This is a genomic window from Pseudoalteromonas rubra, from assembly GCF_005887115.1.
GTDB classification, from domain to species: domain Bacteria; phylum Pseudomonadota; class Gammaproteobacteria; order Enterobacterales; family Alteromonadaceae; genus Pseudoalteromonas; species Pseudoalteromonas rubra_F.
This window is the reverse complement of record NZ_PNCJ01000015.1, coordinates 1-57,671: the sequence shown is the minus strand read 5'-3', so window position 1 is coordinate 57,671 and position 57,671 is coordinate 1. Positions and strand designations below refer to the sequence as shown.

51 protein-coding genes (1 of these 51 running past the window's edge) are annotated in these 57,671 nt (G+C 46.5%); 32 read left to right on the top strand and 19 right to left on the bottom strand.

The features are described from left to right. Together CWB98_RS11025 and CWB98_RS11020 are read left to right on the top strand one after the other, a co-directional pair. A protein-coding gene (locus tag CWB98_RS11025) for a CheR family methyltransferase (protein WP_138544925.1) crosses the window boundary here: on the top strand, window positions 1-608 show its 3' portion. The gene continues 277 nt to the left of window position 1, outside the view; 608 of the gene's 885 nt are visible here — the last part of the coding sequence; the start codon falls outside the window, past its left edge; it ends in the stop codon at window positions 606-608. A gap of 101 nt (window positions 609-709) precedes the next feature. Continuing rightward, window positions 710-2,842, top strand: coding sequence for an EAL domain-containing protein (locus CWB98_RS11020; protein ID WP_138544924.1), 2,133 nt, complete (start codon window positions 710-712; stop codon window positions 2,840-2,842). Here the strand turns inward: CWB98_RS11020 and CWB98_RS11015 are convergent. Beyond that, entirely contained in the window at window positions 2,794-3,627 is an 834-nt protein-coding gene (locus tag CWB98_RS11015; RefSeq protein WP_138544923.1) for a hypothetical protein, read from the bottom strand. The genes CWB98_RS11020 and CWB98_RS11015 overlap by 49 nt on opposite strands. Before the next feature lie 112 nt (window positions 3,628-3,739). Between CWB98_RS11015 and CWB98_RS11010 the strand changes: the two genes are divergently transcribed. Together CWB98_RS11010 and CWB98_RS11005 are read left to right on the top strand one after the other, a co-directional pair. Continuing rightward, window positions 3,740-4,666, top strand: a complete 927-nt coding sequence (locus CWB98_RS11010; RefSeq protein WP_138544922.1) for a hypothetical protein — start codon at window positions 3,740-3,742, stop codon at window positions 4,664-4,666. A gap of 162 nt (window positions 4,667-4,828) precedes the next feature. Next, complete coding sequence (locus tag CWB98_RS11005) at window positions 4,829-6,856, top strand: methyl-accepting chemotaxis protein (RefSeq protein ID WP_138544921.1); 2,028 nt, start codon at window positions 4,829-4,831, stop codon at window positions 6,854-6,856. A gap of 93 nt (window positions 6,857-6,949) precedes the next feature. Here the strand turns inward: CWB98_RS11005 and CWB98_RS11000 are convergent, their stop codons facing one another. Together CWB98_RS11000 and nhaR are read right to left on the bottom strand one after the other, a co-directional pair. Continuing rightward, complete coding sequence (locus CWB98_RS11000) at window positions 6,950-7,225, bottom strand: SelT/SelW/SelH family protein (protein ID WP_138544920.1); 276 nt, start codon at window positions 7,223-7,225, stop codon at window positions 6,950-6,952. After that, on the bottom strand, window positions 7,222-8,136 hold the full coding sequence (gene nhaR / locus CWB98_RS10995) for a transcriptional activator NhaR (protein ID WP_138544919.1): 915 nt from the start codon (window positions 8,134-8,136) through the stop codon (window positions 7,222-7,224). The genes CWB98_RS11000 and nhaR overlap by 4 nt, the downstream gene beginning before the upstream one ends. Window positions 8,137-8,274: 138 nt before the next feature. Here nhaR and CWB98_RS10990 point away from each other — a divergent pair, with 138 nt between their 5' ends. From CWB98_RS10990 to arfB, 5 genes are all read left to right on the top strand, one after another. Then, the gene (locus tag CWB98_RS10990) at window positions 8,275-8,577 is read left to right on the top strand and encodes a hypothetical protein (protein WP_138544918.1); all 303 of its coding nucleotides are present in this window, start codon (window positions 8,275-8,277) and stop codon (window positions 8,575-8,577) included. 356 nt (window positions 8,578-8,933) lie between these two features. Then, complete coding sequence (locus tag CWB98_RS10985; protein ID WP_138544917.1) at window positions 8,934-10,202, top strand: efflux RND transporter periplasmic adaptor subunit; 1,269 nt, start codon at window positions 8,934-8,936, stop codon at window positions 10,200-10,202. 90 nt (window positions 10,203-10,292) lie between these two features. Further along, window positions 10,293-11,621, top strand: a complete 1,329-nt coding sequence (locus CWB98_RS10980; RefSeq protein ID WP_249364665.1) for an ABC transporter permease — start codon at window positions 10,293-10,295, stop codon at window positions 11,619-11,621. 10 nt (window positions 11,622-11,631) lie between these two features. After that, window positions 11,632-12,843: an ABC transporter permease gene (locus tag CWB98_RS10975; RefSeq protein WP_138544915.1), complete on the top strand. Its 1,212-nt coding sequence runs from the start codon at window positions 11,632-11,634 to the stop codon at window positions 12,841-12,843. 56 nt (window positions 12,844-12,899) lie between these two features. Further along, complete coding sequence (gene arfB / locus CWB98_RS10970) at window positions 12,900-13,313, top strand: alternative ribosome rescue aminoacyl-tRNA hydrolase ArfB (RefSeq protein ID WP_138544914.1); 414 nt, start codon at window positions 12,900-12,902, stop codon at window positions 13,311-13,313. Window positions 13,314-13,323: 10 nt separating this feature from the next. On the opposite strand, the gene CWB98_RS10965 is transcribed toward arfB, so the two are convergent. Genes CWB98_RS10965 through CWB98_RS10950 form a run of 4 tightly spaced genes read right to left on the bottom strand, consistent with a single transcriptional unit; the run spans window position 13,324 to window position 16,641 of the window. Further along, complete coding sequence (locus CWB98_RS10965) at window positions 13,324-14,574, bottom strand: ATP-binding protein (RefSeq protein WP_138544913.1); 1,251 nt, start codon at window positions 14,572-14,574, stop codon at window positions 13,324-13,326. A gap of 6 nt (window positions 14,575-14,580) precedes the next feature. After that, window positions 14,581-15,270, bottom strand: a complete 690-nt coding sequence (locus tag CWB98_RS10960; protein ID WP_138544912.1) for a response regulator — start codon at window positions 15,268-15,270, stop codon at window positions 14,581-14,583. Next, window positions 15,270-15,629 carry a DUF3019 domain-containing protein gene (locus CWB98_RS24725; protein WP_432765887.1) on the bottom strand — a complete coding sequence of 120 codons (360 nt, stop codon included), beginning with the start codon at window positions 15,627-15,629 and terminating at the stop codon, window positions 15,270-15,272. The genes CWB98_RS10960 and CWB98_RS24725 overlap by 1 nt, the downstream gene beginning before the upstream one ends. Window positions 15,630-15,657: 28 nt before the next feature. Beyond that, the gene (locus CWB98_RS10950; protein WP_138544910.1) at window positions 15,658-16,641 is read right to left on the bottom strand and encodes a MipA/OmpV family protein; all 984 of its coding nucleotides are present in this window, start codon (window positions 16,639-16,641) and stop codon (window positions 15,658-15,660) included. Between the two features lie 160 nt (window positions 16,642-16,801). Between CWB98_RS10950 and CWB98_RS10945 the strand changes: the two genes are divergently transcribed. Then, window positions 16,802-18,877, top strand: coding sequence for a beta-propeller domain-containing protein (locus CWB98_RS10945; RefSeq protein ID WP_138544909.1), 2,076 nt, complete (start codon window positions 16,802-16,804; stop codon window positions 18,875-18,877). Window positions 18,878-18,933: 56 nt separating this feature from the next. Here the strand turns inward: CWB98_RS10945 and CWB98_RS10940 are convergent, their stop codons facing one another. From CWB98_RS10940 to CWB98_RS10925, 4 genes are all read right to left on the bottom strand, one after another. Beyond that, window positions 18,934-19,455, bottom strand: a complete 522-nt coding sequence (locus tag CWB98_RS10940) for a GNAT family N-acetyltransferase (RefSeq protein ID WP_138544908.1) — start codon at window positions 19,453-19,455, stop codon at window positions 18,934-18,936. 24 nt (window positions 19,456-19,479) lie between these two features. Next, entirely contained in the window at window positions 19,480-20,211 is a 732-nt protein-coding gene (locus tag CWB98_RS10935; protein ID WP_138544907.1) for a 5-oxoprolinase subunit PxpA, read from the bottom strand. Window positions 20,212-20,311: 100 nt separating this feature from the next. Continuing rightward, window positions 20,312-21,109: a D-glutamate cyclase family protein gene (locus tag CWB98_RS10930; RefSeq protein WP_138544906.1), complete on the bottom strand. Its 798-nt coding sequence runs from the start codon at window positions 21,107-21,109 to the stop codon at window positions 20,312-20,314. A gap of 64 nt (window positions 21,110-21,173) precedes the next feature. After that, window positions 21,174-22,958 (bottom strand): glycoside hydrolase family 3 protein, encoded by a 1,785-nt coding sequence (locus CWB98_RS10925; RefSeq protein ID WP_138544905.1) that lies wholly within the window; start codon window positions 22,956-22,958, stop codon window positions 21,174-21,176. Between the two features lie 184 nt (window positions 22,959-23,142). On the opposite strand from CWB98_RS10925, the gene CWB98_RS10920 reads away from it, so the two are divergent. Continuing rightward, complete coding sequence (locus CWB98_RS10920; protein WP_138544904.1) at window positions 23,143-23,493, top strand: VOC family protein; 351 nt, start codon at window positions 23,143-23,145, stop codon at window positions 23,491-23,493. 19 nt (window positions 23,494-23,512) lie between these two features. Here CWB98_RS10920 and CWB98_RS10915 read toward each other — a convergent pair whose 3' ends face one another. Both CWB98_RS10915 and CWB98_RS10910 read right to left on the bottom strand, forming a co-directional pair. Next, window positions 23,513-24,244: an MBL fold metallo-hydrolase gene (locus CWB98_RS10915; RefSeq protein ID WP_138544903.1), complete on the bottom strand. Its 732-nt coding sequence runs from the start codon at window positions 24,242-24,244 to the stop codon at window positions 23,513-23,515. Further along, window positions 24,241-24,846, bottom strand: coding sequence for a chemotaxis protein (locus CWB98_RS10910; protein ID WP_138544902.1), 606 nt, complete (start codon window positions 24,844-24,846; stop codon window positions 24,241-24,243). Before CWB98_RS10910 ends, CWB98_RS10915 begins: the two co-directional genes overlap by 4 nt. A gap of 216 nt (window positions 24,847-25,062) precedes the next feature. Between CWB98_RS10910 and CWB98_RS10905 the strand changes: the two genes are divergently transcribed. Together CWB98_RS10905 and CWB98_RS10900 are read left to right on the top strand one after the other, a co-directional pair. Then, a complete protein-coding gene (locus tag CWB98_RS10905) occupies window positions 25,063-27,300 on the top strand; it encodes a putative bifunctional diguanylate cyclase/phosphodiesterase (RefSeq protein WP_138544901.1) in 2,238 nt (745 codons plus the stop codon). 96 nt (window positions 27,301-27,396) lie between these two features. Further along, on the top strand, window positions 27,397-28,623 hold the full coding sequence (locus CWB98_RS10900; protein ID WP_138544900.1) for a GAF domain-containing sensor histidine kinase: 1,227 nt from the start codon (window positions 27,397-27,399) through the stop codon (window positions 28,621-28,623). Window positions 28,624-28,645: 22 nt separating this feature from the next. Here CWB98_RS10900 and CWB98_RS10895 read toward each other — a convergent pair whose 3' ends face one another. Continuing rightward, window positions 28,646-29,320, bottom strand: coding sequence for a hypothetical protein (locus tag CWB98_RS10895; RefSeq protein WP_138544899.1), 675 nt, complete (start codon window positions 29,318-29,320; stop codon window positions 28,646-28,648). Window positions 29,321-29,788: 468 nt separating this feature from the next. On the opposite strand from CWB98_RS10895, the gene CWB98_RS10890 reads away from it, so the two are divergent. From CWB98_RS10890 to CWB98_RS10855, 8 genes are all read left to right on the top strand, one after another. Continuing rightward, window positions 29,789-29,998 carry a cold-shock protein gene (locus CWB98_RS10890; RefSeq protein ID WP_010380108.1) on the top strand — a complete coding sequence of 70 codons (210 nt, stop codon included), beginning with the start codon at window positions 29,789-29,791 and terminating at the stop codon, window positions 29,996-29,998. A gap of 133 nt (window positions 29,999-30,131) precedes the next feature. Further along, complete coding sequence (locus tag CWB98_RS10885; RefSeq protein ID WP_138544898.1) at window positions 30,132-30,635, top strand: DUF4240 domain-containing protein; 504 nt, start codon at window positions 30,132-30,134, stop codon at window positions 30,633-30,635. Window positions 30,636-31,534: 899 nt separating this feature from the next. After that, the gene (locus CWB98_RS10880) at window positions 31,535-34,033 is read left to right on the top strand and encodes a M4 family metallopeptidase (RefSeq protein ID WP_171045627.1); all 2,499 of its coding nucleotides are present in this window, start codon (window positions 31,535-31,537) and stop codon (window positions 34,031-34,033) included. Between the two features lie 90 nt (window positions 34,034-34,123). Beyond that, window positions 34,124-36,076: a Hint domain-containing protein gene (locus CWB98_RS10875; protein WP_138544896.1), complete on the top strand. Its 1,953-nt coding sequence runs from the start codon at window positions 34,124-34,126 to the stop codon at window positions 36,074-36,076. 53 nt (window positions 36,077-36,129) lie between these two features. Continuing rightward, on the top strand, window positions 36,130-37,377 hold the full coding sequence (locus tag CWB98_RS10870; protein ID WP_138544895.1) for a hypothetical protein: 1,248 nt from the start codon (window positions 36,130-36,132) through the stop codon (window positions 37,375-37,377). 9 nt (window positions 37,378-37,386) lie between these two features. Beyond that, window positions 37,387-38,256 (top strand): GEVED domain-containing protein, encoded by an 870-nt coding sequence (locus CWB98_RS10865; RefSeq protein WP_138544894.1) that lies wholly within the window; start codon window positions 37,387-37,389, stop codon window positions 38,254-38,256. 10 nt (window positions 38,257-38,266) lie between these two features. Then, a complete protein-coding gene (locus CWB98_RS10860) occupies window positions 38,267-39,742 on the top strand; it encodes an internalin (protein ID WP_138544893.1) in 1,476 nt (491 codons plus the stop codon). 245 nt (window positions 39,743-39,987) lie between these two features. After that, the gene (locus tag CWB98_RS10855; RefSeq protein ID WP_171045626.1) at window positions 39,988-40,659 is read left to right on the top strand and encodes a PKD domain-containing protein; all 672 of its coding nucleotides are present in this window, start codon (window positions 39,988-39,990) and stop codon (window positions 40,657-40,659) included. A 285-nt stretch (window positions 40,660-40,944) separates the two neighbouring features. Here CWB98_RS10855 and nfi read toward each other — a convergent pair whose 3' ends face one another. Together nfi and CWB98_RS10845 are read right to left on the bottom strand one after the other, a co-directional pair. Then, window positions 40,945-41,619, bottom strand: a complete 675-nt coding sequence (gene nfi / locus CWB98_RS10850; protein ID WP_138544891.1) for a deoxyribonuclease V — start codon at window positions 41,617-41,619, stop codon at window positions 40,945-40,947. 53 nt (window positions 41,620-41,672) lie between these two features. Beyond that, window positions 41,673-42,392, bottom strand: coding sequence for a substrate-binding periplasmic protein (locus CWB98_RS10845; protein WP_138545048.1), 720 nt, complete (start codon window positions 42,390-42,392; stop codon window positions 41,673-41,675). Window positions 42,393-42,633: 241 nt separating this feature from the next. Between CWB98_RS10845 and CWB98_RS10840 the strand changes: the two genes are divergently transcribed. The 8 genes from CWB98_RS10840 (at window position 42,634) to CWB98_RS10805 (ending at window position 51,205) form a co-directional block, all read left to right on the top strand. Beyond that, window positions 42,634-43,305 carry a GntR family transcriptional regulator gene (locus CWB98_RS10840; protein ID WP_046007265.1) on the top strand — a complete coding sequence of 224 codons (672 nt, stop codon included), beginning with the start codon at window positions 42,634-42,636 and terminating at the stop codon, window positions 43,303-43,305. 31 nt (window positions 43,306-43,336) lie between these two features. After that, complete coding sequence (gene prpB / locus CWB98_RS10835) at window positions 43,337-44,215, top strand: methylisocitrate lyase (RefSeq protein ID WP_138545047.1); 879 nt, start codon at window positions 43,337-43,339, stop codon at window positions 44,213-44,215. 88 nt (window positions 44,216-44,303) lie between these two features. Then, window positions 44,304-45,425, top strand: a complete 1,122-nt coding sequence (gene prpC / locus CWB98_RS10830; RefSeq protein WP_125784003.1) for a bifunctional 2-methylcitrate synthase/citrate synthase — start codon at window positions 44,304-44,306, stop codon at window positions 45,423-45,425. 97 nt (window positions 45,426-45,522) lie between these two features. Beyond that, a complete protein-coding gene (acnD, locus tag CWB98_RS10825) occupies window positions 45,523-48,111 on the top strand; it encodes a Fe/S-dependent 2-methylisocitrate dehydratase AcnD (protein WP_138544890.1) in 2,589 nt (862 codons plus the stop codon). Between the two features lie 91 nt (window positions 48,112-48,202). Next, window positions 48,203-49,381, top strand: a complete 1,179-nt coding sequence (gene prpF / locus CWB98_RS10820; protein WP_138544889.1) for a 2-methylaconitate cis-trans isomerase PrpF — start codon at window positions 48,203-48,205, stop codon at window positions 49,379-49,381. 69 nt (window positions 49,382-49,450) lie between these two features. Beyond that, window positions 49,451-50,056, top strand: a complete 606-nt coding sequence (locus CWB98_RS10815; RefSeq protein ID WP_138544888.1) for a LysE family translocator — start codon at window positions 49,451-49,453, stop codon at window positions 50,054-50,056. Between the two features lie 7 nt (window positions 50,057-50,063). Then, window positions 50,064-50,441, top strand: a complete 378-nt coding sequence (locus tag CWB98_RS10810; protein WP_138544887.1) for an STAS/SEC14 domain-containing protein — start codon at window positions 50,064-50,066, stop codon at window positions 50,439-50,441. Between the two features lie 71 nt (window positions 50,442-50,512). Beyond that, entirely contained in the window at window positions 50,513-51,205 is a 693-nt protein-coding gene (locus CWB98_RS10805) for an SDR family oxidoreductase (RefSeq protein WP_138544886.1), read from the top strand. A gap of 384 nt (window positions 51,206-51,589) precedes the next feature. Here the strand turns inward: CWB98_RS10805 and CWB98_RS10800 are convergent, their stop codons facing one another. Together CWB98_RS10800 and CWB98_RS10795 are read right to left on the bottom strand one after the other, a co-directional pair. Further along, window positions 51,590-52,924, bottom strand: coding sequence for an NAD(P)/FAD-dependent oxidoreductase (locus CWB98_RS10800; protein WP_138544885.1), 1,335 nt, complete (start codon window positions 52,922-52,924; stop codon window positions 51,590-51,592). Further along, complete coding sequence (locus tag CWB98_RS10795; RefSeq protein WP_138545046.1) at window positions 52,924-53,481, bottom strand: GNAT family N-acetyltransferase; 558 nt, start codon at window positions 53,479-53,481, stop codon at window positions 52,924-52,926. The genes CWB98_RS10800 and CWB98_RS10795 overlap by 1 nt, the downstream gene beginning before the upstream one ends. Window positions 53,482-53,781: 300 nt before the next feature. On the opposite strand from CWB98_RS10795, the gene CWB98_RS10790 reads away from it, so the two are divergent. Continuing rightward, window positions 53,782-55,224 (top strand): chitinase, encoded by a 1,443-nt coding sequence (locus tag CWB98_RS10790; RefSeq protein WP_138544884.1) that lies wholly within the window; start codon window positions 53,782-53,784, stop codon window positions 55,222-55,224. 334 nt (window positions 55,225-55,558) lie between these two features. On the opposite strand, the gene CWB98_RS10785 is transcribed toward CWB98_RS10790, so the two are convergent. Then, window positions 55,559-55,867, bottom strand: a complete 309-nt coding sequence (locus CWB98_RS10785; RefSeq protein WP_249364664.1) for a transposase — start codon at window positions 55,865-55,867, stop codon at window positions 55,559-55,561. Between the two features lie 199 nt (window positions 55,868-56,066). Between CWB98_RS10785 and CWB98_RS10780 the strand changes: the two genes are divergently transcribed. Then, a complete protein-coding gene (locus CWB98_RS10780) occupies window positions 56,067-56,978 on the top strand; it encodes a hypothetical protein (RefSeq protein ID WP_138544883.1) in 912 nt (303 codons plus the stop codon). Window positions 56,979-57,168: 190 nt separating this feature from the next. Continuing rightward, window positions 57,169-57,561 carry a hypothetical protein gene (locus CWB98_RS10775; RefSeq protein ID WP_138544882.1) on the top strand — a complete coding sequence of 131 codons (393 nt, stop codon included), beginning with the start codon at window positions 57,169-57,171 and terminating at the stop codon, window positions 57,559-57,561. Window positions 57,562-57,671 lie beyond the last annotated feature (110 nt).

Below are 57,671 nucleotides of genomic sequence, written 5' to 3'. Positions count from 1 at the left end.
AGTTTTTCCGAGATCCTGTCTTTTTTCAGTCTTTGGAGCAACATGTACTCCCCGTATTAGAGACTTTCCCTTACTTTAAAATTTGGCATGCCGGCTGTGCCACGGGTGAGGAGGTATATTCTCTTGCCATATTGCTAAAGGCACATGGCCTATATGACAGGGCAAAAATCTATGCGACCGACTTTAATGACCGTATCTTGGAAAAAGCCAAAGTAGGTATTTTTACTGAAGAAATCATGCAGCAGGGAGAGCAAAACTATAGTCAGCTGGCCATATCACACGATACCCCATTTTATGAGTACTTTTCGACTCAGTATCACAGCAGCAAGATTCGAATGGAGCTGGCTCGAAATATCGTGTTTGCCAATCATAATTTGGTCTGCGATGGGGTGTTCGGAGAAATGCAGTTGATACTCTGCCGTAATGTGATGATTTATTTTGATAATACTCTAAAAAAGCGGGTTATCGATTTGTTTGATCAAAGCTTGTATCACAGTGGTTTTTTAGGGCTAGGGCGCCTTGAAAATCTCGATTATCTGGATGCAAATGCTCGGTGGCAGTTACTGGACAATGCCGCAACGCTTTATCGTAAAGTACCGGGCCCCTAACTAGGACTAAAGACTTAGGACAATATCTAAGGTTCGGGCTGGAAGATGCGATTTTTATTCTAAGCTTAAAGAAGCTGGAAAGAAACAAACCAGGATGATTTATGGAAGCACTGAAGCGAAATCAGGTGCATAAAGACGATTGCACCAAACCAACGATTTTAATTGTTGATGACAGGCCCGAAAACCATCGAGTGGTGAAAAAAATCCTTGCAGATATGCGTGCCAATTTTCATTCTGCCGAGTCGGGTCATGAGGTATTGTCGCTGGTATTACGGCACAAGTATGCGGTGATTCTGCTGGATGTGATGATGCCAGGCATTGATGGCTTTGAAACGGCCGCTTTGCTGCGCATGAATGATGAGACCAAGCATACGCCAATTATCTTTATCACTGCCGCAGATCATACCGAAGCACTGGAGTTTAAGGGGTATGAGGTGGGGGCGGTCGATTATTTGTTTAAACCCATCAATGCCCACACCTTATACAGCAAAGTGCAGGTTTTTCTTGAACTGGAACAGCAAAGAACGAAGCTTTTACAATCTTTTCATGATATTCAGGAGCTTGAAAACAAGAACCGCCTCCTATTGAAGTCAATTGGTGAGGGGATCTTAGGAGTCGATACACAGGGTCGTATCACTTATACCAATCCGGCGACCGAAAAAATACTGGGCTTAAATGAAAATATGTTAGTGGGTGCTGATATTGCGGAGTTCATCTGTTTATCTACATCGCTTGCCGGGATTGCAAACTGGGAAAATTGCAAAATATTTGAGCACTGTACCAAGGGGTATACCTATCGGGATTCATACGGGTTATTCAAGGATAACGAAAAACGCATGTTTCCAGCTGAGTTTATTGCCACGCCCATCTATGAAAACAATACTTTGTTTGGTGTGGTTATCGCATTTCAGGATATTAGCCAAAAGCGCAGTATTGAAGAGCAGCTGAGTCGTTTATCTCAGTTTGATACTCTGACAGGTCTGGTCAATCGCAGTACTTTCGAAAAGCACTTGCAGCAGGCGATTAAACGTAGTCTCAGGCATGGTCGGGAATTTTCACTTCTCCATCTTGATTTAGACCATTTTAAACAGATCAACGACCAGTTTGGTCACGAGGTGGGTGATATTTTACTTCAGGAAGTGGGCCACCGGATTGTAAAAACGGTCAGTGATGGTGATATTGTTGCTCGGATAGGCGGCGATGAATTTGTGATTCTGCTGGAGAATTTTATTGAACAGCATGTCAGAAACGAGGCTGTACTTGCTGAGCATTTGCTTAGTCATTTATCGGGTGCTTACCATATTCGGGGTAACGAAATTTACATTGGCCCGAGCATTGGCATAGCGCGTTTCCCTGGTGCAGGTGAAGACAGCGTCAGTGTATTAAGAGCAGTTGAACTGGCAATGTATCGGGCCAAAAAGCAGGGAGGGCAGAACTTTCAGTTTTTCACCGAAGAACTGCATTTGCAAGCTTTGGAATCTCTTGAGCTGGAACAAAAGCTACGGGCGGCCATCGAGCATCAGGAGTTTGAGTTGCACTATCAGCCGCAGTGGGACATTGCAAATAACAAAGTCAACAAGGTAGAAGCTCTGCTACGCTGGTTTCCTGCCGACGGTAACAGGGTGGGTCCGGATGTTTTTATTCCCAAACTGGAGGAAATGGGACTGATCAACAAAGTAGGTGAGTGGGTTGTTGAACAGGCCTGCTTGCAGGCAAAAAAATGGCGATCCGACATGCTCAATCCGCCCTGCATTGCGGTTAATTTGTCGATGGAGCAACTGCAGAGAGAGGAGTTGCCCGAAATGGTGTTTTATTTGCTGCAAAAGTATCAATTGCCGGCTGATGCCATCGAAGTAGAGGTAACGGAAGGGATGATGATACAAAACCCCCAACAGGCAATTGAAATTCTTAATGCCTTTCAACGTTTGGGGATTGCCGTAGCGATAGATGACTTTGGCACAGGTTATTCATCGTTCAGTTATCTGGTACATCTGCCGATTGACACACTTAAAATAGACCGCGAGTTTGTTCGCAAGCTGGGAGAAGATGAAAAGTGCGAGATGGTGGTGCGGGCCATTATTAGCCTGGCTCACAATATGCGCTTGAAAGTGGTCGCAGAAGGGGTCGAAACAGAGCTGCAGCTGGCCTTTCTTTTGGAGCAAAAATGTGACTACATTCAGGGCTATTACTTTGCAAAACCTGCATCAGCTGCACAGGTACGGCTTGAGCTATGAGCCTGAGTAAGTGCAACAAGGGGTAAATGGATAACGATGGCCTGTGAAGTGATATAAAATACCCAATTAATTGCTCTGATCTGTGGATAATAACCTTGCCCCTCATTGCCAAAAATCCAAAATTGTCCGATGAGTGCGTCGGCCACCGTGGCGAGTATCATGCCAAGCGCCAGGCAGTATCTGGGCACTTTTGGCAGGTTGGAACGGGTTAGCAGGCAAAAACCCAGCAGGGCAGCCTGAGCAATAAACACGGCGTAGCCACCGGTTAGGAGCGTAACATACCAGCCACTGTCAGGCAGGTGCATAGACAGGTAACTGCACAACGCCAGTAGTGCAGTGAACAGCGCGGCAAGTATGAAGTAAATCACCTGAACACCTGAGTAGTTCAACAAATACCAGCAAGCCAAAAATAAGAACATATATCCCGGCATAAAAAACCACACAGAATCTGCCAGATAATCGTGTTTTACTACTGTGCCGTGTTCAAAGTAACTTTGCGTCAGGTTGAAATTAACCAGGTCGCCGGCCAGACAAAATAAAATGGAAAGAAAAGCCATATTCGCAAAAAGTCGACAACGGTCTGCGTATTGATGTCGATAGATTGATTGTCTTATTATTAGGCAGTTGGACAGTAGTAAGAGCAGAGTCAGCGCTTCGAAACTCAAAACCCAGACGCGTGTCTCTCCTTCCACAGACCAAACGCCGAGCAGGGTTAAAAGCAGGTCGAACATTGCCAATGCGATGATGAAGACACTTATGTTGATCGTGTTCCAGCGGGCTACCATCCTGAATCCTTGTTAATTTGCCGGTCTGTTTTTTAGAGGTACAACTTTTAACAGTATTCTCGATGCAAAAGCAATGCTTTTTGTGTAGATTGCCAGGCTTGAGAGGAAATATATGTCACAATTAAAAACCACACTGTCGCTTACTTTTTCAATCAGTGCGCTGTGCATTGCGCTCTATAGCCACTTTACTCAACCGCCAGATCAAGATCTTGAACACCTGACTTTATCAGGAGACCGGGAGCACCCTGCGTCGCAAAGTGAGCAGTTTACAGTTGATCGAACGGAAGAATCTGGGCAAAGCCAGCAGCACATTCAGCAGTTAAAAGAACAAGTACGCTATTTGCAGGAGCGTGTGTTAGAGCTGGAAAATCGTGCCTTTTCAGCGCCTGGGGCTGCTCAATCTCTCGAAGAATCAGTATTGGCTATTCTGGAAGAGAAAGAACAGCGAGAGAGGGCAGAACATCGTGAAAGCAACCCCGTCTATGGTTTTTACGAAGATCTGCCTGATGATTATGAAATGCGCCTAAAGACTGATCCTGAGTACGCAGATAAATTGTCTAAACAGTTGCAACAAAAGGTACTGGACGAGAGTTTACCAGTGATAGATCGTCTGTCAGCTATGGGGCAGCTACAGATGAATATGTATGTGTTAAATCGTACGCAAATGGACACTATGAGCTATGATACTGTAGATGCAGTTATCAAAATCAGTCGTGGTCAGTACGACGATAAATTGCGCGTTCAGGCATTGGACGTGGTAGCTCAAACACCGGTCGTAGATGGACGCATCGCGCGCTCTTTGCTTGATATTGTCGAAAAGGAAAGTAACGATTACATGCGCGCTACGGCTGCGGAAGGTCTGATGGCGCAATACTATCAGGCTAATGATGAGCAGTATCCGGGTTTGAAGCGGCAACTGGCCAACGACATATTAAAGCTCTACAATAATGATATCGACAGTCAGGTATACAGTCTGATGCAACGCATGATTGGAGATGAAGATTTGCTTGAGCAAATACGCAAAGATGCCAATAAGTAGTCAGGTAACGCGAAGTGGTGTGGTTTTGCAACGAAAATCAGTTATTTTGTTTCTAAATACAATATTTTTCCTATGTTTGTGTTATATATTTTATTAAACAACTTGATTATTTAGCGCCGTCGTCGAGGATTTACTGAGACGGCAGCATAGGAAGGTATAGCCATGTTGCCGTTGCGGCTTTCCATTAAACACAAAATTACTCTGGGCTTTGGGGGGATCGGCATGTTGCTGGTCACAGCCTGTGGACTTGCATACTGGGCACTGTTGGAAATCCAGCATGCCAATCACAAGGTAACCGACACCGCCCAGCCTATCTTACATTCCGCAGAACAGTTTCTGCAACAACAGCTAAGAATTCGAAACCTGGTTTCAAAAACATACAGTGCAGACGATGAAAGTAGTGTCAGGCAAGTAAAGCTGGCGTTTAGTCAGGCGGAGGAGCGAGCGCAATTGTTACTGGCTGATTTAGAGGCGCGCGCTGAAGAGAATCAGCGGCTGACACAACCCTTGCGAGAAGTAAACCTGATCCGCTCAGAGTTGCTGCATTTGTCAGGTACCCTCTTTGAAGCTCGACTGAGTCAGTTTCAGGCAACAACGTATATCCAGCAAGGCGTGACAGATTTCTTTAAACAAAGAAACGCAGCTGGCTCGGCAATGTTGGATATTGAACTGATAGAAACATCCAACAGCCGTTTGAGAGATGAAGTGGCGGGAACTGGGATCAGGATAGACGATCTGTTATTTACACTGGAGAATAATGTGCAATCGCTTGCACAGGTTGGACCTGGTGGCCTTGCCAATCACCGTGAGGATGTTGGCTTTATAGTAGATAACATCAGTGATAATTTTACCTATCTAAAACGTCAGTCTGCCGGGTTGCCTGTAGAGCCTTTGTTGCAGCAGTTTGAACCTGCATGGGAGAAAATAGCTCAGCAGCTAAAAGCGCCGGGGACTTTGTATCAGGCACTGGCTCGTCGTCATGAAGGACAGAAAATGGCTACGCAGAGCTATCAGCAAGCAGAGCAAGCATTTCAGGCGTTGTTTTCTCAGATAGACAGCATTCAAAGTCATGCACAAAGCCAGTTTGATGTTTATCAGCAAGAGTCCGATCTGATTATCGAGCAGGCTAAAAATGCGGCCTTATTATTAGTATTAGTATTTGCTGCGCTTGCAATCGGGATTGCACTTTCCACCAGCCGCGCTATGTTGACCCCGCTGGCTGCTGTAAACAAGATGCTCAGATATATTGCAAATGGCGATTTTTCACGACAAATAGTTAAGCGTCAGGATGATGAGTTTGGCACGCTGACTGACAATATTAATCAGGTAAAACAAAATCTGAGTGGTTTACTTGAAGAGATAGACACTCAGGTACATGAATTAAAGAGTCTCGCAGGCACATCCTTGGAACGTAGTCAGACATTAACCAGTCGAGCGACTGCTCAGGTAGAGCGTACCGGCAATGCACTCAGTATTGCATCGAGTATTGCCCGCAGTGCTGTTGATGTGTCAGAGCAGTCAGATCATGGCGTAGCCGGGCTTAAGCGCGCCCAGTCGTTGAACCATGAAACAACACAAAGCGTCATGCAAAACAAGCAGAAGATCATGTCACTGAATAGCAGGATGGCTGAATCGGTCAGTGCGATGGACGGACTTAGAAGCCACAGTGAAAGTATTGGTCAAATCCTGGACACCATTGTCGCTATTGCCGAGCAAACGAATTTATTGGCGCTCAATGCTGCAATTGAAGCCGCCAGAGCTGGTGAGCAGGGAAGGGGCTTTGCGGTGGTGGCAGATGAAGTGAGACAGTTGGCCATTCGCACACAAAATGCGACTCAGGAGATCAACAAAATGATTGCGGCACTGCAAGCTGATACCCATTCGACCGCGACTTTAATTCAAAGCGGGCAACAAGATGTACAGGAGTGTGCAGAGCAAAGCGAAGTTCTGGCAAGTAATATGTCACAAGTCAGTGACGCGATTGAGCAGGCTACGGTATTGAGTGAGCAGGTTTTGGATGCTGCAAATCATCAGGCCGTGCACTGTGAGCGTATCGCAGGCCTGATGAAAGAGGTGCAGGAAACAGCCTCTCGTAACTCGCAGGAAATGGGGTTTATGGCCAAAGACAGCGAGTCATTGAGCGGTTTTGCGGCTCGGCTAACCCAGTTAATTGAGCGCTTTAAGCTTTAATATATATCTGGATTAAAACGTAACCTCTCCATGGCGTTAAACCTGCGGGTAACTGAATTAAACAGCCCATCTATGCGTTGGGGTAATGATGACCTAAGTATCAATGTGGCCCATTGAACGCTCGGGATCTAGCTGATCTCGTACCCGGCGTTTTAGTATTTTTGCTTCGGGAAAGCCTCCATCTCGCTCGCGACACCAGATTAAGGTGTCATCATAATAGATTTTAAAGACTCCCTTGCTGGCTGGGACTAATGCAACTTCAGCCAGCTCGTCGGAGAAGGTAGACAGCAGCTCCTGGGCAAGCCAGCCGCTGCGTAGTAACCACTGACACAGGACACAATATTGAATGGCTATTTTTGGTTTATTCACGTCAATTCCTTGTTGTCATCAATACTTCTGGCATGCTGAACAAACTCAGAGTAAATAGAGTCCTTGATTAGCCTGTCTGGTGTAAAGGCATAGTAGTTCTGGTAAACGTTGGCGATTGCACCGATAAAACTCACATCGTAGTGACGTTCAATTTCGTCACGTACAGACAAAGGTGCAGGGAATACACCAAATCCTTGTTGGCCAAGCGCTTTCATTAATGCACTGTCATCTACATGTCCTGCAACCGAAATCTCGATTTTTTGCTCGTTAAGCCAGTATTGAATTGCACTGGTCACCGGGCTGTTCTTCGCTGGTAAAATAATCGGCGTTTCAGCGAGCGCGGCTGGAAAGTTATCGCTGCTTATGGCCTGAGAGTGTTTCGCGCCATAAAAGCCGATCTGACTTTTCCCAATCTCATGACAAAAGAGTTTAAATGGGGTATCACCATCTAAAGGCTTGTCTGCCAATACCAGATCCAGCTTATGTGTGGCCATTTGCGCCAGTAACTCGGCTTGTTGCCCGTCAATACAGTGGAGATTTGAAATCCGTTCATTGTCAATCAAAGGCGCGAGCCACTTTGATACCAGTGACTTTGGCAGAGCATCTGAAATACCCACTTTCAACGTTCGGTTAATCGACGCAAGATCCCCTTTGGTCGTTTCCAGCCACTCCTCGGCAATGGCGAACATGTCATCCGCATACTGCTGTGTTAGTTGCCCGTATTCGGTCAGTCTTAGCCCTCGTCCTTCTCTTAAAAACAGCTGTTTGCCAAGCCGTTGCTCCAGACTGGTGATCTGAGCACTGATGGTCTGAGGTGTCAGGTGTAGTATTTTACTTGCCGCAGCGATACTACCGTGTCGGCTTACCTGCCAAAAGTAGTACAGGTGGTTATAATTTATGTTCGTAATCATTCGTAATATTCGACGTTTTGCTAAGAATTTATCAGCTTTTTTCTTTTTAAATACATTAGTAGATTAACCTCAACGACGCAACAATATGAGTTTAACTCCAATTTGTTGACTGGCTTTGTTCAAGAGGTTGATAGCATTATGAAACTGAATTTCAGAGCAACGGGTAAGCGCATTGCAGAGGCGACAAAGTCGCAGCTTTCCAGACTAGCAACTAACAAATTTATGCGTTACGCGGCCCATATCCGCAAAGTGCGGATAGATGTGGATGAGCAACCCTGTCAGCGCCACGGTATGCTGACAATCTGTAAGGTGGAAGTGCTCTTGCCTGGGTTACCGAATGTCTCTGTCCGGGCCAAAGGCAAAAACATGATGCAGGTGATCAAACGTGCTTTACGCGACAGTGAACTGCTGTTGGCACGTCAGTTCAACAGAGCCGCGTGAGGCTGAACAGAATTTTTAACAAAGTAGATAAATTATTTGACCCTAACTGTGCAGAATAGGAGGTGGCGTCCAGGTTAGATTACGATTATGCAGTATTTACAGTTATTCCCAAGCACTTGCGGCGGCATGGAGGCCGCGCTTTCCCCTTGACTCAAGCCCTTCACTTGACATCTCTGACCTCACTACTCTACAGCTGGTGTATAAATTAACCATATAAGGTAAACAATGTCCCCAAAACAATTTTCTGTACAAGTAAAATATTAATAAAATGTTTATTGTTGGTGACATTTAGTTTGACTTTTGCTATTTTCAGACTCGGTATTGATCAACACTTTTTATTTTCAAGGACGTAGTAGATGCAGTATATCGATGATACCAGTGCTCAGGACAGTCAATTAGAGAAAAAACACAATTATAAACGCTATTTCCTGATCATCGCTGGTGTAATTATTTCATTATATTTTGTTGTTCCTCAGATGCTTGCATGGGCAAGTGGTGAGAGTGCAGTCAGAATGGACAATATTCATGTTGCACAAGTACGTCGTGGTGAATTTGTCAGAGATATTTCAGTACAGGGGCGGGTAATCGCAGCGCGCAGACCCACGTTATATAGTCCAGCAGAAGGGACGGTTACTTATCTTGTGACTGCCGGAGATTCTGTCGAAATTAACCAACCGCTGGCTCAGATAGACAGCCCTGAACTGAAGAGCTTGTTGGCGCAAGAACAAGCTGAACTAACTCGATTGGGCACTCAGCTAGAGCGAGAAAAAATTCAGGCGAAGAAGCAAGACTTGGCACAAGAAAACTATTTAGGTAAAGCCATGGTGGCGTTGAATGCAGCAAAGCGAGAAATGCGCCGTAATGAAGAGGGCAGGAAGAACCAGGTCGTCAGTGATATTGACTATCAAAAAGCCAAAGATGAGCTGGAAAATGCGCAGCGAGAGCACCGTCTTGCAGTCAAAGAAATTGCCTTATTAAAAGAAAGCCAGAAGTTTGAGATCCAGACGCGTGCAATTGAATTGCAAGCTCAGCAAGTACTGGTTGATGAGTTACAGCGGCGCGTTGCATCGCTGGAAATTCGCTCTCCGGTAAATGGTATTGTCGGCAACCTGAGTGTTGATCAGAAGAATTCGGTTGCGAAAAACCAGCCATTGCTGAGTGTTGTGGATTTATCTCACTATCAGGTTGAGGTCAATATCCCGGAAAACTATGCGGATGATTTAGCGCTGGGCATGCCGGCACAAATTACGCTAAATGGCCGGGCGTATGCTGGCGAATTGACTGCCATATCACCTGAGATTGTGCGCGGACAGGTCGAGGGTAAGATACGCTTCAAAGAAACTGACATTACCGGCCTCAGGCAAAATCAACGTCTGACTAGTCGTATTGTACTGGAAGAAAAGTCTGACGTGACTTATTTACCTCGTGGCCAGTTTGTCGACGCTTACAGCGGTAAGTATGCCTATGTACTTGATGATGGCAGTGCTGTTAAAAAATCTATCAGCCTTGGCTCAAAAAGTCTGGGGCAGGTGGAGGTTCTGTCCGGATTGACGGTTGGAGATACCGTCATTATCTCAGACACTCGTATGTTTAATAGTGCTGAGCGTGTGAGGGTCATTCAGTAAAATTTTTATGAAACAGCGCGCGAGTAGAGCAGTGCTCGCGCCAGTCTTACGCGATTAATAAGCGTCACATTATGTGGAGGGAGCATGCTGATGAGATACTATTTCAAACTGGCCTGGATAAGCTTCAAACAAACTCCTCTATTAAGTTCCTTAATCGTGGTCACGATTGCGGTCGGGATTGCCGCAACTATGATAACTTACACCATCAGCTATATGATGAACAAAGAGCCCGTACCAGGTAAAGCCGACGCTCTTTATCTGGTTCAGCTCAATAGTTGGGACCCTCAAAAAGCCTATTACAGTCAGGGAGAAGATGAACGGGTTCCTCCTTATCTTACCTATCAGGACATGCAAAACTTGTGGCGTGCGGACCAAGCGAGGCGCCATGTGCCCATCAGTGGTTATAGAGATCAACTTAAGTTGCCACAGCAGGCTGACTCTGATGCAAAAACAGCTTTGGTACGTTCGACCAGTCGGGACTTTTTCAGCGCATTTGACGCACCAATTCGGTTTGGCAGTCCCTGGTCAGTTGAGGCGGACAGGCAAGGCGAGCTGGTTGCCGTTATCAGTGCAGATGTAAATCAGAGACTATTTAATGGACAAAACTCAGTTGGACAATCTATACGACTGGGAGCGCTGGAGTACCGAATTGTTGCTGTCCTTGACAACTGGCCCATCTTGCCAAGGTTTTATGGTGAAGCGATGCGTGCTTTTCGCAAGCCCAGAGATGTGTTCATTCCCTTTGAAACGCAAGTGCGCAATGAGCTATGGTCGTCGAATTTACAAGCTTTTGAGTGTTGGCGTGATCCGGAAGATAGCTCATTCGAAGCGTTCTTGTCTTCGGAGTGTGTCTGGGTTTACTTCTGGGTTGAGCTCAATGGGCCGTCTGAGCGCCTCGAATATGAAGAGTTTTTGTATGCCTATGTTCAGGAGCAGCGGGCGTCAGGGCGATTTCAACGCAAAATCATTAATAAGTTGAGCACCCCGATGGAGTATCTGACTCAGCGTGAAGCCATTTCTCAGGATAACCATATGGCATTGGGGTTGTCACTATGCTTTTTGATACTTTGCCTGCTTAATAGTACGAACCTGATGATGGCTAAGTTCCACACTAAGACTCTTGAAGTAAGCTTGCGACGCGCAGTCGGGGCCAGCAAACGACAGGTATTCAATCAGTTTTGTATTGAAACTCTGTTACTTGGCACGTTTGGAGGGGCACTAGGGCTGATATTGGCGCAGCTGGGGCTTAAGGTGTGCAGTCAGGTTTATCAACACCTCAGTAGTGATGTTATGCAAATGGATCTGTTTATAGTGGTATTAACCCCCTTAATTGCGATATCTGCCAGCGTATTATTTGGTTTATTACCCGTTATTCGTGCCAGCCGTATAGAGCCCGCCAGTCAGCTTAACAGTGTGTAAAGGGGCAATCATGAGAGACCTGTTACCGATCCTTAAAACGTTGAATTACAGCCGCACAGCACCTTCTTTATTTGTGCTGCAAATAGCGTTGACGTTTATGATATTAGTGAATGCCGCCTACATGGCGTTGCACAAGCACAGCTTATTATCGCGTCCAAGTGGACTGGATGAACAACATACCTTTTACGTGCTAACTAATTTGACCTCAGAAGCCACAGCAAGAGCTGCGGATATTGACCAAGATTTGCTAGCAATAAGAAACCTGCCAGGCGTCACTTCTGCGTCAGTTACATCGGGTGTGCCTCTGACTGGCTGGGGGCGCCTTCTGGAAATCGCGACTCAGGCCGATAGTGAATACGATACCTTCAGTGGTTATTATGGAGGTGATAACTCCCTACTCGATACGATGGGGTTAGAGCTGGTTGCGGGAGAGGGTTTTTCACAGACACCGCTGGTTGCAGAAACAGACGGGTTTCGGGTTGCAACTGAGATCATCATCACCCGAGCGCTCGCTCAGGCACTTTATCCCGATGACTGGCGTCAGGTAGTAGGACAGACTATCTATATTAACAAGCGACCACAACAGGTTCGGGGAGTAGTGAAAACCTTACAGGCTGCCTGGAGCTTTTGGGTTGTTGTGGAACACAGTGTGCTTGCGCCGGTAATAGAGACTAGTGAGTACGTTTATTACTTGGTACGCACAGAACAAGGCCAGCAGGCGGAGGCTATGGCGCAAACTGTTGACTATCTTATGCTGCGTCATGGAAGAAAAATTGAAGAATTACAAACGTTTGATCAGGTAAAGCAGCACAGTTATCAGGCTGAATATTCGGCCAGCATGACATTGCTGTGGGTCGTTGTCGGTTTGTCTTTGGTTACGGCATTGGGTGTGTTTGGTCAGGCGCGTTTTGCTGTTACCCGGCGTCGCAGGCAAATAGGGATCCGACGGGCTCTGGGAGCTCAAAAAGAGCACATAGTCGGGTATTTTATGCTTGAGAATGCATTACTGACGGCGCTGGGTATTGGTCTGGGGTGTATTGCGGCTATGCTGCTGAACGTTCAATTCAGTAATTGGTTCGAGCTTGCCGTTGTGCCTGCAGAGTTCCTGACTATCGGTGGCGCGTGTATGTTGTTGCTCGGTCAGGCTGCAACTTTGGCACCCGCTTTTCGTGCCGCCAGCGTATCTCCTGCGATTACTACCCGCCTTGGTGAGCTTAGATAGACTCACCTATCCGCAAATTGTTATGATAGTGGTCATAGACGTGAATTGTGGTGACTATGTTAAAGCTATCAAATAATGTTGAACTGGCTGCTTGGGAAATTGAACTGTCAGCGATCCGGGCGCAGGGAGCTGGCGGGCAAAATGTTAACAAGGTTTCCTCTGCGATTCACTTGAGGTTTGATATCAAACGTTCAACCTTACCCGCTTTCTATAAAGAGCGATTACTGGCCTTGCAAGATAGCAGGATCAGCAAAGAGGGTGTGGTTGTCATTAAAGCACAGACTTTTCGCACTCAGGAACAGAATCGCGAAGATGCATTGGAGCGGTTAAAGACATTGATACTCGCAGCCATAAAGGTAGAAAAGAAGCGCAGGGCCACTAAACCAACGCGCAGTTCTCAGCGCAAGCGTTTGGACAGTAAAAGCAAACGTGCCCAGACAAAAGCGATGCGCGGGTCGATTAAATTCTAATATCAGTGGGCTAGTCGGCAATCAATGGCAACGCCAGCGTAAACTTGGCCCCTCCGAGATCAGACTCCCCCACATGACAAACGGTGCCATGCCAGGACAGGATTTTACTGACAATAGCCAGCCCCAAGCCAAATCCACCAGTCTCTTTACTCCGGCTTTTGTCCAGTCTGGAAAATGGCTGAAACACTTGCTCACGTTGTGATTCAGGAATACCCGGACCATCATCTTCCACTATGAATCGAGCCATATTATGGTGCGTTGTCAGGGTGGCTTTGATTTTACTTTGGCCATATTTATCGGCGTTTTGCAGCAGGTTTTGTATCACTCTGGATAACTGATGTGGATCGCACTTTACTGGAATATCGGATGTGATATCGGTGACAAGGCGTTTGTCCGTTGTACGTCTAAGCTTGTCAATTTGGTCCTGGATCAAATGTGCCAGATCGCAGCGTTGCATATGTAGTTGTTGATTGGCAAACTCCAGTCGTGCATAACTGAGCATCTCGTCAATCAGCACTTCCATTTCCATAACATCCTCTTCCATGGCAGCGACTTGTTCAGGATCTTTGGGGGCAAGCATGGCAAGCGCAAATTTTAGTCGTGCGAGCGGCGTTCTGAGCTCATGAGAGACTGCATTTACGAGCTGCTTTTGGTTACTCATCAGGCTGGCGGTTTTCAACGCCATTTTTTCGATTTGCTGGGTCAGGGTATAAATTGCAGAAAATCGCGAGCGCGTTGGAGTAAGATCAAGGGAGCCAGATGCAAGTTTTTCGGATGTGCGCTTTAGCTGCACCAGATCTACCCAAAGAGGCCGGAGCCACAGCACTAATAGCAGTGCCAAGAGCGAGAAAGAGAGAAATTTGATTGTATATTGCTTTGTTGTGGCAGATTGCGCTGGTGCAAAAGGACCAAGCTGCACAACCGAAGTACTATTGACCACGAACAGAAGGAGGGCGTTTCCAGTATCATCAAAAGACGTGATGATTTCCCCGTTTTTGAGTGCCTCCAGTTGCTCTGGCAACCAGGCAACGTCTTCGTATGGAAAGACGGTTAGCTGTGTCTCATTGTTGAAAAACGACGTTAAATCTTCTTCACTTAACTGTGTTAATGCGTGTTTGTAGTGCGTGGCTACCGCCGTTGCGTGACGTAAATCATCAGGTGCTTGTTCAACCCAATTACGCCAGACAGCTTCACTCCCCTGGTTAATGGCAATGATGCTGGCAAACACCACAATGTATAAGCTAACAAGCAATCGCAGCACTGTGTTTTAATCCCACGCAGATTTTGAACACAGGTAGCCTTTGCCCCAAACGGTAATAAGTCGGTAGGGTTGTTCCAGGTTGTCATTGAGCTTTTTACGCAATCTGGAAATCCGTACATCTACACTGCGATCTAAGCCATCGTAAGGCCTGCCAACAACCTCAGTATATATATGTTCACGACTGAGGGTCTCTCCCGCATTCCTAGCAAGCTCCCACAGGAGATCAAACTCATAACTGGTCAGTTCGATTTCTTGTTCACTGAGATAGGTTTTTCTGGCTGCTTTATCTATGTGAAGCTGGCCTAAGGTCAGTGTATCTGTGTTATCAGTCTGTTTGCCCTGACGACGCAACAAAGCGTTCAGCCGGGCCAGCAGTACATAGGGTTCAACGGGTTTAATTACATAGTCATCCGCACCAATTTCCAATCCTCGGACGTGATCGAAATCGCTGTCTTTTGCGGTTAGAAATAAGACTGGTCCCGGGTAATCAGGTCGGATCCTCCGACATATCTCAAAGCCATCAAGATTAGGCAACATAATGTCGAGAATCACTACATCAGGCTGCTCCTGCACGATTTTTTCTGGCGCCATAGCCCCATCATGGATCAGGGTGACATTGTAATTATTACTTTGTAAAAACTGCCCGGTAAGTTGAGCGAGTCTTTCATCATCTTCTACCAGAATGACGTTGGTCATTAGAATAAACTCCAATCTGTTTTCAGTTTTCTACGGTACTTAGTACTAACTACAGCGTTGACTTTCACGGTCTTCTTGGCAAGGGTATGCTGTTTTTTATCTCTCAGGCTAAATTCCATATTTTGCGCAAGTTTCACTGCCAACTTGGCTGTGCCTTGATTGCTGCTTTCCCAGCAATGCAATTGCTTATTTGCCTGGTAAAGACACAGGTTCTCAGGGACCGAATGATGCCAATTCACTCTAATCGTCATTTGGCAGGTTTGCCCCTGTGTTTTAACCATACATACCAGCGGTTTAATTTCAAATAGTGGGGGAGGCTCAGCGCTAGCCTGCACGGAGCATGCAGACCATAAAAACATCCCAACAGGCAGGCTGTAAGGAAGGCGGCTAAAACGCATATAAGCCTCCGATGAAGACTGATGTTGTATAGCCTTCTTCTATGATGGGGCTGTTAGCTATGCTTGAACCAAGCCATTGATGCTTTGCCGTGAATTTGAATTGCCAGTTTTCAGTTAGTTTGTGATTATAAGCGATACCTACATAGGGGTTAACGGTACTGCCTACATTATAATGGAAATGTGTTAGCTCGGTATCTCTGTCAGTGATGCCGTAATAGTAGCTACCTAACTTAGAGTCTTTATAGTCTATACCCAGTTTAAACTGTAATTGCGCATATTTAGGGTGACCAAACGGCAGTTTGTAGCTGTACCCAAGGGAACCATGAAACCCCTTATAAATACCTCTGATGTCGTGTAGTAGGCGTATTGTTAGCTTGTGTTGTTCTGAGACATACCAATGCGCCAGAATACCACTGTCTATGGCCCATTTACGTTTAGCTAGATCCTCAAAAGTTAAAGACGGGAGCTTTATCTGTTCTGGTGTGTGATCACTGTCAATGACCTGAACATAGCTGTTGACCTCTTGGGGTTGACTGATATTGCCTTCATTATCAGTATTCGTACCTCCATTATCTGAGGGGAGCCTGGTCTGAGGAAGCTCTACGCGTTCACTTATGTCGGGAGAAAGTGTGTTTGAGCGTAGCAGTGTACCGGGCCGGGATCGGGTAAAAAAAGCCTGCTCTGAGTTAAGCTCCGCAATCCAACTGATATCAAACGACTGCTGGTCGATAAATGTGTAACCAATTGCCGTATTATCAAGGAAAAAGCGATCGGCATAGTAGCTGACATAAGGCAATACGATCAGTGGGGAGTGCTCTCCATCTTTCAGTGGGTTTGTCGCAATGCCCGCACCCACGGCCACTGAAATTTGCCATTGTGATACCTCAATACAGTTTTCGGGCTGTGTGTCGCAATTAGCAAAAGCTAGGTTACTGAACAACACTGAGCCAATCATACCTGGCAGACGTTTCACTTTTTCACCGCTCCCTATTTTACACAGTGGTACTTTACCAACTAAATTACTAATTACCAGAAAGAGTTACATTAAATAACATTTCGAATGGCTGGAGTAACAGCAACTCTGTGGCAAACAGGTATGGTTATGCTCATACTTAATCCCAAGGAGATAGCCAATGTTAAATTCTAATCAATTAAAGCTCACTGCAGCCGCGCTTTCGATAGCGTTGCTCAGCGCATGTGGTTCAGGGGGCGACAGTAATTCTTCCGTTCAGGACCCGGGTAATGGTGGTAAGCAAACGCTACCAGATAAAGTGCCAGATTTATCTACTGGCGAGGCCAGTGCTAAAAAGTTACGAAAAGCCAGTGCAGAGGATTTTACTACTTATCTTAAAAATGGTGTTTATCTGTCTCAAGGGGCGTCAGACGTATCAGACGGCTCAGAAGCAATCTCGGCTCCGACTTCTGACGTATCTCCCACTTTTTCCACCACCAATGTACAGGAATCGGCAGTAGATGAGAGTGACCGGATCAAGTATGACGGTGACTACTTGTATATTGCAAACACGACGGATTTTCAGGCGGCAGAAGGGGAACACCAGCAGTCTATACGCATTCTGAAACGCGGAGAAACGGGGGAGCTTACGCCACTTTCCAGTTTGATAGCCAGTAGGGATTACTATTCGAAACAACGCCTTTACCTGAAGGAGGATAATCTCGCCGTCGTACTTAGTAATGAGAGAGGCATGTTTGGGATAACGCCTGAGATTGATGGTATTTTTGCTGTCACAGTGGCACCAGAACCAGTAACTCAGGACTTTACGTTGGCGCTTGTGGATGTGAAAGACCCTGCGCAGAGCAACATCACGCATCAGCTACGTTTTGACGGCAATTTGGTAGACTCGCGCGTCATCGGCGATTCTTTGTATCTGGTCAGTGAATTTTCAGCTAGTTTTAACGGGTTTGAACACGGTGGAGAAGACCTTAGCCTGATTAACTACCAAAAAATAATACAGACAGATATTTCTGAATTGTTGCCTAAGGTGACTGATATCAAGGCTGGTACTAAACGGGCACTGGTAGACCCGTCGACTTGCTATGTGCCAGAAGAAGCGTCAGAGCTCAATGGGTATCATCAAATTACCTCTGTAACACGTGTATCGTTAAACGATCCCGACTCATTTACATCCGCATGTATTGCTAGCCGAACGAAAGGGATCTACATGTCACAGAACAACCTTTACCTTTACGGCTATTATTACGATCCACAGGAGGCGACCTTCGATGACCCGGCTCAGACTGTAATGCATCAATTTAGTCTGGCAGAAGATGCCGTGACTTACAGCGCATCAGGTAGAGTTGCCGGTCGATTAGGCAATGGAAATACCAACCTTCGTTTTAGCGAACACAATGATATGCTGCGTGTAGTGACGTCACGGTTTACTGAGATGAACGGCATGGTGCACAAACTGTATATACTGGAGAAGCAAGGCGATAATCTGTCACTGATCAGCCAGTTGCCCAACAACACCCGGCCTACGCCAATCGGGAAAGTCTCTGACCGTGGCTTGGTGGAGGAAGATATCTATGCGGTGCGCTTTTTTGGTGATAAAGCCTATATCGTGACATTCCGTCTGATTGATCCTCTGTATGTGCTCGATCTCAGCGAGCGAAATGATCCTAAAATAACAGGTGCATTGGAAATACCTGGATACTCAGCGTACCTGCACCCGATTTCAGACACGCTGCTGATAGGGGTCGGCCAGAATGTGCAGGATTGGTTTATCGACCCTGTTGCTCAGAATGATGACCAGATAGGGGCAAAAGTAAGCCTTTTTGATATCAGCGATATTGGCGCGCCAACCTTGCTGCAGGAAAAAATATTTCCTGGCGGATATAGCCCTGTTGAGTTTGACTACCATGCATTTAGCTACATAAAACACAGCGAAGATGTCTTCAGAATGACGTTACCTGTAGAAAGCTGGCTTACTCAGGAGGAGAGTGACAACAGTGTGACCTGGTATCGACGCAGCGAATTAGCCGCATTTGAAGTGCACAGTGGTGAAACGCCAAAGCTACAGTATATAGGCAGCAGTGTCATTGAACCGCAATCCGACATAGAGCTTCAGGGTTATGTTTGGTCGGGAGATGACCGCGGTGTGATACATGATGATCATATTTACTACGTGCATGGTAATTTTGTCTGGTCAAGTCTGTGGCAAACGCCACAAGATACTACAGGGCCATTTTAATGTAACTCGGCAAAAACGACGCAATCGGTATCTTGTTCCGGCTGCGTCATTTGCGTTTAGTTTGGTGTGATCAAGCCAAACTTCTGGTCATGACACCACTTTCCACCGAGCAGGTAGTTGTCTTTGAGTGTGCCTTCGAGCTCAAAGCCTAATTTGGTCAGTAAGTTAAAAGAAGGCTCATTGCCTTCGGTGACGGTTGCCGTTAGTTTGTGGTAACCACACTCGTTGAAAGCAAAGTCAATCACCGCTTTAGTCGACTCTTTGGCGTACCCTTTACCTTGATGTGCCGGATCAAGCATAAACCCAAGCTCTGCCTGCTGGAAGGGCACCCAGTTGCATAGAAAACCATGCAATCCAATTGGTGCTCCTGATTGGCGGTCTTCAATCAGCAATGTTAGCCAGTGGTTTTGTTGCTTTCGCCAGCGAGGCAGACGACGATTAAATTGGCTACGAATAAAATCTTGCCCTGGCAGGTCTTTAATAAATCGCATTACCTCAGGCTGCTGGTGCAGGTAGAGGAAAAATGGCCAGTCTTCATTGATTAAAGGTCTGAGTAAGAGTCTTGGGGTTTCTATCACAACATTTTCCTTATGAGTTATTGTTTAGGTGTGAAAAAGAAGTGCTTTGATGGCGACAATTTGTGCAATGCTGTCAGGGTTGTCACCGTGAACGCAAAGTGTATCTGCTTTGAGCGGCAGTAAGCGCCCGCTGGCAGTGGTAACTGTGCCTTGAGTGACCAGTTGTTTAACCTGTGCCAGAAGTTGGGCTTCGTTATGCACTGCACTGGGCTGTGAGCGAGGGCTTAGTAGCCCTTCATCGGTGTATAGCCTGTCTGCAAAGGCTTCAAACAGCAGCTCCACACCAAATTGTGACGCAAGACGCGCGTGATGATCTTGCTTGGCCGTTGCCAGAATCATTAGCTTTAACTGCGCAGGGTACAATGACATTGCTTTGAGTACCTGGATAAGTATACCTTCGTCGCGCATCATGTCGTTGTACAGTGCGCCGTGTGGTTTAACATACTGCAGCCTCAGTTCGTGTACGCGTGTCATTCCCTCTAATGCCGCTATTTGATAATGCAAGGTATTGATAAGCTCATTTTCACTGAGGGTCATAGAGCGACGTCCAAACCCTTGCAGATCAGGGTAACTGGGGTGAGCGCCAATCCCGACCTTATGCGTTTTGGCTAGTGTCAAAGTAGATGCCATAACACTGGGGTCGCCTGCATGAAATCCACACGCTATGTTGGCCAGATCAATATGAGGCATAACCTGATCGTCCAAGCCCATTTTCCAGGCGCCATAGCTTTCGCCTAAATCGCAATTTAACAGCATGAGTTGCTCTTATGTTTGGTTTTTATTGAACCTTAACACGGATCATTGTTGAAGGTTAGAGTATCAGCAGACAGAAAAGAGCAGAGGCCTCAGGCTTAACTCAGCTGATAACAAGACTGAGATCCGCTTTGTCTGTCACCAGCAGGTGTTGTGGACTGTTGATAATACACCACTCTGGTGCAGCCCGAGTGATGGCAAGATGCGCCGTTAAGCTGGTGGTCCAGAATACGGGTATATCACCTGAGCTAATGCAAAGCGGCTCGCCAAAGTTTGGTTTACTCAGGTTGGTAACTCCTATTTCGCCGGAGTCACCAAAATGAACCGGGATACCGTGAGGTACCCGACTCACAGAGCCGGCCTGAATTGCACGGATCAATGTCGGCTTATTCATAGGGCGCATGCAGACCACCTTTGGTCCCCCAAACGGCCCAACCTGATGGCTTTCGATATTGCTGATGTACATTGGCAAAGAGTGAGTCGGATTAGCAAGTGGGCTGGCAATGCCAAAAGAGTGTAAAACAGTGTCAAATGCGAGATGGCTGGCCAGCGCAAAAGCGACAAAATCATCCCGCCATAGATGCATAATATCAGAAACTTCTTCGGTCAGCTGGCCTTGTTTAAGTATACGATAGCGTGGAATATCTGTGCGTATATCAATATCCTGACCCAGTTGTTCCAGGTGATAATTGCCTGGCGAAATACTGCTTGCCAATAACGGGCAGCAATCAGCATTGTGCAGACAGTAGGTCTGAAATTCAAATGCACTGGCTTCTGGTAAGATTAAGATATTGCATTGGGCAAAACCAGGTACAAAACCATTGGTGGGGCCGGAGTAATCTCCGGCCCGGATCATGGCACGAATAGCGTTAGGTGCAGTGAGTGATGCCTTGGGGTCCATATTTGTCCTCATCAGATAACAGGCTGATTTAACAACATCTCCCCAATATTATAGGCCGATACGATTAATCTGCCTGTTTGTCTATGCTGACCGGGAGGGTGCCATTGGCTGTGGCCTTGCCCATAATCACTTGTGCAAGGGCTGTGTAAGCGGGGCCGCTCACCCGGCGCTCGGTTTCAACATCTACGTTATACGCATAGCTTGCCAGTACGGCCTGGCTGTATGGGGCAAAGCGAGTGATTTCATACGGTGCGCGTAAGCTGATGAAAACTGTCGGTGTATTCTGCGCTTGGGCGAATATCATTAACGCTTCTAAGGCCTCTGGCTGGGCTTTTGCGTTTACCGCAAATTTGGCTAATGTGGCCAGGTCGTCCATCCCGCCAATTTCGGCAGCACTTTGTGCCGGGGAGGCGTGCCCGGCAATCACCCAATCAGCACGCTGGATATCTGACTTTGCTTGCTGTGGATCAAACCCTTGCAAACTGGACACTGTCACAGTGAGTGGGTGTGCGGAGTGAGCCTGTAAAGCTTGTTTCAGCGCCGTGGCTTTTTGTTTGTCAGGCATGATCAGGTGAATGTGTTGATTAGCGCGAATTGTCAGTGGCAATAGATTATCATTTTTCACTTCGGTAATGGCCGCCAGCGCAAGTTCGGCCTCTACTTTACGATGTTGGGGGTTACCCAATACTGATTCAGCGATGGCGGTTGATAAGTGACGTTTTTCGGGTAAAAAACGAGCTTTGAGTTCACTAATTCTTTTGGCTGAAAGTTTGAGCTCAGAGACCGCTAGCCGGGTGGAGGCTGTTTGGTAAAGTTTGTCCATAAATTGCCTGAATGTGCTGATATCTTCTGCGCTGCGTATCGCAAAAGGCATGAGCGCGATATCTACGCCGGCGGCAAAGGTTTCTATGACAGCCTGCTCAGGAGCAAAGAAGTCACTGATCCCGGCCATATCGAGTGCATCCGTGATAGTCACACCCTGATACCCCAGTTGACCCCGCAGTAAATCGTGCATTATCTTGCGTGACATGGTGGCTGGACGCAGCATTTTCTCACCCCGTTTATTGAGGATTTGCGTATCATCTAAAGCGGGATATTGAATATGTGCTGTCATCAGCATACCCGGAGCGTGCTGCTTGATGATGGCCGCAAATGGTGCGATATCCTGCTGGTAAATTTGATCAGGAGAGTGATTGACCCGAGGTAACCCTGTGTGGCTGTCTACATTGGTATCACCATGGCCAGGGAAATGTTTAATGGCTGAAATAACCCCTTGTTGCTCAAATGCCCTAACTTGTGCGGCGCCAAGCTTTGCGACCATGTCGGGGCTCTCACCAAATGAACGTACATTGATGACTGGATTGTCCGGGTTGGCATTGACATCAACAGTGGGGGCGAAGTTAACATTGATCCCAAGCGCTGCCAGCTCTTTTCCTATCACAGAGGCGACTTCATGCGCATAGTGGGTGCCGTGTTTCGCATAGCTGGCACCAATACTCATATTGCCCGTGAATGAGGTTGCCTCGGCACGGTTGATTCTGGCGACTCTGCCACCCTCCTGATCAATGGCGATAAAGGGAGGGACTTCAGTAGCGTCATGCAGCTGACTTGTTAGCGCGACAATCTGGTCAATTTCCTGAACGTTTTCGGCAAACAGGATCACCCCACCGATATGATATTCACGGAGGATGTCTCTTAGCTGCGGTGGCAGAGACGTCATAGGCTCTCTGCACTGGGCTCCTTTGCCTTGTTCACAAAAGTATCTCAAATCGAGCATCAGTTTTTGGCCAATCAGAGGGCGTAATTCAGGTGATACCGTGGCACTGTGGCCTTGGGTTGTCAGGGTCATGAGCAAACCTATTAAAAGTAAGCGAAGCAAAGTATTCATCGTCAATATGCTATTTTTTCTGGCACTCTATCATGCCATAGCGCTAAGATGGAGCAAATTCAGCTCAGTACGCTATCTCAAACTGGTGTCAATGAACGAGCTTTGAACATTAAGGTAGAATCATAAAAATTAAGAGGGAAAAACCATGACACACCATGCCTTAAACTATGTAGAATTTGCAGCGTCGGATCTGACTGCGACACAGGCATTTTTTGAATCGGTATTTGGCTGGCAGTTTCAGTCATATGGCCCAGAGTACGTTGCTTTTAGTGAGTCTGGCTTGGAGGGGGGCTTTTTTCAAAGTGAGTTGTCTGCACGTCAGGATCAGGGGGCACCGTTACTGGTGCTCTACAGTCAGGACCTCGAGCAAACACAGCAAGCTGTAGAGCAAGCAGGGGCCACTATCAATAAAGCCATTTTTAGCTTTCCGGGTGGCAGACGGTTTCATTTCATTGAACCAAGTGGTAACGAATTAGCGGTGTGGAGCGACAAGTAACTCAAAAACCAGTACCCTGTTAACTTGCAATCCCGACATCCAGCTTGGCAAACCATTCAAGGAATTCGGTGACGGCGTCTCCTTTAAACAAGCGGCCATGTTGTGGTGCCATAATGTCGATATCCAGCTCCTTAACGCGGGCTATCCAGTTTGATTTTGCGCGGTTAGAGGGCATCCAGCGACGATGAAAATACTCCATGTGTTTCACATGAGTGCCAAAGTCTTCAACAAATATGGGCGCATCCGTTTTTTCCAGTGCTGCGCCGACATCACCGCTCATCAGAATTTTGGCTTGTGGGTCATAGACATGAAAATTTCCGGATGAATGCAGGTAATGTGCTGGTACCAGCTTTAAGCTAACGTCATTCAGACGGATCTCCCCGCCTTCATCCTTGATCCCCTGATATCTGATGTTATTCATGCCAAAGTGACGAATAAACCCTTCCCACAGCCAGGGAGCGTGTAGAGTTGCGTTCGGCAGGGCCTTATCCCACAACCCAAGTGATGAAATGATGTCGGGGTCCTGATGAGAAGCGAATAACGTTGTCAACTCTTCGAGTTCAATATGTTGCAATATTGCGGCTAACATAGGTGAAAAAAGCTCAGTGCCGCCCGGATCGAGCAGCACGGCCTGACCTTTTCCTTTTACCAAATACTGGTTAGTATCTATGATTTTTTCTGGTTTTCCTTCATCCCGGCCAAACATCAACCAGGTATGGCTGGGAGCCTGAAACAGTTGTGTCGCTTTCAATGCAAGGTGCCTCTTAGTGTATGAATTTCATTTAAGTTTACGGTGACAGATTGCTTGATTGTTCTGGCTGCACTGGCAATAAAGTCGGAGACGGATTGCAAGCTGTCACTAAATTCTCCTGCATTCGATGCTTCCACTCTACTGGTCACTGCAATGTATTCAGCACTGCGCATCTGCTTGTTAATTTCTTCAAAAAAACTCTCCAGTTCAAGCAGGGCGATTTCGAGTTTCTTGGTCTGTTGCTGTCGTTCTAATTTCGCTTTGTGCTGTAAGGCTGCGAGTTGCACTGTGGTAGCCAGCGTCGCAGCCTGATCAACATGTAAATCAAACTGTGTACTGCGCACGGCCTCGAGCGCGATTTTGAACAGCTGGTTGGATAATGTGGAGATGTGTGTTGTGGTTTTAATGGTTTGTTCTGAGAACTCATCAATAAAATTAGTAATAGGCTTAAAACCGGATGCAGAATCTCCCGCCCGAAGTGCCACAACGCGTGCATTTTTAGCGGTTAATGATAAGTTTTTGGCTTCAGCCAGAATGGCATCCAGGTTGGCGATAATACGCGCAACGCGAATAAAGCTGTCTACTATATTTTTATCGCTCAATGCGAAACTCCACTGGCAACGGGCTGCTTTCAAGACACTAGGATAAAATTCGCTGAAATTCCAGAAATCGGCATAATTGCACACCCAGTGAAAATGTTCTCCACAACCTTAAACCCTTTCATTAACAAAGGCTTCAAAAGTACTCTTAAGCATTACCAAAGTGACGAGATTGCGACTAAGCTTGACAGGTGCGACATAAAAAAAATCGGAGCCTGAGTGAAACCCGCTGCGTTGCAATCAATAGTTTGTCTGTGTTTCTCTGCCATGGGGTGGCAGGCAAGCGCAGCAACTCCATCACCCGCTATTTTATTGGCCAACCCAATGGTGTTTGCGTTGGCCACAGGGGGCGTGTTTGCTTTGATGGCGGGGTTGGTGGTGTGGGGGTTAAATCGCCAACGGGGAGTTATCAGCAGTAGTGAACACCATGAGGCCCATCATTTTTATCTGGAGGCATTTCAGGCGAACCCGGGATATCAGTTTGTATTTAGCTCGGATGCGAGCTTGGTCAGTATGAGTGATGGCTTAACTAAAGCGCTGAATAAAACCCATAAAGCACTGTTTGCTTATAACCTGCATGAATTACTTGAACCAGATAGCTGGGCAAGGCTTGCAGCGTGGCTGGAACAGCCAAAAAATGGTCAGGTGGTTAAATTGACTTTGGTTAGTGCGCACAGCGAACGTGTGACGGGGTTGTTTGAGTTGCAGAGCTCTGAGCAACGCAATCTTCATCTGGCTCGCTATTTACATCTTTCTCCTCATCTTGGTCAGGCTGACACAGACAGCGAGCTGTTAGCCGTGACACTGAGCTCCATAGGCGACGGCGTAATTTGCTGCGATGTAGAGAGCCGAGTGATCTTTATGAATCCGGTCGCCGAGGCCGTCTTAGCCTTGCTGACCGAAGAGGTTAAAGGGCTGCCTATTACTGAGGTTATGCCGCTTTATCACGAGGGCAGTGACAGGCTCATTGAAGATCAGATGGCGGTTTGTATGCGCAACCAACAAACGATTAGCTTGCCGGATTCTACCTGCTTTCGAAATCATCTCGGGCTGGAGTTTGCGATTGATGATTCCTGCTCTCCGGTCTACAACAACGCAGGTAAAGTGATTGGGGCCGTGATGATTTTCCAGGATGTGACTGAATCGCGGGCGCTTAAACGTAAAATGAATCACCTGGCTCACCATGATGCACTGACCGGTTTGCCGAATCGACTATTGTTACAAGACAGGCTGATTCAGGCCTGTAAACGTGCATTACGCAACCGTCATCAGTTTGCCGTTGTGTTTATGGACCTCAATAAGTTTAAAAAAATTAACGACTCACTAGGGCATGACTTTGGTGACCTGCTTTTGAAGCAGATAGCGCACCGACTGACCGATGCTATCAGGGCATGTGACACGGTGTCTCGAATGGGAGGCGATGAGTTCGTGCTGTTGCTCGATGCCATTGAAGATAAACGGCATGTCGTCACTGTTATCAAGAAAGTGCTTGATAAAGTGTGTGGTCGGTACGAGATCAAAGGCGTCGAAGTGCAGGCGACTTTGAGTGCTGGTGTGGCTTTATACCCCGATGACGGTGACAACGCCGAAGTGTTAATGAAACACGCCGACAGCGCCATGTACCGGGCAAAGAAGTCTGGCAAAGGTGGCATGCAGTTTTACTGTTCACAACTGGATGACGAAGCTGAACAAAACCAGGTTTTGGAGCAGGCCATTCTGGAGGCGATATCTGAGGATAAGTTTGTACCTTATTTTCAGCCTGTTGTGAATGCAGCGGATGGCCGTGTTGTTCAGCTGGAAATGTTAGCACGCTGGCACAAAGAAGGTACCCTGGTCGAAGCGACTCATTTTATCGGTCAGATAGCGGATTTGGGCGCTCTGATGACGTTGCAGATCAGGCTTTGGGAGCAAGCGTTGAGCCATTTTGCGCAATGGCAGGCACAGCACCCGGAACTCAGGTTAAGTATCAACTTTGCAGTAAAAGCACTACAACACGATGACGCATTGCAAACGCTTAACCGCTGCTTATCCTCACATGGCCTACTACCCCAGCATATAGAAATTGAGATTTCTGAAAAGCAGCTGTCGTTGCTTGGAGCAGAACTTAGCTCGGTGGTTAGCACATGGCGTCAGGCTGGGTTTACTCTGGCAATTGACGACTTTGACGCCTGTCAAACCAGCATAAATGAACTTCATGCATTCCACTTTGATGTCCTTAAACTGGACCCCGAGCTAACAAAGGGATTGATTACAGGTAAGGCTTCGGGCGTGGTGAGTTCGATATTGATCCTGGCCAACAACCTCGGTGTTATTTGCTGCGCTGAAGGAGTAGAAACCACTGAACAAGCCAGGTTACTCACCGAGATGGGCTGCCCTCTGCTGCAGGGTTATCATTTGGGAGAGCCACTCAGCGCAGAGGATATTACTGCCCACCTGGCACTGAAAAGTACCTCATAGACCACAAATACGCACTTAAATTGGTGGGTTCAAGCTATACTCAGATAGCAGGTCCTAAAGGTATGTTGCCAGCAAAGGGCTTGCTAGGAGCGGCGCGTGAACACCAACACTTTATCAGATGAATTGGTTATACAATGGAATGAACTATTAACTCGGGTGGCGGAGTTGCTGGAGGTGCCTGTTGCATTGATCATGAAGCTTAATGGTGCTCACCTGAGTGTGTTTAATAAAAGCCTCAACAGCAAAAATCCTTACGAGATTGGCGATAGCGAGTGTTGGGATCAATCCGGGCTTTATTGTGAAACAGTGATAAAAACACAACATGAGTTGTGTGTTCCCAACGCCCTCAAAGATCCAATCTGGGATCATAACCCAGATATCAAACTAGGCATGATAGCTTATCTTGGTTTGCCAATTAAGAATGTTGATGACTCTGTTTTTGGCACAGTATGTGTGCTAGATGACAAAGAAAACACCTTTGATGGCAAAACCAGAGCCATGCTCAGCTCACTGAAACATTTGTTTGAATTGCAATTGAGAATGCTGGCGGAGCAAAAGGAGCAAGATCATAAAGAGGCATTTAAAGAGCAGACATTAATGACCATGGGGCTGGCTCATGAACTGAATACGCCACTGGGCGTGAGTGTGACGTCTGCATCTATGTTGGTTGAGTCGGCCAGCCGACTTTTGCAAACATTAGATGACGGGCCTGAGTCCATGGGGGAAATCCGCAAACAGGCAGACTGCATTGGTCAGGCAGCGGCCTTACTGGCACGTAACCTTTATCAGATTGACGATAAGATTGATCGGCTTAAGCAGTCTATTGTGCAGTGTCACAATGGGGTTTCGACAGTATGCCGTATTACAGACGTTTTTAATTCGCTGGCAGAGGTATGGGCGCCTTCGTTAGAAGAGAAAGAGATCACGCTTCAAATCGACACCGACCCAAGTGCAGACGTATTATTACACCTCAAGCCCGCTAGTTTGATAGAAGCACTCAACCATTTGATTACGAATGCAATTGAACATGCATTCGATGGCGTTGAACAGCCAACCATCAAAATAGGCGCAAAGGTTAAAAATCAGGAGCTCAAGCTCAGAGTCAGTGATAATGGCGCTGGCGTGAACCTGATACATCCGGAAGATATTTTTGCACCTTTTTATTCAACTAAGAAACAGGTTGCAGGGTCGGGGTTGGGTTTGGCCCATGTTAAGCGTATTGCTTTGAATGATCTGGCGGGCACGGTGTATGTCAGCCGTTATCAAAATGGCTTGAGCATAGTACTGAGATTTCCTGTGTCCGGGCTCATAGCGCAACCTTGAGCTGGCAGTCAAAGAGACTTTGCTACAGACCTTTTTGTGCCTTCACAGTTGCAATAGCCAATGACAGTTGTGCAGCCATTGATGCATGCTTTTTATGCAGCACATGATAGGCTTTTGAACTGAATAAATGATGCACATTCAAATGCGCGAGTGAGTCGGGTAGCGGCCACTGAGTTGATACCACAAAGATTGCATAATCGAAGCGATGCAGATTGAGTAGCTCGGGCAACTTGCCTAAGTTATTAATCTGATAAAACTGATTTCTTTGCGCCTGCGGGTACTTAGTGAGTAGCACGCGCTTGGACTGATCGGTCGCGACTATGGTACTGGGTGTTGCCACCAGCACGGAGTTGTCGCAAGGCACATTCGCAACACACAAGAGCACAAAGTCAACTTCGGTCAACGCCGGACCCACAGAAATGACATCTTTGAAAGGGGCGAATATCTCCTGTGCCAGAATGACGTCGCCGTCTGTATGCTCTGCTGTAATTTCGTGAAGCACACGGTGCGCGGGCATGGAAATAAAGTTGGCTTTGATACCTGCTTGAGCATATGCCGCCTGAACTAATGGCAAGGCCTGATCTCGGACGCTGGGATGTTGCAGGTAGGATATTGTCAATGGTGCAGCCCCAATTGATGCACTGAAAGCGCATAACACAATAACTCTGGTTATTAACAAAAAGATTTCTTTAAGCATAAAAAGCGCCTTAGTGGATCTGCGCTGGATTATACCCAGTTTAGTTGCAAAGCATAGTCTCTAAAGGTGTTATATCCGGTTAAATTAGCCACAATTTGCCCTCGATCATAGTCCTGTCAAATAGCTAAAATAAAAAAGGTACACCCTTATCTCCTCTGCCTTGAAAGCGACTTGTTTGTGTCATCAGGAATTAACAAATATGATTAAAAATTAGTTGACTTAGAGGGGCAGCCCGATAAGATGAACGTAGACAGAATTTGGGTCAGTGTTTATAAATCTCCATTACGTTGTTGTATAAGTTTTTGCTTGTAGTAGTACCGTCCTGAAGTTTTATCACCGGCAAAATTTAGGTCTATGCGCCCACATGGGCATAGGTTTGCCAGTTTTTTGTATAGAAGGATCCTTTGCAACAGGGCAGAGGTTAGCTTTTAGGGATTGGCATCATTTTAATATTCAGGATTTACTATTATGTCTAATACTTTAACAGGTACCGTAAAGTGGTTTAACGAATCAAAAGGTTTTGGTTTCATCGCTCAGGAAAATGGCCCAGATGTATTCGCACACTTCAGTGCAATCAAAGGTGACGGTTTCCGCACCCTTGCTGAAGGCGAGCGTGTTGAGTTTAAACTGACTCAAGGCCAAAAAGGTCCTCAGGCAGAAGAAATCGTTAAGCTGTAATTAAAAGCTTAGTACCCTGAGAGAAAAAGCAGGCTAAGGCTTGCTTTTTTTGTGTCTGTGATTCACTTAGCATACCTTTCAATTAACAGGCTGTGATAAGATCGCATCATGAATTCCTGATGTGTTTTATTCCATGGATCTGACCCAATTCTGGCAGCTCATTGCCATTGACAACCAAAGCAAAGATAAAGCGGCGCAACTAAAAACCAGACTGGAAACACTGTCTGATACAGACATTGCCGATTTTGACACACACTACAGCAAGCAACTCAGACGCTTATGGCACTGGGATATCTGGGGTGCAGCCTATGTGACCTGCGGCTGCAATAGTGAATATGATTTCCTGGATTTCTGCAACTGGTTGCTGACTCAGGGCGAAGCCGTGGTAGAGCAGGTGCTGACCCAGCCAGATACTCTGGCAAGCATTGAAGACATGCCTCTGCGCGACAACCTGCCTTACCCTTACTGCGACGAACTGGACCTGACAGCAGGCTTGCTCTACGAGCAAAAAACGGAGCAGGAGCTGCCCTATCACAACACAGTGAACTATGCGCCACAGGGCAAACAGTTTAAAAATAAACCCAAAGTGTTAAAACAAACCTATCCACAGTTGTTTGCTAAGTACTGGCAGGGGTGAGTTCTGCCAGTGCCTTCTTAGTTTTCAGTGATACGCCGCAGAATGCAAGCTACAAAATGCAGGTACAAACAGCATGTTCTCTGTGTATAGATAACCGAGAGTAACATTGCGCATGCCCAAATTAGACTCTGTACACCAGAGACATATTTCCACTCGGTGCTTGAGTACTGAAAATGCAAATAGTTCTCCAATGAAACCATGGCGTATTCTTCTTAGCCATTTGAAATATCTACTAACTTATTAATTTTTTGAGCCTTATTATTAAAATAACGGCAGCAATCACCGCCAAGTCGATAAAATACTGTTTTAAATAGTGCTTTGGCATTGTTTTTATTTTCTACAACCGAGTGTATTCAACGTGCAGGAATGAACATGAAATTTTAACAGGTTGTTTGTTTTTTGTTTCATTGTGGGTGTTTGTACATTACGCTTTTATGACGTAACGCAATAGGCTTGAATATTCAATTATAAGTCGCAATGACCTCATGGTGCCAGCGACAAGCCCGTTTCAAGCTTAAAAGGAAAACATCTAGTTTATAAACAGTACGTATTCAGGGAGAGAGTGAATGCCTATTATTAAAGCCTCTTTGGCGGCCTTTCTATGTTGGTTCAGTTGTGTTAGCTACGCTGAGACGCAGTGGATCGATACACACTCATTATTGAATCAGCAACACTTGTGGCATGAAATTGAACATGAACTGCACAAGCAGACTCGAACCTTCGCCCTTTCAGCGGATGCGGACAAAGCGGAAAAAGGATTGAGTTATCAACGGATAAAAACGATAGGAAGTACCAAACGCTTTGAGCATTATCAGGCTTTTTATCGTGACATACCGGTGATAGGAGCTCAGTTTGTCCTCGTCAAAGACGGTACTGATAAAGTCGTGCAGGGTCTGGGTGTGACCTTGAGAGCACAAGAGATAGAGAGTGCCTCCGATGGGCATTACTTCCACATGCCTCTGACAGATATAGAACAGAAACTGGTATCAGGAGCAGGCATAGCTTCCGGGACGAAATTACAACATCTCAAGCGGGCGTATTTGACTTGGCAAGGCCGTTTAGTCGGTGTGTTTCAGGTCTCCGCCACTTCGAAAGAGGGCGTACGTATACTTACCATAGACGCGGACACCCTGAATGTACTTAAATCTGAGCAAGGGGTCGTTCACGTTTCCAGTGATGAGCAAGACGTTAAACCGCTTTCTAGTGACGAACAATACGTTGCTGCTGGTGGCATAGGTGGTAACGAGAAAATGGGGGCTATTTGTTATTCACCACAGCCTTCAACAATGGAGGCTTGCCTCAGATATCAATATGATGAAACAACCAGCGCTTCAACTGAGTTGCTATTCAATGATATCAGCAACACAGATCGACCGCTCATCTTTGCTGAATTTGATGGCTACCCTTTTGTTGTCAGAAAAGAGGGGGGACGCTGTTTTTTAGAAAACCCATATGTGCAGACGATTGACAATAGAATTCATGAAACAGAGCCTAGTGAGTTTGACTGCAATGATAAACTTGAAAATTTTGATCGAACTAATGTCGATCAACTTTACTATCAACGGTTTAGTTACGGCTCTGTGAATGAAGCTCACTTTTATGGTGGGCTGACAATGCAGTTTTTTCACAAACAGCTGGGTGAGCTATTTCCAGAACAAGATGCTCATTGCGCAGAAAACGGATATTGCCTTCACAAACTAAAACAGAGAGTGCATCGGAATTTTTTTAGCATGAACAATGCTTATTGGGATGGTACTTATACTAATTTTGGTAGTGGCGACAGCTATTTTAATTATTCGCTGACTGTGTCGAGCGTAGTCGCCCACGAGGCTGCGTATGCATTGACATACTGGAATAGTCAGCTGAAAAGTCAGGGGGAAGCAGGCGCTTTTTATCAAGCGTTCTCAGATATTTCTAGCCTTGCCGTACTGGATTACTTACAGCGCAGAGCCTCTGGCAGCTTTAGTACCTCAGAGCCATTTTTAACGCAAACATTGGATGGCACAGGACGCCCGCAAGACGATAAAAAGTGGTGGCTCGGCTGGGATGTTAAAACCCAGGACGTAGGGCATCGTTATTTTGCCCTCCCGTCTATGGATGGCCGAGGTATTGACCACATGAGTATGTATCGTGCGAACATGTCTACCTACGACGTTGGGGGAGTTTTCAGAAAAGCGTTTTATGAGCTAGTGAAAACCTATGGCTGGACAATTAAAGAAGCGTTTAAGCTATATCTGAAAGCAAATGTATCCTGCCTGCCAGCCAATGCCAGTTTCGATGATGCAGCGACCTGCTTGATATTCGTTGCAGATTCAGATGTTGTGAATAAGCCAGTACAGGAAGCACAAAGTAATGTCGATGAGGCGTTGCACCAGGTGGGGTTGGTGGCGCACTCATCTGGGATTTCCAGCCTGCCGGTCACGGCAGTACCACAGTATGATGAGTTCAGATATTTGATTGAAACACTACCTATTGATGAAATAGAACGGATCGCTGTGGACTGGGGTAATGAGGTCACTGAATACTGGGAGCGAGCGTCCAGCGATGCGATTTATCCGTTCTTACAAAGGGCGAACGTTATTGAGCCTGAATTGCTTACTCGGTTTCAACTCAAAGTGGTCAAAACAGATGGCAAGGAGCTGTTTGCCTTTCGGGATTATTATTCACGCCCTCTGGGGGTAGTTTGCCCACCATTATTTGGAGGCGAAAATCCAGACCTTATGAGTCGTGTTCTGATTAATGGTGATAATTTGTCGTTGTTGCCACAGAGCTATCAGGAGATATTGGACCAGCCTCTGCGTTTATATTTGAAACAGCAGAACATCATTGACCTGGGGCTAGGTGCTGTAGGTCAAAAAGTGACTGTATTGCTGGATACCAACCGTAATGGTTCGTATGAAGAGCAGGAAGTTTATCTCGTAAAAGAGGTAACGGATACGGGGCTGGTTGCTTTTACTTTGCCCGAAAGTTTTCTGCCGGGTAAAACAATGATGCGTGTGGTGGTTGGTCACGGATATAGTTTTTTCTTTACATGTGGAAGTGTAGATGAGGGTCAAATCTTTGATGTAAAAATCGGCTTCTCAAGCACTGGTGCGTGGTCGCCTACAAATTTTAGTTTCGAAATTCACAGCAATAATAAAGTTAAGTTTACCAACAGCTTCGTACAAAATACGGCTCAACCTTCGGGTGACATTAAACAGTCTGTGAATGTAAATGGTTTAACAGATGTTTCCTTCTCAAGTGCAACTTCGTATTCGATTGATGCTAAGACTTGCATTGAGCAGAGGTCTGAAACAAGCTCACGCATGTATACGTACAGTGAGTTGTCATATTTATTAGCCTGTCAAATAAAAATAGCCACACCGCAAAAAACTCATAAAGGGTTCCATCCGACTTAATTGAATGAATTGCTGTAGGGTTTCGCTGGCATATTGTTGGCGGGACCTGAGCGTTTGCTCAAATAACTCTCCATATTAAGGGAATAAAATATGAAACCTCTCTATTTATCCATTGCACTTGCACTGGGGACGGTATTTGTTATGCCAGATTCTCTGGCTGGCTCATCAAATGCAACCCATGATGTCGCTTACCAACAAAGTATGCAGATTAAAAATGAGCACTTAAAAGCGCGACTGGCAGAGCATAGTCTGAGTAAAAATAATCGACCTCATCTGTTTTCGCTGATTGATCAAAGACTGAAACGGGACATATCAGTAGCAGACAGTGCGAGCATCAGCTCATTACAAAACTGCTCGAGCGGCAGGCCTGAGCTGTGTTCTTTTTTCAAACATATGGGAGTTGAAGTAGCAACTAGCAATACAACTGGTGAGTCATTTGTTGTGTTATCTGCATTGTACAGTAAAACTGTTTCAACGAATTATACTTTGATAGACCTTCGCTTGATCAATGAAAAAGGCGAGCAACTCACTATGCCCGTATACAAGGAGTATTTTGGTGATGGCCAGGAAGCCAAGCGAAAAGTTGTTCACTCGTATGCCAAAGCGCAAAACATTCTTTCCAAACTAGCAGCCTCTGAGCGTATCTTTGCTGATGGCTGGGTCACCGTAGTATACAGTGATGCGAGCAATAAACAGGTAGTCGAAGATCGAAATATCGTAGTGGAATACTCAAAAGATACCTTGCTTGCCAAACTGGGGCATTTCAGCCATCTAGGAACGGGTACATCTACCGAAACAGGTGCCTCTTTGTTTCCAGCGACCGATCAAGGTGGCTTTGGGAGTAACATTGCAAAGCCAATTGACAATCGCTCCGAAGCCGGAGAAGGGGTGCCGGACGGTAAGATAGTCATGTGTCTTAATCGGAATTACGGTGATTGTGATTATGAGAATATCTACCCAAGAGATACACCTACTAGCCAAACCAAGCTTAAGGTGCCTTTTAAAGGCAGCTTGAATGTTATGGGAAAGGTGACTCGTATCTATCAGCCGGACTTTACTACGCTGGAAGTAAAAGAGGAAAACGGCACAATAACGTTAGTTGAGAACCCTGTGGTTGATAAGCCTACCTTTGTTAATCATGGCTCAAATATCTTTATTCAAACGAAAGAAGGCGGAGGAGCTGTGCCGATTGGTGTTTCTGATTTTCAGACCATTAGTGATTTTTTTGCGAAGCAACTGACGGTTAGCTACGATAAATTTCTCGGTGTAGATAGGACAACCTTATCATGGGATATTCCACAAAGTGAAGGGGTTTTTGGGGATGCCACTTTGTTTAGCAGATATCAGGATACTCACTGGATCATGCACTTTGCACTTGATCACGTACTTCGCCCTGGAAGAGATCCGCTAACGGCTTCTTTTGTTATTGGTTCCACTGAGATGGAAAGTGGTTGGCAGGATATAGGTCATCCTCAGATGCAAATCGTTTACAGTTGTCTGGCAGAAGGTACCTTAATCACTCTGCCAAATGGCAAGCAACTTCCCATCGAGCAACTTAAAGTGGGAGATCAAGTGCTCGGTGCCAGCGAGTTCTCTCCTGCCCATCATTTAGCTCTGACGATTGAAGATATTTCTGTGGGTGTTGAAACCATTCCTATGGTCCAGCTCAAAACCAAGTCGGGTAAAACACTGCTATTAACAGAATCTCATCCTGTTGTAATGCAATCAGGTAAGGCTGTGTGGGCCAGCAAAATTGAGCAAGGCGCAAAGATTTTGACCGAAAGTGGGTTGGAAATGGTCACTCAGATAGAAGAGATTGAGTTCACCGACAATGTGTACAACCTTCGTCTGGGCCGTGATAACGAAGACCCCAATTACCAGCAAGGCGAGTCTTTCAGCATGTTTGCCAATGGCCTGCAAGTTGGGGATCTGGCAATGCAAAGCGAGCACGAGTTTAGCAATGAGGTGGAAACAACAGAAGATGTGCTTAATCGTTTGCCTCAGGTCTGGCATCAGGACTATCTGAACAGCCTGAAGCAGTAGTCATGGATTGACAAAGACTAAGGCCCGACAGGGCCTTTCATGGAGATATGATAATGAAAATACGTAATGTGGTTTCGATTATGCTGTTATTGGGAGCAGTCTTGTTTTTGATGCAGGCACATGCTCACACTATAGCTGTCCATGAAGTAGAAGTACGAACGACCATTGGTCAGAACAATGACATTGTGCCACTTGGCACGGCTTATCAGAGCAAAGGAAAGCAGTTTTTGGGGTTGCAATCTGTGCTTGGCAGGCAAGTCGATCACCTGGGTAACACGCATATAGATTTTAGAGTCGGTGTTGACCTGAGCTATCAGCAAGCACTTAAACTCGTTGATGGCAAGGTAGACGCGGGTTTTGAATTGCCAGCGGTGAGAGTAGATGCCGGCTCAAACTATGCTAAGGATATCAGCGCGGACAGGTATACTGGTACTTATACCGTCTACTCCTCAATAAAGCCCAAATCCAGAATATTGATTCCAAGCGATGACACAGGCTATCAACCGACAGTAGCCGCGAAGGAATTGGCAACAGCATATCCCGGAAACAGAGCAAGCAATTTGGGTGACGGATTTGCTCAGGGGTTTGCTTACGGCTCGAATGTTGTCATTAACATGAAAGTTGAGTATCGAAATGAGGCTGATAAGCGCACAATTGGTGGATATCTTAGTGTTGACTGGATAGGTAAAGTTAAAGTCGAGGGAGACCTCCAGAAAATCGCCGAAGATAAACGAAAATCAGTCAAGATTACGATCAGTGGTATCCAAAGTGGGGGAGACCCAAACAGGTTATTGCAAGTCATACCTAACGGTATTATGCACTGCACATTGCTAAACCCTGAACCTTGCTTCAATCTGTTTGAAGCTGCGGTACATTACCTTAAAACGGACTATATCAATCAGTTTAATTCACTGGATGATTACAATATTACCGATACTTATACAGCCAGATATTTGGACTCTGGTGCAGGACTTCAACAACTCATCCCTGATAGTGGTTATACGCCAGCTAATTACCTGACTCGACTCATCATCAAAGAGCTGACTGCACGCTGGATAGATGAACGGCTGGTATATCGCCGAGCAAAAAACCTGCAACGTTACTACGCAGCGCAATTTTCTGCAGAGCAATTGATACAGTTACAGGATATTGAGACTAAAAGTCGTGCCAATGCGAACTTGTTTGCTGATTTGGTCGACTATTGCGAGCGCAATCCAGAAGGCAATCACTGCATTAATTACGAGGCCGACAATCTCGTGTATGTGCGTGATTATAGTGCCATCAGTGACGTACTAAGATAAGGATATCTCATGAATACACTCAGATTTTTGTTAACCTTGCTGGTACTAATTCTAGCTTTTAGTGGTTCGGCTGTTGCTTCGGTATTAGAGCAACACAATGATAAACATCAGCAAGCCAGATACAGTGAATTAGGAGATTTACTTACGGTTGAACAGGCCAAAGGCCGATTTGCCTGGATGAGCAAGTGTTACGATGGATTATTGGTTGAACTGTGGGAGCAGATGTATGGAACGACCGATGTAGTCCAAAAAGAGGAAAAGCTTCGCCAGCTTAAAGAGCTGTGGCTCTCAGACGCAGCTTTGGTTGCGGGAAAAGCGCAATACGTGACGTTTGCAAATGCTGATTTTACAAACCCGTATCAGTGGTATGCGGGCACTAGTGCGAATGAAGCATGTTCAATTATGCCTGTGGAGTACGAACCAGTTGCGCTTAAAACTACCGTGTTACCCAGGTCTTATTGTGATAATCGTAGCTATGAGCATGAATGGGAGTGGATTTCAGAAGTCACTGTTGATGACTCCACGCATCAATCAGAAAAGCATGCTCATAGCCTGATTTCGGGCAAAGTGTTTGTGCTGCGAGCTAATCAGGCATCGAAAGTCACGATTAAGCCGGGCAATAAGGAACCGGAATTTCCGTCGTATGTTGCAGCGCGTGTGTGGGTTGACTGGAATCACAATGGCCAGTTTGAGTCCTCGGAATTGATGTATCGTTCTGCATCTTCGGGGATTTTCGAATTCTTACTGAACGTACCGGCAACAGTACCCGAAGGTTTGACACTAATGCGCGTTGCGACGGACGCCGGAGGTGGGTCAAATAATGCGTGTACCCGAATTCATTACGGTGAAGTAGAAGATTACTTGGTCACTGTTCGTTAAGGAAGATGATATGAATCCAATTTACTCTACATTATTGATGGTGAAGCTCGCTCTGGTAAGTGGATATGTACAAAGTGCAGATCCACAGATGAGCAATGGCCATTTGGCTGGCTCGGTTGTCTCAGGGCTGATTAATGACCATATCGAAGTTGGAACGGCTTACGACAGCCAAAAGAAGCGTTTTTTAAATGTGCAGCCAGTAAGCGGTGTTATTGATGAAAGCTTTGGTAACACTGAGTTGCAGTTCAAAACGGGTATCGACATGGGCTATGACGATATGCTGAGTATTCTCAATGGCAGTGTTGACACCAATGTAAACTTTCCAGTGGTACGCGTTTCTGCGGGGGCTTCGCTCGCTAAAGAAATGGCATCCAGTACTTATTCAAGCTCCTATACTTTTAGTGCGTCCAGCACACCAAAAAAACGTTTGTTTTTGCCTGTTAACCAGAATACAGGATATACCCTGTCACAAGTTGGGCAGAGTATTGCGAACAACTACCAGACTAAATTACAAGCATTGGCAGGCGATGAGTTTGTCACGGGTATTGAGTATGGTGCAAATGTGCTGGTTAACTTAAAGATTGATTTCGGTAGTAACAAAGACAAGTCAGACATAGGCGGCTATCTGGATGTTGACTTATATGGTGGTGTATTCAGTGTGGGTGGGCAGCTCAGATATTTGCAGCATGACGTAAAATCGTCGGTAAAAATAACGGTAAGAGCGGTACAACAAGGGGGTGACCCAAAACAACTGCTCACCGTCATACCTAACAATATCATTACCTGCTCTTTGGACAATCCACAGCCGTGTTTTGATATGTTTTATGAAGCGGTGAAATATGCAAAATCTGGATTTACCAGCCAACTGACCTCTCTCAGCGATTACAATGTCGTACGTTACTACACAACCCGCTATGACAAGTCATCTTTGGCATTGCGTGCATTGGTGCCTGAGTACCAGATAGTCAGAAATGCAACTAAATGGCTGATTACTGAGCTTGAGGATGACTTTAAGCAAGCCATTCTGGATGAGCAAAGAGCAACTAACCTACTCAACAGCTATTATGCTTATTTGCCTGAGGCACAGCGCCTGGCAGTTGAGCGTATCAAAGTACTTGCCTATGACAATGCCTGGTTTTCTTTCCATGCTGCCAAATATTGCCGGGATAATCCCTTCGGTTATGCCTGTGAAAACAAGGTACAGGAAATGAAGCAGGCTTGTGTTCAACGAGGTAAGCTCTGTCCCGCAAACTACGATATATCAGATTTACAGCTACCGACCAGTGAAGGGCAGGATTGGAAACAGTGTGAGCTTGCACGCCAAGAGGCTGTTCGCGCAGGCATTGTCCCTGGAGAGGATAGTGTAAGGTATCGAAACATGAGGTGGGCACCCACCTTTATCGACGCAAGCGCACCAGAGCGAGGGATTTTGAACTGGCGGCTGTGTGAGGCCGCTTTAAGCACCTATGGGGTTGCATTTCAGTAGTAAGAGACAAGCGTATGTCTGATTGCAGGCATACGCTTGATTGCAAAGTTACTATCTGGATCTGACTTTATACCTAATACAAGTGAATACATTTACGTATCTTAAGTCGTACTATTGGGCGATTCTGTTAGCGGACTATATTTTATTTTTTAACGATTATGTTACAATGAATGCCATCATACACTGGCTTCATCACTGAAGTTTTGATGTCACGTATGGTTCAATATCACTATCAGGGAGTGACTATGTACAAAGTAATGACTGGCCTTTTATTTCTAATAACGTGCACTGTATCGGCAAGCGGTCCACAGTACTTCTGGCGGTTTGGTGATGGGTCTGTATCTCACGAGGCAGAGCCAGAACATGAATACGCACAACCCGGTATCTATACTGTGACCCGAGAAGTGTATCAGGGCGGAAAGCTGATGGAATCTTCCCAAAAGCAGGTTGACCTTATTTCTCCAAAAATTGTTGGGCTGGTTATTTTGCAACCTGATACAGTCGTGCTAGGCCAGAACGCAGATTTTCTGGCAAATCTAACATCCAGTGAGCCGCTTGACCTACATTATCAATGGTATGTTGCTGGCGAACCGATAGCATCGCAAGCGGATACTGGTAAGTTAACAACACAGTTTGCTGAGTTGGGTAATGTGGAGTTATCCGTTGATGCAATGTGGCAGCAAACCACGGTTTCCAGTGCAAGCGTTCAGCTGCAAGTTGTTGAAGCTGATAACAACAATGAAAAGCCCGGTAACGGCGATGGTAATAGTGATAATGGCAGTAAAACGCCAGGTACTGATAACGGTAAAACGCCGGGTACTGATAACGGTAATACTCAAGGTGGCGACTCTGGTGGTAGCCTGAGCTTCTTGATTTTGTGTTTAGCGGGCGTATTGGCTAGTCGCAAACGTGGGTGATATGCCTTATCTGAATTTCGTGCTGACAGCGACCATTTATTAAACCTAAAATTGTCCATTTAAGCTAGAGCAGTATAAAAGCTTGAACAACTTCAACCTCTGGATAGAGCCTACAAATGCTCTATCCATTTAAGTAGCCACTCAATAGTAAATTAGCTAAGACACATCATTATAATAATCCACAAAGTAAGGCCTATGGTAGTCTCCGGGGCCATACTTCGATTTTGTCATGGTCTTTGTAACTACTCCTTTTCTGCCCATACCGTAATACACGAGGCACAGTTGTTATCGTTGTGTTTGCAGTGCTTTAAGCGCCCGATTCACTTGTTGATCGGCCTGACGGGTTGTTTCTGGCAGGCGATATTTTGGGGTGAGTTTAAGGATCCACTCTTTTGCAGTGCTCAAACTAGCTCTATGGCCGACAGAGACATACACTGGCTTAATGTTGTCCTGAGTCCGTAAAACTTCACCGATTACCTGATCGTTATCTATCAGCGGTGCGCTGGCACCGCGAGTTTCAAGTGGCGTTTCATGTGTGCCTGTAAGTCGTGTTTTACCACACCCTATGGTGGGAATATCCAGGACTACACCAAGGTGGCATGCCAGACCAAAACGTCTTGGGTGAGCCAGGCCCTGCCCGTCACACACTATCATGTCTGGCTTATGAGTAAGGCGCTCAAAAGCGGATAGTAATGGCGGTAACTCCCTGAATGAGAACAAACCGGGAATGTATGGGAAACGCACACTTTCGGTGACAACTTGTGTTTCTATGATCTCCAGTGTGCTGGCATCTAATACCACAATGGCACCAACCAGTTGGTTTGTCGCGTCGTCATAAGCCACATCGGTGCCTGCAATGGTGCTGATGGAGTCAAATTGATCTTCACTAATAACCTGAGCTGCGAGTGCTTCTTGCAGTGCTTGAGCTTCTGTTTCAGAGCTGGGGTGCTCTATTTGCATACTAACCGCCTTATTCTTTGTATTGCTTCGCGATTTTATCGTATCTAAGCGCCTTACTCAAAAAGCGCTCTGCGATATAAGGGCGTATCAATCAGTTGCTGGTAGGCGTTGCGAAGCCGAACAACCAGCCCCGGATCCGTAGCTAAGCTGACAGCCAAATAGCCCCTGACACTAAGCGGTTCAATATCCAGCACATAGCGAAAGTGATTGTCTGGTAACTTCATTGCCTGTGCTATGGCGCCGATATAGCGTGGGTCGTCCACAACCAAGTCGACTTTATTGGCTGCCAGTAAGTGATAGGACTGTTGAATATCTGCGGTCTCGATGAATTCAAACCCCAGCTTATGCAATACCTGAGCTGCCACGTCGTCTCTTTGTACAGCAAGCCGATATTGTTTCGCGTCCGTCAGCGACTTAATGTGGATTTTCTGAGGAGGTTGATTCGTTACAAAGCCAAGGTTAAACAGCGCCACGGGACCAATCCAGTGAAATAAAGCCTCTCGATGTGGAGTTTTTGCCATGCTGTAGATTAGGGTGTTTGGCTTATCTTTTGCGATACTCAAAGCGCGCGCCCAGGGGTACATATAAAACTCCCCCTCAAGCGCAGCTGTATCCAGAATGGCTTTAACCAGTTCGGTGCTTACACCGCCAACCTGGTCGTTAGCCCAGGTTTGATTGGGTGGGGATAACTCCGTGACGACGGTGAGCTTAGCCCAGCTATGAAGGCTACTCAGGAATAGGGCAAGCATCAGGGTAACGACTGTTTTTACCATCAAAAACATACCTTTTAATCAACATACGGATAAAAGTGTAGCAGGGCCCGATTATCTTGCCCTTATTATTCAGGGTATCAGGTTCAAGATGTTAGCCAGTGTGGCGGTAAACAACCATAAATCTCATGAATACTCCCTATATTATAAATTGTCGACAATCTGGTCCGGAACAGGTTGACGTACACGTAAAGCAGCACTATATTGTCTACAACTTTTAACAAGACCGGAAGGCAAAGACATAATGAGCTTTATGCATGAAAGTGCCGTAACTGCTTCTGACAAAGCATTTTTCCGGCTTAGAAAAGAGATTGTTGAAGGTGATATTCCGGCTGGCTCTAAGTTGAGTGAAATGGAATTGTCGACAAAGTATGAGGTAAGTCGAGCGGTTGTTCGGGAGGCAATAAACCGCCTTGAGGCCTGTCATTTGGTTGAACGTCGTCCGAATGTGGGGGCCAGAGTGGTCTCGCTGAGCGAAGAAGGTCTGATGGAATTGTATCAGGTGCGCGAAGCCCTCGAAGGTATGGCCGCACGTCTGGCAGCGCAACACATGCCAGATGAAGAAATTGCTAAGCTCAATAGCTTGTTGAACGAGCAGTTCGACGAAGTCAAAGGCGGCGAATCTTATTATCAGGAAGCGGGTGACCTGGACTTTCATTACCGCATTATTGTCGGCAGCCAAAATCAGCAGCTTATTGCCATGCTGAGCAATGGTATTTATCACCTGGCGCGAATGTATCGGGTGCAACTCGGCATGGCCGGGCCACGCGTTACAACAGCCTACGACGAACACAAACATATAGTGCGTGCCATCGCAAATCGAGATGCCGAGTTGGCAGAAATGCTGATGCGCCGCCATATTCAATATTCTAAAAATAATATTGCCACCAAGTTAACCAAACAGCATCAGTCATAATCGGGGAGACACACTTATGAGTACAGGGATCATCAGCGCAGGTAAAAGATTTCGTGACGCGCTAAAAGCCAATCAGCCACTACAGATTGTGGGCACCATTAATGCCTATAGCGCCATCATGGCGAAGAAAATCGGTCACCAGGCTATCTACCTGTCTGGCGGCGGCGTTGCGAATGCCTCTTATGGTCTGCCGGACTTAGGCATCACCTCTTTAAACGATGTGATTGCGGATGTTCAGCGTATTACCTCTGCCTGTGACTTGCCTCTGATGGTAGATATCGACACGGGCTGGGGCGGTGCATTTAACATTGCTAAAACTATTCAGGAAATGCAAAAAGCGGGTGCCGCTGCCGTGCATATGGAAGATCAGGTCGCTCAAAAGCGCTGTGGTCACCGTCCTAACAAAGAGATAGTGTCGACAAACGAAATGGTCGACCGTATCAAAGCGGCCGTAGATGCGCGTACCGATCCAGACTTCTTCATCATGGCGCGTACCGACGCATTCGCGCAGGAAGGCCTTGAAGCAGCTATTGAGCGCGCTAAAGCCTATGTTGCAGCGGGTGCAGACGGTATTTTCGCAGAAGCTGTTCAGACAGAAGAACATTATCGTGCATTTGCTGAAGCGCTGGATGTGCCTATTCTGGCGAATATCACCGAGTTCGGTAAAACAGAGCTGTGGAACAAAAAAGAGCTGGGTGAGTGGGGCGTCGACATGGTGCTTTACCCACTGAGCGCGTTCCGTGCAATGAACAAAGCCGCAGAGATGGTATATCAATCAATTTTAGAAAACGGCGATCAGAAAGCCGTCATCGACAGCATGCAAACTCGTATGGACTTGTATGATTATCTTGGCTATCACGAGTATGAGCAAAAACTCGACGCATTGTTTGCGCAAGGTAAGAATAAATAAACAGTTTAAAGGATAAAGATAAAGCCGCGTTTCTGCGGCTTTTATCACATTGAAATTAACCAGCAGGTAAAATTCAGGAGACAACAAAATGGCTAAAGTATTAAGCGGTGCAGGCCTTCGCGGTCAGGTTGCAGGTAAAACGGCACTTTCAACAGTGGGTGTATCAGGCTCAGGCCTGACTTATCGTGGATACGACGTAAAAGACCTGGCTGAAAACTGCCAGTTTGAGGAAGTCGCATATCTGATCCTAAAAGGTAAATTGCCTAACCAGCAGGAGCTGGACAGCTACAAGGCACTGTTAAAATCTCAGCGCGGCCTGCCACAGGCACTAAAAGAAGTGCTGGAGCGTATTCCGGCCGACGCACACCCAATGGACGTGCTTCGCACAGGTTGTTCTATGCTGGGTAACCTGGAAGGTGAGCACGACTTTGAACAACAGCAGGCCATCACAGATCGTATGCTGGCGTGTTTCCCAAGCATCATCTGTTACTGGTATCGCTTTAGTCATGATGGTGTACGTGTTGATGTTGAAACAGACGATGATTCAATCGGCGCACACTTCCTGCACATGCTGCATGGCGAGAAGCCAAGTGAGTTGCATGAGCGTGTAATGCACGTTTCACTTATTCTGTATGCAGAGCATGAGTTTAACGCCTCTACTTTCACCGCACGTGTGTGTGCTTCTACGCTGTCAGACATGCATTCATGTATCACAGGTGCCATCGGTTCATTACGTGGTCCTCTGCACGGTGGTGCGAACGAAGCGGCAATGGAAATGATTGAGCGCTTTGAGTCGGCCGATCACGCAGAGCAGGAAATGATGGGCATGCTGGAGCGTAAAGAAAAGATTATGGGCTTTGGTCACGCTATCTACTCTGAATCTGATCCGCGTAACGAAATCATCAAAGGCTGGTCTGAAAAGCTGGCAGCTGATGTGGGTGATACCGTACTTTATCCGGTTTCTGTGCGTTGTGAAGCGGTGATGTGGCGCGAGAAAAAGCTGTTCTGTAATGCGGATTTCTTCCACGCATCGGCTTATCACTTTATGAAGATCCCAACTAAGCTGTTCACGCCTATCTTTGTAATGTCGCGCCTGACAGGCTGGGCAGGTCACGTGATGGAGCAAAGAGCAGACAACCGTATCATCCGTCCGTCAGCGGAATATACTGGTGAGGAACTGCGTCCGGTTCCAGCTATGTCCGAGCGTTAATATCCCAACTTAACATTCGTCACTGTATGGCACAGATCACCGACAATAATCATAAAGATCTGTGCCGTTAAGCTAATGAGCAATTCTGGAAGTAGTTATGAACAGCCAATTTCGCAAAAAATTACCTGACTCTTCGCTGTGTTATTACGACACGCGCGAAGCGGTCGAAGCCATCAAGCCCGGTGCGTACGATGGCTTACCTTATACCTCTAAAGTCCTGGCAGAAAACCTGGTGCGCCGCGCTGAGCCTGAAAAGCTCAACGATTATCTGACCCAAATTATTGAGCGTCGTCGTGACTTGGATTTCCCCTGGTTTCCGGCGCGTGTGGTCTGTCATGATATTTTAGGCCAGACGGCGCTGGTAGACCTTGCGGGTCTGCGTGATGCCATTGCTGAAAAAGGCGGCGATCCGGCCAAAGTAAATCCGGTAGTACCAACTCAGCTGATCGTTGATCACAGTCTGGCAGTAGAGCACGCCGGCTATGAAGAAAATGCTTTTGAGAAAAACCGGGCGATTGAAGACCGCCGTAACGACGACCGCTTCCACTTTATTAACTGGACCAAAACGGCCTTTAAAAACGTTGATGTGATCCCGCCGGGCAATGGTATTTTGCACCAGATCAATCTGGAGAAAATGTCACCGGTAGTCCAGGCGCGTGATGGCGTGGCATTCCCGGATACCCTGGTCGGTACCGACAGCCATACCCCGCATGTGGATGCACTGGGTGTAATTGCCGTGGGTGTTGGTGGTCTTGAAGCTGAGAGCGTGATGCTGGGTCGTGCTTCTTATATGCGCCTGCCAGATATCGTAGGTGTAGAGCTGGTTGGCAAGCGTCAGCCGGGGATCACTGCCACTGACATCGTGTTGGCCATAACGGAATTTTTACGTCAGGAACGCGTGGTTTCTTCGTACCTTGAGTTCTTCGGCGAGGGCTGCGAGGGCTTGTCTTTAGGTGACCGGGCAACCATTTCGAACATGACACCTGAGTATGGCGCCACGGCTGCCATGTTCTATATTGACCAGCAAACCATTGACTATCTGCGCCTGACCGGACGTGATGACGAGCAAATCAAGCTGGTTGAGCAATATGCCAAGCACACGGGGTTGTGGGCCGATGCCATGACAGGTGCGCAGTACGAGCGTGTGCTGAAATTCGATTTATCTTCGGTTGGCCGTAACCTGGCCGGTCCGTCAAACCCGCATCGCCGTGTTGCGACAGCAGACTTGGCCAAGCAAGGTATTGTGGCTGATTATGAGCAGCGTGAGGGCGAAATGCCAGACGGCGCGGTGATCATCGCAGCCATTACCAGCTGCACCAACACCAGTAACCCACGTAATGTGGTGGCCGCTGGTTTGCTGGCACGTAATGCCAACAAACTGGGCCTGAGCCGCAAACCGTGGGTAAAAACCTCATTTGCGCCGGGTTCCAAAGCCGTGCGCTCTTACATGGAAGAAGCGCAGTTGTTGCCTGAGCTTGAGCAACTGGGCTTTGGTATCGTGGCATTTGCCTGTACCACCTGTAACGGCATGAGTGGGGCACTGGATCCAAAAATTCAGCAAGAAGTGATCGACCGCGACCTCTATGCCACTGCCGTCCTATCGGGTAACCGCAACTTTGATGGTCGTATCCACCCTTATGCTAAGCAGGCTTTCCTGGCATCACCGCCTTTGGTTGTGGCATATGCGATTGCCGGATCAGTGCGTTTTGATATCGAAAATGGCGTGCTGGGTCATGACCAGAATGGCAACCCGGTTACGTTAAAAGACATCTGGCCAAGCGATGAAGAGATTGACGCAGTGATTGCACAGAGCGTGAAACCTGAGCAATTCCGCGCCGTCTACGAACCTATGTTTGACCTGAGCGTTGACTATGGTGAAGACAACGACCCGCTCTATCAGTGGCGTGAGATGAGTACCTATATCCGCCGTCCGCCATATTGGGAAGGCGCGTTAGCAGGTGAGCGCACCATGAAAGGCATGCGACCTCTGGCGATTTTAGGTGACAACATCACCACAGATCACCTGTCGCCTTCAAACGCAATCCTCGCCTCAAGTGCAGCCGGTGAATATCTGGCAAAAATGGGTCTGCCTGAAGAAGACTTTAACTCGTATGCAACCCACCGTGGCGACCACTTAACGGCGCAACGTGCTACCTTTGCGAACCCCAAACTCCTTAATGAAATGGTGTTGGAAAACGGCGAAGTGAAGCAAGGCTCACTGGCGCGTCTTGAGCCAGAAGGCAAAGTCACTCGCATGTGGGAAGCCATCGAAACCTATATGGAGCGCAAGCAACCGCTGATCATCGTAGCCGGTGCCGATTATGGTCAGGGCTCGTCTCGCGACTGGGCAGCCAAAGGCGTGCGTTTAGCGGGTGTAGAAGTGATTGTGGCTGAAGGCTTTGAGCGTATTCACCGTACCAATCTGATTGGCATGGGTGTGTTACCGCTGGAGTTCCAAAATGGTACAACGCGTAAAACACTGGAGCTGGATGGTACTGAAACCTACGATGTCGAAGGCACACGCACACCAGGCGCAACGCTGAATCTGATCATCCACCGCAGCAATGGCGTGCAGCTTGAAGTGCCTGTGTTGTGTCGTCTGGACACAGAAGAAGAAGTGTCTATTTACGAAGCCGGTGGCGTGCTGCAGCGCTTTGCCAAAGACTTTCTGGAAGCAAACGCTTAACCACAGCATTCTTGCTCCGCACTAACTGTGGAGCCTGTCTGAGCAGAGTGCATCCGCAAAGGGGTCCACTCTGCTACTTAGGATGAAAACTATGACTTTCAAACCTCAACTACGTGTGCCGGCGACCTATATGCGCGGTGGCACTTCCAAAGGTGTGTTTTTTAATCTCAGCTCCCTGCCCGAGGCGGCACAAGTGCCGGGTGAAGCGCGCGACAGACTGCTGCTGCGAGTGATTGGCAGCCCGGACCCTTATGCCAAGCAAACTGATGGTATGGGTGGCGCGACCTCCAGTACCAGCAAAACCGTGATCCTGTCGAAAAGTGAAAAAGCGGACCATGATGTCGACTATTTGTTTGGCCAGGTCGCGATAGACAAACCTTTTATCGACTGGAGTGGCAACTGTGGCAATCTGACCGCTGCGGTGGGTGCGTTTGCCATTAGCAACGGCCTGGTAGATGCCAGCAGAATACCCGAAAACGGCATTGCCGTAGTACGGATCTGGCAGGCAAACATTGAAAAAACCATTATCGCTCATGTGCCTATGGCGAATGGCGAAGTGCAGGAAAGTGGCGACTTTGAGCTTGATGGCGTGACTTTTCCTGCTGCCGAAGTGGTGGTGGAATTTATTGACCCGGCAGATGCTGATGCAGATATGTTCCCAAGTGGCAATTTGGTCGACCAACTGGAAGTACCGGAGATTGGCACGTTTGATGTGACTATGATTAATGCCGGGATCCCAACTTTGTTTTTCCGTGCCGAAGACTTAGGTTACACCGGAGTGGAGCTACAAGAAGCGATCAATGGTGACGACGCAGTGTTGGCACGATTTGAGCAAATCCGCGCTTACGGTGCCGTAAAAATGGGTCTGATTGACCACATTGACGAAGCCAAGGTACGTCAGCATACACCTAAAATAGCCTTTGTATGTGGACCTAAGGCCTATACTGCATCCAGTGGTAAAGCCATTTCTCAACAGGATATTGACTTGTCTGTTCGGGCCCTGTCTATGGGCAAGCTGCACCATGCCATGATGGGTACGGCCGCAGTGGCGATTGCCACGGCAGCTGCCATTCCCGGTACTTTGGTGAACCTGGCGGCAGGCGGTGGTGAGCGCAACAGTGTTACTTTCGGCCACCCTTCGGGCACTTTAAAAGTGGGCGCAGAAGCCGAACAAGTCAATGGTCGCTGGCTGGCTAAAAAAGCGGTGATGAGCCGCAGCGCCCGAGTGGTGATGGAGGGGCATGTGCGAGTCCCGCAAGAGCAAATCTAATTACCAGTATTTTTGAGCATGAAAATTGGCCCGGTTAGTCCGGGCCTTGTTTTTTAAGGAACGAAAAAGATGTATGAAGCGTTACTTTCTATTGCCCTGACCACTGCGCTGCTGCTTGGCTCGCCGGGTCCTGCACCCTTAGCATTGGCCGCTGTTGGTGCCAGCTCAGGTGTGCGGCAAGGCGTCCCTTTTCTATCTGGTATCTTACTCGGATTATTAGTGGCAATTGTGGCAGCGGCGACGGGTCTGGGTGCATTACTCTTAAGCTATCCCAGCTTGAGCACCGTGTGTCAGATTGCAGCCATCGCCTATTTGTTTTACGTCGCGTACAAAATTGCGACCAATCGCAGCGGATTATCTCATCTGGAAGGCGGTGAGGTTGGGTTTCGGGATGGCTTTATTTTGAACCTGCTTAATCCCAAAGCCTACGCAGCTTGCATTGCCATATTTGCCAATAACAGTGTGCCCGGTACCAGTCCGTTTATCGGCGCCTTACTTGCAGCAATAACGTGCTTTGCCATTGCAATTCTGGTGGATAGTCTTTGGCTGGCACTCGGTGGTGTGTTGCATCGATTCATAAAAACTCCTGAACAGCTGCGTATTTTACGTTTGTTTTTTGCCTTTTTGTTAACCTCTCTGCTAATTTGGATCAGTATGACGCAAATTCTTAGCTGAGGAAGTCATGGAGCGCTTTCATTCAATCTCTGTTGATACTGAGCGAGTAAATGGCGACCTGCTCATGAGCTTTACAGCGCTGGGCAGGGTAAATCATTCTGATTATATGGCCATAAAGGCAGTAATCGACAGTGCGTTAAGAGCGGCTGTAGGGCAAAAGATCAGAGTACTGGTTGATGTGACTGAGTTTGAAGGGTGGGAGTTGCATGCTGCCTGGGACGACGTTGCATTGGCCCAGCGTCATAGTCATGACTTCTATAAGATTGCGGTGCTTGGCAATAGCCGTTGGCAAAAGCTTGCAGCCATGGTCGGTAATTGGTTTGTAGAAGGGGAGTCCCGGTACTTTGAGGAAAAAGGGCAAGCTCTATCCTGGTTGCTAGACTGAGTGGGCTGCGCTGCCAAGTAAAACGTATATAATGAAACATATAGTGGTAATGTTAAGGCTGACATAAAGTTATGAATACACTTTTCATCACAGGTGCAAATCGTGGTATTGGGCTGGCGCTCGTCAAATTATATCTCGAACAAGGTTGGCGGGTGCTGGCAACCTGCAGAGCCCCACAAGCTGCCGACACATTGTGGCAGCTGGAACAGCAGTTTAGTCACTTACAAATACTTGCTCTGGACATTACCAACTATGCACAGATGGCTAAGTTGTCTGGTACATTGCATGACGTACAGATAGACTTGGTGATTAACAATGCAGGTATTTATGGACCCAAAGGCTATGCGTTTGGCGACTGTGATGTAGAGCAATGGCAACGTGTGATGGAAGTCAATGTGATTGCACCGCTTAAATTGGCGGAGGCATTCACCCCGCAACTAAGACTAGGTAAGTTAAAGACGTTTGCTGTACTCTCATCGAAAGTTGGCAGCATGACCAACAACACTAAAGGGGGCGGGTATATCTATCGCAGCTCAAAGGCGGCGTTAAACTCGGTGATCAAAAGCCTTTCCAATGACCTATTACCTGAAGGAATAAAAACCGTGGCGCTGCATCCGGGTTGGGTTAAAACCGATATGGGTGGCCCTAATGCATTGATCTCTGCCGAAGAGTCTGCAAAAGGCCTGAAACAGGTGCTGGATGAACTACACGAAGCGCAAAGCGGTGGCTTTTATGACTATCAGGGGTTAGCGATACCTTGGTAGCAAATATCTCTGGTTTAATTTCTAGGCATAGAATTGGAGTAATGCTGCGATGTTTGAATTGGCCTCGCAGATAGACCTTTTTGTAACATGAATTAAAAGTAGCTGGGCTTAATGAGCGCCAGCTACCGACACTAGATAATGTTACTCAAATTTATCCTGACATGGGCGTGAGCCGGGACAAGTCCAGCTTGTCGTGCCTGTTCCGCCAGCAACATGTGGTGTGTTCTTCTCTGCATGCTGCAGTTGTTTATGAGATAAGCTTTTTAGTGGTTTTTTGTTTAGTTTTAACATTGTTATTTCACCTCCAAATGGTTTTTGTGTTTTCCTTAGCGAAAAAACTTCGCAATTCACAGTAACCTTATATTGATGTCTGGTCAATAATTGTTATGAAAACTTATCCTGCACTTGCGCCAGGTGATAGTAACCCAGCTGACCAAAGCGACGAAGCTGTGGAAAAGGGATCCTGGGCAGAGGCCGCTGATATAAGGGGAGTTCGGGCACTTTATCATCCATTGCTAGTTGTGCCAGTCTGTATGCTGCCTGTGAGCTAAACGATACACCTGAGCCACAATACCCCAAAATATATCCGACATTATCCTCAAAAAAGACGTGCGGCATATCGTCCAGCGCTGCTGCAATATAACCGTGCCAGTAATAGTCATGATTAATGCCTGATAAACAGGGAAAGCATGCTGACAGTGCGGTTTTGAGGTGGTTCAGGTACTTGGCTTTGTTCTGATCTTTTGCAAACACCGCACCCCTGCCGCCAAAGAGTAGGCGGTTGTCAGGTAGCAGCCTGTAATAGTATTTCAGCCTGCGCGTATCCATAACTACCTGGTGTGTTTGCAGACCACTTTGCACCAGCTCTTGTTCGTTCAGAGGGCGCGTTACGAAAATGCTGCTGAGAATGGGCAAATAGCGGTTATCGATAAGCGGATGGCTGTGTTTATTATTGTAAGCATTGCCTGTATATAGCAGTTTATCAGCGCGAATCGTTTGGTCATTGACACTTAACTGGTGACGCAGGCCATGCTTAACGGTACTGACCAGACTGTGTTCAAATAAAGTGACGCCTGCCTGAATCACCATCTCGCGATAGCCCATCAGAAGCTTGAGTGGATGCAGGCCAAATCCATTTTCATAGCGTATGGCACCATGAGCGTGTTGATTAAGCATAAACTCCGCTTCAAGTTCATCACGGTGCAGCAGGCGGCTGTCATCGGTGCCAAAATTCGTTGAAATGAACTGCGCTGCAGCTTGTAAGTTAGCGTAAGCCTGAGCGTTATGCGCGACTTTCAGATAACCTGAGGGCTGCGCATCACAGTTAATGTTATGCTCTGCGATCAGAGAACGTACCCGGTTAACGCCGCCCTGGAATTCATCATAAATTCCCCGACTGACCGCCATACCCCAGCGCTTGGCATAATCTGGGTAGCCAAGACGTCCTGAGCCGGGCAGTGCAAATCCTGCATTTCGCGCACTGGCGCCAAAGCCAACCTGATTGGCTTCCAGTACACACACTTTTTGCTGATAGTTTGTGGCCAGATAGTAAGCACTTAATAACCCACTGAATCCGCCACCAATGATAGCTACATCAAAGTGTTCAGATGCTTCGGGTGCTGGGTTTGCTGTTGGCAGTGACTGTGTTGCGGCCCAGTAACTTGGCGCGAATTCCTGGCCCTGACAATGGGCTACACTTAGGGGATCGAAGGTTTGCATCAGAACTCCAATACCATTTCAGCAGCCTGGCAATGGCATTCAGTGTCGCAAAGCGTGCAGCGATATCCCTCATATAAGGTCAGATCTAACCAGCGATCATCGTGAACTTTAACGAGCTTTCCGCCTGCTTTAGTGAAGTATTTCACGGCTCCGTTGCCCGGGCTTTGCATCCACAGATGGGAGACCCCAGCCTGTGCGCCTTGTTGTTTCAATACCTCGACAGATGCGTTGAGTAACTTAGGTCCAATCCCTTGTCCCTGCGCCTCGGGGTGAATGGCAATACACTTAAAGTATGCCATATGCTCCTCATCAACTGGCCACAGTGCAGGTGAGCACCACTTGTCGATAGGCCACTGGCCTGCGCTATAAGAAGTTCTGAACCCAACCACTTGTTGCGACTCATCGAGCGCCACAAAAGAGGCATTCAAATCACCTTTAGTGCCCCGTTGGTGCATCATTTTTATACCCGCCATATCGAGGTAATTGTCCCCGTGGACCAGATTGCCGAGGTCGATGACTGCCTGATAATGGGAGGTATCGAGAGGAAGGATAGAAATCATGCGCTACTGCCTAGTGTCATTTACTGAGTTGTCATTTTGCAGCATTTATTACTTGAAAACAAAGGCGTTCAAAAAAAACTGTACAAAATAGGTACGAAATTAGTGTGTTTTGTGTTCATTTGCCGTTGACAGCGATGTCATCTTGGTAATAATTGTGACAATGGTGTGTCTGAATGATGGTTGCGTAAGTTGCAATTATCTGTAATGACGTACTGTTAAACAGAACGATAACAATTTAATTCAGGGCGCGATATGACAGTCGCATCCTGAATCACAACAACATGTAAAGGATGTCCTATGAAAAAACTTAACTCCGTTTGCCTGGCGGTTATGGCGTGTATCAGCACGCCCGCACTGGCACTCAATGTTCAGCCAGATCCGAACAACTCTGGTGCCTATTTACTGGATCGAACCGGGCTTCAGGCAGCCGAAGCTGCCCTGACCTCAAACCCAATGTATAGCGTGTGGGCACAGGCACTAAAAACCCGCAGCAATACTGTGGTTGATGCCATTGTACCTGGCGCCGCCTCTAACCCCGAAAACGTCAAGCGCGTAGAGCGGGTATTTGGCCAGAGTGAGTGGAATTTTCTGACCCAAATGGCTGCACCTGAATACACTTATACGCGCTTTTTGCGTGCTATAGGCAAGTTTCCGGCGTTTTGTGGTGACTATACAGATGGTCGCAATGCGGACGCCATTTGTAAAAAGTCGATTGTCACCGCGTTTGCACATTTTGCACAGGAAACAGGGGGCCACATTGCTAAAGACAATGTCTCGGATAACCCGCTGAGATTAGAAGAGTGGCAGCAAGCCCTGGTGCATGTGCGTGAAATGGGCTGGTCTGAAGGGCAGCCTGGCTATACTACAGGGTGTGGACAGAATGACTGGCAAAACCGGCGCTGGCCTTGTGCAGACGGGCAAGGGTATTTTGGTCGCGGCGCTAAACAGCTGTCTTACCATTTTAACTATGGCATGTTCTCTGAAGCCATGTTTGACGGTGATGCGACTGTGCTGCTGAATAACCCAGCCCTGGTTGCTGATTCTTGGCTCAATCTGGCTTCTGCAATCTGGTTTTTCCTGACCCCTCAGGCACCGAAACCGGCAATGCTGCATGTGATTGACCGTACCTGGGTGCCGTCTCAGACTGAGCTGAATGCCGGTATTGGCTACGGCTTTGGGACCACAATCAACGTCATTAATGGCGGGATCGAATGCGGTGAGCACAACAAAAATAAAGGCCAGCCGGTCAATCGTATTCGCTACTGGGAAGGGTTGTCGCATTATTACAACATTCCGGTCGAAAGCGATGAAGAAAATACCTGCTGGCAACAAACACCCTTCGGCAGTTTGAATCTGGATGGTGCCGGTGAAGTACTTTACACCAACTGGGAAGCAAATTGGGAATACTATGCCGACCGTCCGGGAGGGTTCTCGTTTGAATGTAAACTGGTGGGTTACCAGACGGCATATTCCGCACTTGTTGAAGGCGATTACGAAAAATGCGTGACTAACTTCTATGGGTCGCACACCGGGTGGCCGGTCGTCACTGTGGTTGATAACTTGCCGCCGCCAGATGACAAACCTCCGGTTGATAATGTTGCTGCATGGGAGGCAAATAAGGTTTACCTGAAAGGTGATAAAGCCAGCTTTAATGGCAAAGTGTATGTTGCGAAGTGGTGGACTCGCGGTGATGAGCCAAACGGCACTGGGCCCTGGGAGCTGGCACCGGCAGCACAATAATCGATCACGTTTTTTACTGAGGGCCTTTTAGGCTCTCTTATTCTTAAGGGCCTCCTTTCTCTAGGAGGCTTTTTTATTGGGGTATCGAGCATTTGATAGTTTCATTACAGATATAATGCTGAGTAAACTTAATTAAAAAAATGATCCGATGTATTTTATTAGATATATTAAACTACATAATAATGGGTAATTTTTTCACATTTACCTGGTTGGTATAAGAATTAGAGGTTTCAGTCGGCCTTGTTGATCAAATCCAAATAGCTTAGTCAATACCGTGATTTCAGCTGCTTCCCTGATATTCAGGCATATCTAGCCCAGCCATTCTATTGACCACTTACACTTTAATCATCGCTTCGGTGTGCTGCTGATTGAATCCACGACTGACCAGCTTGTCACCCATTAGCTGTTTATACCGGTACATTGCTGTTTCCGCCAATGAACGTTGATGGCAGTTAGCACACTCTTTCCACTCATTGCTGCCTATATGCTTTGTTAAAATGACCACGCTGTTACGAGCATGTCCATCCTCCCACAACTGTGCGTTACACCTTGGTGGGATCACTGCGTCGGCCTTTTTGGCTGTGACTTCGGCATAACAGCCTCGGGTATCATAAGCGCCATCCGCTTTTACTGAGCTGATCACGCAAGACTAGATTAGTTCAATGAGTTAAGAAACAACGCCGACCTGAATATACAAGGCTAAATTAGTTCAATGATTTAGGAAACAACGCCACAATGTGGATAAAAGCGATTGACGTATACAGACTTTCACGTTAGCCTAAATTTTAAATTAAGGAAAGTGCTGTTAAATAAACTAAGTTACACTGTAAAAGAGAGCCCCAATGAAGAGTAACTTTTATAAGATTTCAGTAATGATTTTTTTGTTATTTATGTCTTTTATATTCGGGGTTCTTCCTCCTGTGATATTCATATTTTTATCAATGCTGATAGAGGTTGTAATTCACTTATTTGAAAAGCAAAAGAGAAATGGATTTCGCAAAGAGATAAGAATAAAGAAAGAGCCTAAAAATAAAAACATAAAAAGATCTTGCAATCACTATCTTGCCGAGTATGTCAAAGGTGATATGTATAGCTCCACAGCTATAGGTGTACCTATAATTGCATTTGTGAATAATGTGGTTGGTTATTATAGGGGGTACAATTTTGGTTTTGATAATTTGGCTCAGTCCGGATTGGAATTGATTTCTTTAATTGTTTTTTCTTATCAGTTCGCTTATTTAGTGATTTATCTTGTGAAATTTTCATTTGTAGATTCTAAATATAGAATAGTTCTCCTTCGTCCATTTGATGAGGCAAGTTCTAAAGGATCTCTATTCCTAATTAATAATCTCAACAAATACGGTGAGGTTATTACGCTTAGTGACAAAAATATAATTAAAGAAAGAGCGAAAAGATTAAGTTTTTTTGATCTTGCGTTTAAACCAACTCTATTTGAAAGTTCAGACTTAAACTGGAAGGGGCATGTTTCTTATATAGCAAGTTCTTCAGATCATGCAGTTTTTGATCTTAGCAAGATTACTCCCGCTGTTGAATGGGAACTAAACTTGATTATTAGTAGCTTCCCTAAGAGAAAGGTCATTATTGTTGTTTTTGATGATAATTTGGAAAGACGGATTAGGCGGAAATATTCTAACAATGTGACTGTTTTCAAGCTAGATTCCCAAGCCGATAAAATTGATTTTAGAATTCATCTAAAAATGCAGTTAGGTATTGAGTTCAAGCGAAATCATTGAGCAGGTGAAATAAAAATCTACTTTAATTTGATTTTCGATAGTTATTTTATTTGTATGGGTGATGTAGTTGCCGAAAATTTATTTAACGTGGCATAGCTGGAGCGTCCATATATTCCGGGCCCAGAAAACCTCATCATGAAAAAGAGAATTTCACTTGGAAAAAATGGCTTAATAACTGGGCGACGTAGAGATGGAAATAAATGAGCAGCTATATTCTCTTTCTATAGAATTCGATGAGCTGAGAAATGTGGGAGAGCAGGAACACGAAAGTGGATTTAAGAATGGATTTAAGAAAGCATTTAATCTCGCAAAAAGTAAGTTCCTGATTGATGAGTCTGAGAGTGTTGAGCTTGCCAGTAAAGGTAGTCTGGGTTTAAAGTCTATCACGAAGGAAGAAGTCGTAAAAAATCAATTTACATATCATATGAATATAGATGAACTCTATAAAAACATAAATTGTGTAAGCTTAGCATTATACAAATCTGAAATTTTCGAGGTCCGACTGCGTATTTTTGGAAAAGGCAGAGCAATAAGTGTCATCATATGTGCAGATCCTGTTTACTTTTATTTTGAGCAACAATGAATTGTATGAAAGCTTCTGCGATGTCAAGATAAGAAAACTGTTGTGATTCAATAAAACCGGACACTATTTTAGGTGGTATTATTACCACTCAATGAGAGGTGTCTATGACC

What these genes read in the sequence shown, in the direction of transcription:
- CWB98_RS11020 (WP_138544924.1), top strand. Translation starts at nt 710, where the DNA reads ATGGAAGCACTGAAGCGAAATCAGGTGCATAAAGACGATTGCACCAAA.
- CWB98_RS11015 (WP_138544923.1), bottom strand. Translation starts at nt 3,627, where the DNA reads ATGGTAGCCCGCTGGAACACGATCAACATAAGTGTCTTCATCATCGCA.
- CWB98_RS11010 (WP_138544922.1), top strand. Translation starts at nt 3,740, where the DNA reads ATGTCACAATTAAAAACCACACTGTCGCTTACTTTTTCAATCAGTGCG.
- CWB98_RS11005 (WP_138544921.1), top strand. Translation starts at nt 4,829, where the DNA reads ATGTTGCCGTTGCGGCTTTCCATTAAACACAAAATTACTCTGGGCTTT.
- nhaR (WP_138544919.1), bottom strand. Translation starts at nt 8,136, where the DNA reads ATGATTACGAACATAAATTATAACCACCTGTACTACTTTTGGCAGGTA.
- CWB98_RS10990 (WP_138544918.1), top strand. Translation starts at nt 8,275, where the DNA reads ATGAAACTGAATTTCAGAGCAACGGGTAAGCGCATTGCAGAGGCGACA.
- CWB98_RS10985 (WP_138544917.1), top strand. Translation starts at nt 8,934, where the DNA reads ATGCAGTATATCGATGATACCAGTGCTCAGGACAGTCAATTAGAGAAA.
- CWB98_RS10980 (WP_249364665.1), top strand. Translation starts at nt 10,293, where the DNA reads ATGAGATACTATTTCAAACTGGCCTGGATAAGCTTCAAACAAACTCCT.
- CWB98_RS10975 (WP_138544915.1), top strand. Translation starts at nt 11,632, where the DNA reads ATGAGAGACCTGTTACCGATCCTTAAAACGTTGAATTACAGCCGCACA.
- arfB (WP_138544914.1), top strand. Translation starts at nt 12,900, where the DNA reads ATGTTAAAGCTATCAAATAATGTTGAACTGGCTGCTTGGGAAATTGAA.
- CWB98_RS10960 (WP_138544912.1), bottom strand. Translation starts at nt 15,270, where the DNA reads ATGACCAACGTCATTCTGGTAGAAGATGATGAAAGACTCGCTCAACTT.
- CWB98_RS24725 (WP_432765887.1), bottom strand. Translation starts at nt 15,629, where the DNA reads ATGTTTTTATGGTCTGCATGCTCCGTGCAGGCTAGCGCTGAGCCTCCC.
- CWB98_RS10945 (WP_138544909.1), top strand. Translation starts at nt 16,802, where the DNA reads ATGTTAAATTCTAATCAATTAAAGCTCACTGCAGCCGCGCTTTCGATA.
- CWB98_RS10935 (WP_138544907.1), bottom strand. Translation starts at nt 20,211, where the DNA reads ATGCTGTTAAATTGCGATTTAGGCGAAAGCTATGGCGCCTGGAAAATG.
- CWB98_RS10930 (WP_138544906.1), bottom strand. Translation starts at nt 21,109, where the DNA reads ATGGACCCCAAGGCATCACTCACTGCACCTAACGCTATTCGTGCCATG.
- CWB98_RS10925 (WP_138544905.1), bottom strand. Translation starts at nt 22,958, where the DNA reads ATGACCCTGACAACCCAAGGCCACAGTGCCACGGTATCACCTGAATTA.
- CWB98_RS10920 (WP_138544904.1), top strand. Translation starts at nt 23,143, where the DNA reads ATGACACACCATGCCTTAAACTATGTAGAATTTGCAGCGTCGGATCTG.
- CWB98_RS10895 (WP_138544899.1), bottom strand. Translation starts at nt 29,320, where the DNA reads ATGCTTAAAGAAATCTTTTTGTTAATAACCAGAGTTATTGTGTTATGC.
- CWB98_RS10890 (WP_010380108.1), top strand. Translation starts at nt 29,789, where the DNA reads ATGTCTAATACTTTAACAGGTACCGTAAAGTGGTTTAACGAATCAAAA.
- CWB98_RS10885 (WP_138544898.1), top strand. Translation starts at nt 30,132, where the DNA reads ATGGATCTGACCCAATTCTGGCAGCTCATTGCCATTGACAACCAAAGC.
- CWB98_RS10875 (WP_138544896.1), top strand. Translation starts at nt 34,124, where the DNA reads ATGAAACCTCTCTATTTATCCATTGCACTTGCACTGGGGACGGTATTT.
- CWB98_RS10870 (WP_138544895.1), top strand. Translation starts at nt 36,130, where the DNA reads ATGAAAATACGTAATGTGGTTTCGATTATGCTGTTATTGGGAGCAGTC.
- CWB98_RS10865 (WP_138544894.1), top strand. Translation starts at nt 37,387, where the DNA reads ATGAATACACTCAGATTTTTGTTAACCTTGCTGGTACTAATTCTAGCT.
- CWB98_RS10860 (WP_138544893.1), top strand. Translation starts at nt 38,267, where the DNA reads ATGAATCCAATTTACTCTACATTATTGATGGTGAAGCTCGCTCTGGTA.
- CWB98_RS10855 (WP_171045626.1), top strand. Translation starts at nt 39,988, where the DNA reads ATGTACAAAGTAATGACTGGCCTTTTATTTCTAATAACGTGCACTGTA.
- nfi (WP_138544891.1), bottom strand. Translation starts at nt 41,619, where the DNA reads ATGCAAATAGAGCACCCCAGCTCTGAAACAGAAGCTCAAGCACTGCAA.
- CWB98_RS10845 (WP_138545048.1), bottom strand. Translation starts at nt 42,392, where the DNA reads ATGGTAAAAACAGTCGTTACCCTGATGCTTGCCCTATTCCTGAGTAGC.
- CWB98_RS10840 (WP_046007265.1), top strand. Translation starts at nt 42,634, where the DNA reads ATGAGCTTTATGCATGAAAGTGCCGTAACTGCTTCTGACAAAGCATTT.
- prpC (WP_125784003.1), top strand. Translation starts at nt 44,304, where the DNA reads ATGGCTAAAGTATTAAGCGGTGCAGGCCTTCGCGGTCAGGTTGCAGGT.
- acnD (WP_138544890.1), top strand. Translation starts at nt 45,523, where the DNA reads ATGAACAGCCAATTTCGCAAAAAATTACCTGACTCTTCGCTGTGTTAT.
- prpF (WP_138544889.1), top strand. Translation starts at nt 48,203, where the DNA reads ATGACTTTCAAACCTCAACTACGTGTGCCGGCGACCTATATGCGCGGT.
- CWB98_RS10815 (WP_138544888.1), top strand. Translation starts at nt 49,451, where the DNA reads ATGTATGAAGCGTTACTTTCTATTGCCCTGACCACTGCGCTGCTGCTT.
- CWB98_RS10810 (WP_138544887.1), top strand. Translation starts at nt 50,064, where the DNA reads ATGGAGCGCTTTCATTCAATCTCTGTTGATACTGAGCGAGTAAATGGC.
- CWB98_RS10805 (WP_138544886.1), top strand. Translation starts at nt 50,513, where the DNA reads ATGAATACACTTTTCATCACAGGTGCAAATCGTGGTATTGGGCTGGCG.
- CWB98_RS10800 (WP_138544885.1), bottom strand. Translation starts at nt 52,924, where the DNA reads ATGCAAACCTTCGATCCCCTAAGTGTAGCCCATTGTCAGGGCCAGGAA.
- CWB98_RS10790 (WP_138544884.1), top strand. Translation starts at nt 53,782, where the DNA reads ATGAAAAAACTTAACTCCGTTTGCCTGGCGGTTATGGCGTGTATCAGC.
- CWB98_RS10780 (WP_138544883.1), top strand. Translation starts at nt 56,067, where the DNA reads ATGAAGAGTAACTTTTATAAGATTTCAGTAATGATTTTTTTGTTATTT.
- CWB98_RS10775 (WP_138544882.1), top strand. Translation starts at nt 57,169, where the DNA reads ATGGAAATAAATGAGCAGCTATATTCTCTTTCTATAGAATTCGATGAG.